Source organism: Burkholderia sp. SR8, from assembly GCF_052851275.1.
In genome coordinates this window covers 111,738-169,408 of record NZ_JAULUC010000007.1, presented here as the reverse complement: position 1 = coordinate 169,408, position 57,671 = coordinate 111,738, and the positions used below count along the sequence as shown (strand labels likewise).

General features: G+C 69.8%; 42 protein-coding genes (2 of these 42 cut by a window edge). 30 read left to right on the top strand and 12 right to left on the bottom strand.

The annotated features are described in order from the left end of the window. The 5 genes from Q3A80_RS11365 to Q3A80_RS11345 all read left to right on the top strand — a co-directional run. A protein-coding gene (locus tag Q3A80_RS11365) for a two-partner secretion domain-containing protein (RefSeq protein WP_446329137.1) crosses the window boundary here: on the top strand, positions 1 to 1,205 show its final stretch. The gene continues 1,792 nt to the left of window position 1, outside the view; only the last 1,205 of its 2,997 coding nucleotides appear in the window; its start codon lies beyond the left edge, outside the window; it ends in the stop codon at positions 1,203 to 1,205. 185 nt (positions 1,206 to 1,390) lie between these two features. Beyond that, entirely contained in the window at positions 1,391 to 2,443 is a 1,053-nt protein-coding gene (locus Q3A80_RS11360; RefSeq protein ID WP_446329136.1) for a fimbrial protein, read from the top strand. Between the two features lie 191 nt (positions 2,444 to 2,634). After that, complete coding sequence (locus Q3A80_RS11355; RefSeq protein ID WP_446329135.1) at positions 2,635 to 3,450, top strand: ABC transporter substrate-binding protein; 816 nt, start codon at positions 2,635 to 2,637, stop codon at positions 3,448 to 3,450. Between the two features lie 108 nt (positions 3,451 to 3,558). Continuing rightward, positions 3,559 to 4,281: an amino acid ABC transporter permease gene (locus Q3A80_RS11350; RefSeq protein WP_446329134.1), complete on the top strand. Its 723-nt coding sequence runs from the start codon at positions 3,559 to 3,561 to the stop codon at positions 4,279 to 4,281. 2 nt (positions 4,282 to 4,283) lie between these two features. Further along, complete coding sequence (locus tag Q3A80_RS11345) at positions 4,284 to 5,009, top strand: amino acid ABC transporter permease (protein WP_446329262.1); 726 nt, start codon at positions 4,284 to 4,286, stop codon at positions 5,007 to 5,009. A gap of 141 nt (positions 5,010 to 5,150) precedes the next feature. Here Q3A80_RS11345 and Q3A80_RS11340 read toward each other — a convergent pair whose 3' ends face one another. Continuing rightward, positions 5,151 to 6,428: a M23 family metallopeptidase gene (locus tag Q3A80_RS11340; protein ID WP_446329133.1), complete on the bottom strand. Its 1,278-nt coding sequence runs from the start codon at positions 6,426 to 6,428 to the stop codon at positions 5,151 to 5,153. 329 nt (positions 6,429 to 6,757) lie between these two features. Beyond that, on the bottom strand, positions 6,758 to 7,405 hold the full coding sequence (locus Q3A80_RS11335) for a TetR family transcriptional regulator (RefSeq protein WP_446329132.1): 648 nt from the start codon (positions 7,403 to 7,405) through the stop codon (positions 6,758 to 6,760). Positions 7,406 to 7,555: 150 nt separating this feature from the next. On the opposite strand from Q3A80_RS11335, the gene Q3A80_RS11330 reads away from it, so the two are divergent. From Q3A80_RS11330 to Q3A80_RS11320, 3 genes are read left to right on the top strand one after another with little or no spacing between them, the layout of a single operon-like run. Further along, positions 7,556 to 8,743 carry a MexX/AxyX family multidrug efflux RND transporter periplasmic adaptor subunit gene (locus Q3A80_RS11330; protein ID WP_446329131.1) on the top strand — a complete coding sequence of 396 codons (1,188 nt, stop codon included), beginning with the start codon at positions 7,556 to 7,558 and terminating at the stop codon, positions 8,741 to 8,743. Positions 8,744 to 8,761: 18 nt separating this feature from the next. After that, on the top strand, positions 8,762 to 11,899 hold the full coding sequence (locus tag Q3A80_RS11325; RefSeq protein ID WP_446329130.1) for a multidrug efflux RND transporter permease subunit: 3,138 nt from the start codon (positions 8,762 to 8,764) through the stop codon (positions 11,897 to 11,899). Then, positions 11,896 to 13,359: an efflux transporter outer membrane subunit gene (locus tag Q3A80_RS11320; RefSeq protein ID WP_446329129.1), complete on the top strand. Its 1,464-nt coding sequence runs from the start codon at positions 11,896 to 11,898 to the stop codon at positions 13,357 to 13,359. The genes Q3A80_RS11325 and Q3A80_RS11320 overlap by 4 nt, the downstream gene beginning before the upstream one ends. Before the next feature lie 184 nt (positions 13,360 to 13,543). Here Q3A80_RS11320 and Q3A80_RS11315 read toward each other — a convergent pair whose 3' ends face one another. Beyond that, positions 13,544 to 14,059, bottom strand: coding sequence for a hypothetical protein (locus Q3A80_RS11315; protein ID WP_446329128.1), 516 nt, complete (start codon positions 14,057 to 14,059; stop codon positions 13,544 to 13,546). Between the two features lie 202 nt (positions 14,060 to 14,261). Between Q3A80_RS11315 and Q3A80_RS11310 the strand changes: the two genes are divergently transcribed. From Q3A80_RS11310 to Q3A80_RS11295, 4 genes are all read left to right on the top strand, one after another. After that, complete coding sequence (locus Q3A80_RS11310) at positions 14,262 to 14,774, top strand: fimbrial protein (protein ID WP_446329127.1); 513 nt, start codon at positions 14,262 to 14,264, stop codon at positions 14,772 to 14,774. A 121-nt stretch (positions 14,775 to 14,895) separates the two neighbouring features. Continuing rightward, the gene (locus Q3A80_RS11305; protein ID WP_446329261.1) at positions 14,896 to 17,349 is read left to right on the top strand and encodes a fimbria/pilus outer membrane usher protein; all 2,454 of its coding nucleotides are present in this window, start codon (positions 14,896 to 14,898) and stop codon (positions 17,347 to 17,349) included. A gap of 17 nt (positions 17,350 to 17,366) precedes the next feature. Continuing rightward, positions 17,367 to 18,110, top strand: coding sequence for a fimbrial biogenesis chaperone (locus Q3A80_RS11300; protein ID WP_446329126.1), 744 nt, complete (start codon positions 17,367 to 17,369; stop codon positions 18,108 to 18,110). After that, positions 18,107 to 19,129 (top strand): fimbrial protein, encoded by a 1,023-nt coding sequence (locus tag Q3A80_RS11295; protein ID WP_446329125.1) that lies wholly within the window; start codon positions 18,107 to 18,109, stop codon positions 19,127 to 19,129. The genes Q3A80_RS11300 and Q3A80_RS11295 overlap by 4 nt, the downstream gene beginning before the upstream one ends. 72 nt (positions 19,130 to 19,201) lie before the next feature. Here Q3A80_RS11295 and Q3A80_RS11290 read toward each other — a convergent pair whose 3' ends face one another. Both Q3A80_RS11290 and Q3A80_RS11285 read right to left on the bottom strand, forming a co-directional pair. Beyond that, positions 19,202 to 19,339, bottom strand: coding sequence for an HHHH-motif protein (locus tag Q3A80_RS11290; RefSeq protein WP_014897078.1), 138 nt, complete (start codon positions 19,337 to 19,339; stop codon positions 19,202 to 19,204). Positions 19,340 to 19,384: 45 nt separating this feature from the next. Continuing rightward, a complete protein-coding gene (locus Q3A80_RS11285; protein ID WP_446329124.1) occupies positions 19,385 to 19,624 on the bottom strand; it encodes a hypothetical protein in 240 nt (79 codons plus the stop codon). Positions 19,625 to 20,028: 404 nt separating this feature from the next. Here Q3A80_RS11285 and Q3A80_RS11280 point away from each other — a divergent pair, with 404 nt between their 5' ends. From Q3A80_RS11280 to Q3A80_RS11250, 7 genes are all read left to right on the top strand, one after another. Continuing rightward, complete coding sequence (locus Q3A80_RS11280) at positions 20,029 to 20,697, top strand: RNA polymerase factor sigma-70 (protein WP_446329123.1); 669 nt, start codon at positions 20,029 to 20,031, stop codon at positions 20,695 to 20,697. A 104-nt stretch (positions 20,698 to 20,801) separates the two neighbouring features. Next, positions 20,802 to 21,044 (top strand): MbtH family protein, encoded by a 243-nt coding sequence (locus Q3A80_RS11275; RefSeq protein ID WP_446329122.1) that lies wholly within the window; start codon positions 20,802 to 20,804, stop codon positions 21,042 to 21,044. A 45-nt stretch (positions 21,045 to 21,089) separates the two neighbouring features. Further along, positions 21,090 to 22,109 carry a TauD/TfdA family dioxygenase gene (locus Q3A80_RS11270; protein WP_446329121.1) on the top strand — a complete coding sequence of 340 codons (1,020 nt, stop codon included), beginning with the start codon at positions 21,090 to 21,092 and terminating at the stop codon, positions 22,107 to 22,109. Continuing rightward, the gene (locus tag Q3A80_RS11265; protein WP_446329120.1) at positions 22,099 to 22,959 is read left to right on the top strand and encodes an ABC transporter ATP-binding protein; all 861 of its coding nucleotides are present in this window, start codon (positions 22,099 to 22,101) and stop codon (positions 22,957 to 22,959) included. The genes Q3A80_RS11270 and Q3A80_RS11265 overlap by 11 nt, the downstream gene beginning before the upstream one ends. Continuing rightward, complete coding sequence (fhuB, locus tag Q3A80_RS11260; protein WP_446329119.1) at positions 22,956 to 25,049, top strand: Fe(3+)-hydroxamate ABC transporter permease FhuB; 2,094 nt, start codon at positions 22,956 to 22,958, stop codon at positions 25,047 to 25,049. Before Q3A80_RS11265 ends, fhuB begins: the two co-directional genes overlap by 4 nt. Further along, a complete protein-coding gene (fhuF, locus tag Q3A80_RS11255; protein WP_446329118.1) occupies positions 25,046 to 25,846 on the top strand; it encodes a siderophore-iron reductase FhuF in 801 nt (266 codons plus the stop codon). Before fhuB ends, fhuF begins: the two co-directional genes overlap by 4 nt. Then, the gene (locus Q3A80_RS11250; protein ID WP_446329260.1) at positions 25,843 to 26,874 is read left to right on the top strand and encodes an ABC transporter substrate-binding protein; all 1,032 of its coding nucleotides are present in this window, start codon (positions 25,843 to 25,845) and stop codon (positions 26,872 to 26,874) included. Before fhuF ends, Q3A80_RS11250 begins: the two co-directional genes overlap by 4 nt. 322 nt (positions 26,875 to 27,196) lie before the next feature. Here Q3A80_RS11250 and Q3A80_RS11245 read toward each other — a convergent pair whose 3' ends face one another. Continuing rightward, positions 27,197 to 28,942, bottom strand: a complete 1,746-nt coding sequence (locus Q3A80_RS11245) for a cyclic peptide export ABC transporter (protein WP_446329117.1) — start codon at positions 28,940 to 28,942, stop codon at positions 27,197 to 27,199. A 271-nt stretch (positions 28,943 to 29,213) separates the two neighbouring features. Between Q3A80_RS11245 and Q3A80_RS11240 the strand changes: the two genes are divergently transcribed. The 9 genes from Q3A80_RS11240 to Q3A80_RS11200 all read left to right on the top strand — a co-directional run bounded on the left by Q3A80_RS11240 (position 29,214) and on the right by Q3A80_RS11200 (position 51,564). Then, complete coding sequence (locus tag Q3A80_RS11240; RefSeq protein WP_446329116.1) at positions 29,214 to 38,906, top strand: amino acid adenylation domain-containing protein; 9,693 nt, start codon at positions 29,214 to 29,216, stop codon at positions 38,904 to 38,906. A 9-nt stretch (positions 38,907 to 38,915) separates the two neighbouring features. Further along, positions 38,916 to 43,910 carry an amino acid adenylation domain-containing protein gene (locus tag Q3A80_RS11235; RefSeq protein WP_446329115.1) on the top strand — a complete coding sequence of 1,665 codons (4,995 nt, stop codon included), beginning with the start codon at positions 38,916 to 38,918 and terminating at the stop codon, positions 43,908 to 43,910. Further along, complete coding sequence (locus Q3A80_RS11230) at positions 43,900 to 44,925, top strand: GNAT family N-acetyltransferase (protein ID WP_446329114.1); 1,026 nt, start codon at positions 43,900 to 43,902, stop codon at positions 44,923 to 44,925. Before Q3A80_RS11235 ends, Q3A80_RS11230 begins: the two co-directional genes overlap by 11 nt. Before the next feature lie 34 nt (positions 44,926 to 44,959). After that, positions 44,960 to 46,339, top strand: a complete 1,380-nt coding sequence (locus Q3A80_RS11225; protein ID WP_446329113.1) for a lysine N(6)-hydroxylase/L-ornithine N(5)-oxygenase family protein — start codon at positions 44,960 to 44,962, stop codon at positions 46,337 to 46,339. Between the two features lie 47 nt (positions 46,340 to 46,386). Further along, positions 46,387 to 48,663 (top strand): TonB-dependent siderophore receptor, encoded by a 2,277-nt coding sequence (locus Q3A80_RS11220; protein WP_446329112.1) that lies wholly within the window; start codon positions 46,387 to 46,389, stop codon positions 48,661 to 48,663. 86 nt (positions 48,664 to 48,749) lie between these two features. Next, positions 48,750 to 49,589 carry a formyltransferase family protein gene (locus tag Q3A80_RS11215; RefSeq protein WP_446329111.1) on the top strand — a complete coding sequence of 280 codons (840 nt, stop codon included), beginning with the start codon at positions 48,750 to 48,752 and terminating at the stop codon, positions 49,587 to 49,589. Beyond that, a complete protein-coding gene (locus tag Q3A80_RS11210; protein ID WP_446329110.1) occupies positions 49,589 to 50,617 on the top strand; it encodes a GNAT family N-acetyltransferase in 1,029 nt (342 codons plus the stop codon). Before Q3A80_RS11215 ends, Q3A80_RS11210 begins: the two co-directional genes overlap by 1 nt. Before the next feature lie 261 nt (positions 50,618 to 50,878). Next, on the top strand, positions 50,879 to 51,145 hold the full coding sequence (gene vapB / locus Q3A80_RS11205; protein ID WP_446329109.1) for a type II toxin-antitoxin system VapB family antitoxin: 267 nt from the start codon (positions 50,879 to 50,881) through the stop codon (positions 51,143 to 51,145). After that, a complete protein-coding gene (locus tag Q3A80_RS11200; protein WP_446329108.1) occupies positions 51,142 to 51,564 on the top strand; it encodes a type II toxin-antitoxin system VapC family toxin in 423 nt (140 codons plus the stop codon). The genes vapB and Q3A80_RS11200 overlap by 4 nt, the downstream gene beginning before the upstream one ends. A 27-nt stretch (positions 51,565 to 51,591) precedes the next feature. Here Q3A80_RS11200 and Q3A80_RS11195 read toward each other — a convergent pair whose 3' ends face one another. Further along, positions 51,592 to 52,497, bottom strand: a complete 906-nt coding sequence (locus Q3A80_RS11195) for a nucleotidyl transferase AbiEii/AbiGii toxin family protein (RefSeq protein ID WP_446329107.1) — start codon at positions 52,495 to 52,497, stop codon at positions 51,592 to 51,594. Further along, positions 52,466 to 53,536 (bottom strand): type IV toxin-antitoxin system AbiEi family antitoxin, encoded by a 1,071-nt coding sequence (locus Q3A80_RS11190; protein ID WP_446329106.1) that lies wholly within the window; start codon positions 53,534 to 53,536, stop codon positions 52,466 to 52,468. Before Q3A80_RS11190 ends, Q3A80_RS11195 begins: the two co-directional genes overlap by 32 nt. Before the next feature lie 62 nt (positions 53,537 to 53,598). Here Q3A80_RS11190 and Q3A80_RS11185 point away from each other — a divergent pair, with 62 nt between their 5' ends. Both Q3A80_RS11185 and Q3A80_RS11180 read left to right on the top strand, forming a co-directional pair. Further along, positions 53,599 to 53,781, top strand: a complete 183-nt coding sequence (locus Q3A80_RS11185) for a hypothetical protein (protein WP_446329105.1) — start codon at positions 53,599 to 53,601, stop codon at positions 53,779 to 53,781. A 107-nt stretch (positions 53,782 to 53,888) separates the two neighbouring features. Then, positions 53,889 to 55,052 (top strand): M20 aminoacylase family protein, encoded by a 1,164-nt coding sequence (locus Q3A80_RS11180; protein ID WP_446329104.1) that lies wholly within the window; start codon positions 53,889 to 53,891, stop codon positions 55,050 to 55,052. Positions 55,053 to 55,288: 236 nt separating this feature from the next. Here Q3A80_RS11180 and Q3A80_RS11175 read toward each other — a convergent pair whose 3' ends face one another. The 4 genes in view from Q3A80_RS11175 to cobA are tightly spaced (at most 33 nt apart) and all read right to left on the bottom strand, a layout consistent with a single transcriptional unit that may run on beyond the window. Further along, positions 55,289 to 56,593 carry a cobyrinate a,c-diamide synthase gene (locus Q3A80_RS11175; RefSeq protein ID WP_446329103.1) on the bottom strand — a complete coding sequence of 435 codons (1,305 nt, stop codon included), beginning with the start codon at positions 56,591 to 56,593 and terminating at the stop codon, positions 55,289 to 55,291. A gap of 3 nt (positions 56,594 to 56,596) precedes the next feature. Beyond that, complete coding sequence (cobO, locus tag Q3A80_RS11170; RefSeq protein WP_446329102.1) at positions 56,597 to 57,199, bottom strand: cob(I)yrinic acid a,c-diamide adenosyltransferase; 603 nt, start codon at positions 57,197 to 57,199, stop codon at positions 56,597 to 56,599. A gap of 33 nt (positions 57,200 to 57,232) precedes the next feature. Then, complete coding sequence (locus Q3A80_RS11165; RefSeq protein ID WP_446329101.1) at positions 57,233 to 57,610, bottom strand: cobalamin biosynthesis protein; 378 nt, start codon at positions 57,608 to 57,610, stop codon at positions 57,233 to 57,235. Beyond that, a protein-coding gene (cobA, locus tag Q3A80_RS11160; RefSeq protein WP_446329100.1) for a uroporphyrinogen-III C-methyltransferase crosses the window boundary here: on the bottom strand, positions 57,607 to 57,671 show its end. The gene runs 745 nt beyond the window's last position; the window shows 65 of its 810 coding nt (coding positions 746-810); its start codon lies off the right edge, out of view — the gene reads right to left on this strand; it ends in the stop codon at positions 57,607 to 57,609. The genes Q3A80_RS11165 and cobA overlap by 4 nt, the downstream gene beginning before the upstream one ends.

Below are 57,671 nucleotides of genomic sequence, written 5' to 3'. Positions count from 1 at the left end.
ACATGCAGGTGAGCGCCGGCGCCAGCCGCAGCAATGCGCTGGGCGGTCTGGTCGGCATCAACACCGGCGACATCCTGCACGCGTCGTACACCGGATCGGTATCGGGCAACGGCATGTCGTATGCGGTCGGCGGCCTGGTCGGCGAAAACGGACTGGGCCGGCATGCCGGGCTCGTGTCGGACGGCGAGTCGAACGCGAACGTATCGGGCGGCGCATCGAATCTGGCGTCGATCGGCGGCCTCGTCGGCGTGAACCGGGGTGGGGAAATCCTCGGCTCGACGAGCCGCGGCACCACGTCGGGCGCCTATCTGGCGGGTGTGAACGTCGGCGGGTTCGTGGGGGCGAACCTGTCCGGCGAGATCGTCGGTGCGACGGCACTGGGCCGCGTGACGGGCGGCTCGAGCGGCACGGCCGGCGGCCTCGTCGGGCGTAACGCCGGCAAGATCACCGGTTCGAGCGCGAGCGGCGTCGTGGATGGCCGGTATGCGCAGGCGATCGGCGGTTTCGTCGGAATGAACCAGGGTACGGTGACCGACAGCAAGGCGCTGGGTGCCGTGATGAGCGCATCGACGGGTTCGACCGGCGGCTTCGTCGGTATGAACACGGGCGCGGACGCGGACATCGACATGGCGGAAGCGCACGGTGCAGTCAGCGGTGGGCAGGGCGCGAATGGCGGCTTCGTCGGCAATCACGCCGGCGGCCGGATTTCCCATGCCGTCGCGCGCGGCAAGACGACGGGCGGCAGCTACAGCAAGACCGGCGGCTTCGTCGGCAGCAATTCGGCCGAACTGTCCAACGTCGACGCGAGCGGCGATGTATCGGCCGGGACCGGCGCGTCGGCCGGCGGTTTTGCCGGTATCAACCTGACGTACGGCAAGGTCTCGACTGCGTTTGCCACCGGTAACGTGTCCGGCGGCACGTCGAGCACGGTGGGCGGTTTCGCCGGGGAAAACCTCGGTACGGTGACCGACGCGTCGGCATCGGGGACGGTCGGCGCCGGCTGCTACGCGACGCTCGGCGGGTTCGTCGGCATGAATGCGGGGCTCGTCGAGCGCGCAGCCGCGAGCGGGCGAGTCAACGGATCGTCGACCCAGACCTTCGGCGGTCTCGTCGGCATCAACCGCGGCACGTTCCGCAACAGCATCGTGTCCGGCGAGGCGGCGCTGCAGAAGATCGCGGGCCTCAATCTCGGCGTGATCGAGTAACGCGGCGGGCGGCGGGCGACCATCGTAAGCAGGTGGCGCCCGCCGCCGCTTCCACGGGAGACACCATGAAGACGATTCACTGGCGCGGATTCAGGCAAGCGGGCCTGGCGATGCGTCGATTCGCGACGGCCGGATGCGTGGCGCTCGCATTCTGCGGGCCTGCAGCGGCGCAAACCAATAGCGGCATGACGGCGCTGGATTGCACGTTCAGCAACGTCGATGCGACACCCTGGCTGATGATCACCCCGTTGACGAGTGCGACGCCGGTTGGCTCGACGCTGTATCAACGCACGGTGACGCTGATGGTCGCGTTCAAGTACGGCAACGCGTCGACCGCGCACGAGCTGGTGAGTGCCGGACACTGGACGCCGGGCACGGTCGTCACGGACGGCGTCGCGCAGACGAACGTGCCCGGCATCGGCTTCAAATGGGTCGGCGTTTCCAATGACGGCGTCGAGCGTACGCTGCGGCAAGGCAGCCTGCCGATGGTAACCGCGAAAAACGCACTCCTGCAGTCAGGCGGCGGGGTCGATGCGCGGGTGATGCGCTTCCGGCAGTTCCTGGTGCTCGATCAGCCGGTTTCCCAGTTGCCGGAAGGGAAGCTGATCGTCAAGAGCTTGCCGGGCAACCCGACCGTCGCACTGTATGCGATCGATTTCCCGAAAGATACCGTGTCGGAGGGCACCACCGTGACCGTGCCGGGGTCGACGGTGCCCGCCAATCTGTGCAAGCAGAGCAAGCTCTTTGTTGGCGTCGGCAACGTCTGTATCGGCGGCGAATGCGAGATCGCGGTGCCGAACCGCTGCGAGATTCAGTCGGGCATGATCGTGCCGGTCACACTCGGCAATTTTCCAGTCAGTCAGTTTCCGGGCGTGAACGCGACATCCAAGCCGGTCGATTTCGATATCACGCTCAACCACTGCGCGGCGGCAGCGAAGCCGTCGATCAGCTTTCGAGACAAGGCTGTCCGGCCGAACCAGGACCGCACGCTGCTGCAACTGAGCGCGCCTGCCGGACAGACGGTGGCGCGCGGATTCAACATCGTGATGACGAATGCGTTGAGCGGCGAGCGGATCGCATACGGCGAACCGGGCACGGCCATCCGGTATCCGATGCGTCGCACCGGCGACCTGGCCGTGATGCCGTTGCGTGCGCAGTACATTCGTACCGGCACGGACGGAGAGCTGACGCCCGGCTATGCCGGCGGCGGTGCGGAATTCACGTTCACGTTTCCGTGAGCGCGAGGCCCGCACGCCGGCCGGCCCGGCCTCATCACGAAACCCGCAGAGCAAAGCACCATTTGTTGGTTCGGAATCGCCGCACGCGCTGATACGTTAGCGGCTTGGCGGCAACACACTCCGTCGCGATGTTCCTCGAACCGGCCGCCGCGCGATCCGCGGCGGCCTTCATGACAATTCAGGTCGTGCTCATGAAATTCCACACTCTCGCTACGTGGCTCGTCGGGGCCGCACTCGTCACGGCAGGCACGGTCGCGCACGCGGATCGTCTCGACGACATCAGGAAGGCCGGCGTGCTGCGCGTCGCGACCTTCGACAGCAACCCGCCGTTCGGCTATGTCGACGCCACGAACAACCACATCGTCGGCCTCGACGTCGACTATGCGAAGGCGCTCGCCGACAAGCTCGGCGTGAAGCTGCAACTGCAGCCGACCAATCCCGCAAACCGCATTCCGTTCCTGACGTCCGGCAAGGTCGACCTCGTGCTCGCGAACTTCACCATTACCGACGAGCGCGCGAAGCAGGTCGACTTCAGCATTCCGTACTTTTCGTCGGGTCAGCAGTTTCTCGCGAAGAAGGGCGTGCTGAAATCGGCGGATCAGCTGAACACGCTGCGCGTCGGCGCGGACAAGGGCACGACGAACGAGATCACGCTGCGCGAGAAATTCCCGAAGGCGACGATCGTCGCGTACGACGACACGCCGTTCGCGTTTGCCGCGCTGCGCGCCGGCAACGTACAGGCGATCACGCAGGACGGGCCGAAACTGATCGGCCTGCTCGCGAACGTGCCCGACAAGCAGAACTACGAGATCCCGCCGTTCACGATCTCGAACGACTACATGGGCGTCGGCGTGCCGAAGGGCGAAACGCGGCTGCTCGGCTTCGTGAACGACACGCTGAAGGGGCTCGAGGCGAACGGTCGCGCGGCGCAGATCTACGATGCGTGGTTCGGCCCGACGACGAAGACGCCGCTCACGCGCATCTTCCGCATCGGCGACAAGACCTGAGCCGCATACCGGGCGCGCCGCGATCGGCCGCCGGCTGGGCCGGCGCGCGCCGATCGCGGCGTTTTCTGCTTCCTTTTCGTGGCGCGCGCTGCGCGTCCGCACCACCGCATGCTCGGCCTGGCTCCCAAATACCTGTCGTGGCTCTGGCACGGCTTCCTGCTGACGCTTGGTCTCGCGTCTGCGTCGGCGCTCGCCGCGACCGTCGGCGGACTGCTGCTCGCCGTCGCGCGGCATGCGCGCGCGAGGACCCTGCGCACGCTGGCGGCAGGCTACGTCGTCGCGTTCCGCAACACGCCGCTGCTCGTGCAACTGCTGTTCTGGTATTTCGGCGTCGCATCGCTGCTGCCCGACACGTGGATCGCGTGGCTGAACGCGCGCCATGAAGTCGGTGTCGGGCCGCTCACGCTGGCATGGCCGTCGTTCGAACTCGTCGCGGGCTGGGTCGGACTGAGCGCGTACACGGCCGCGTTCGTCGCCGAGGAGTGCGAAGCCGGCCTGCGCGGCGTGCGCCGCGCGCAGCACGATGCGGCCGCGGCGCTCGGGCTCACGCCGCTGCAGTCGCTGCGCTACGTGGTGCTGCCGCAGGCCGTGCGGATCGCGCTGCCACCGCTGTTCGGGCAATACATGAATCTCGTGAAGAACTCGTCGCTCGCGATGGCGATCGGCGTCGCCGAACTGTCGTATGCGTCGCGGCAGGTCGAGACCGAGACGTTCAAGACCTTCGCCGCGTTCGGCGTGGCGACCGTGCTGTACGTCGCGGCGGTGGCCGCGATCGAGGCCGGCGCGTACGCGGCCACGCGGTGGCGCGACCGACTCGGCGCAGCGCGTTGACGATGGACTTCTCGCTGCTGTTTTCCAATCTGCCGTACCTGCTGGTCGGCGCGTTCCCGGACGGCCCGCTCGGCGGGGCCGCGCTGTCGCTCGTGCTCGCCATCGCGTCGGCCGTCGCATCGGCTGTGCTCGGCGTGGCGCTCGGCGTCGCGATGGCGCTCGCGCGCGGGCCGGCGCGCGTGCTGCTGCTCGCGTTCATCGGCTTCTTCCGCGCGATTCCGGTGCTGATGCTGATCTTCTGGACGTACTTCCTGATGCCGATGCTGCTGCACATGGACGTGCCGGGGCTCGCGACGGTCGTGTGCGCGCTCGCGCTGATCGGCGGCGCCTATCTCGCGCATGCGGTGCATGCGGGTATCGTCGCGGCCGGCGCCGGACAGTGGCAGGCGGGATTGTCGCTCGGGCTCACGCGCTGGCAGACGGTGCGCTACGTGCTGCTGCCGCAGGCGATCCGGATCATGACGCCGTCGTTCGTCAACCAGTGGGTCGCGCTGGTGAAGGACACGTCGCTCGCATATATCGTCGGCGTGCCCGAACTGTCGTTCGTCGCGACACAGGTGAACAACCGGCTGATGGTGTATCCGGCGCCGATCTTCCTGTTCGTCGCGGCGATCTATCTGGTGCTGTGCACGTCGCTCGACGGCGCGGCGCGCTGGCTGCTGTCGCGCCGTCCGCGTGCGCAGCGCATCGCGCAGGCGACGGCCGAGCGCACCGAACCCGCACGGTGACGGCCGGCCGCGTGCGATGCGCGCGGCGGATGGCCGGTGATGAAGAGAGGTGGCCGGCCGCGTCGCCGCTGCGCGAGCGGCGACGGGCGAGAACGTGCTGCGGTGCCGGCGTGCTTCCCGGCGCGCGTGCCGGCGGCCGCGTCAGGAGGCGCTGTAGTGCGTATCGAACACCGCGCGCAGCGTCGACGGGCCGGTCGCGAAGTCGCCCCACAGCGGGCCGTCGCTTTGCGCGAATGCGAACGGCGTCGTGCTGATCGATGCAAGGCGGAAGCGCCATTGCGCCGCTTCCTGGCGGAAGGCGGTGAGCTGCATGTCGGACAGCCCCGTCTGCGCGTTCGCGAGCGTGACGAGCGGATCGACCGGATCGTTCGCGACGCGCACTTCGAAGTGCAGGTGCGGGCCGGTGGCCGCACCCGTCATCCCGACCGAGCCGATGCGCTGGCCCTGCTTGACGGTTTCGCCGGTCTTCAGCCCGCGCGCGTACGCGGACAGGTGCGCGTAGTAGGTCGAATAGCCGTCCGCGTGATCGACGATCACGTAGTGGCCGTAGCCGCCCGGATCGGTACCGACGAACGACACGACGCCGTCTGCGGCAGCGGTGACGGGCGTGCCCGACGGCGCGGCGAGGTCGACGCCCGTATGGAATGCCATCGCCTGCGACAGCGGATGGATGCGCTCGCCGAAGAACGAGCTGATGCGCGTCCACTTGACCGGCATCGTGAACGCGGCCGCTTCGAGCGGCGCGCCGTCGAGCGTGTAGTACGCGCCGTGATCGGCACCCGGCGCGCGGAACCAGATCGCGCCGAACGTGCGGCCCGCGACGCGCAGCTCGACCGCGGTGAGGTGCGGGGTGCCGTTGTTCGTGTCGTACGCGACGCGGTAGTAGTCGCCGCGCTGCGCACTCGCGCGCATCGCGACCTTGCCGGTGACGAGGTCGCCGAGCTGGATGCGTACCTCGGGCGGCACGTCCATGCGGTTCAGCGTATCGGACAGCGTGAGTTCGATGTCGCCCGCGCGCATCCCGTGCTGGCTTTCGGGCGCGGCGTACTGGAACAGGTTCGCATAGCCGAGCATGTCGTTGCGGTGTGCGCTGAGCGGCGCGAACAGGCCGGGCTGCGCGCCGCGGCTGTTGCGTTCATCGAGTTCGTTGCGTTCGCCGATCGTGCGTGCGAGTTCGCTCGTCACGAAATGCTGCGCGGTGGGAAACGGCGTGTCGGACAGCACGCGCTGCGGCAGCGCGGCGGTGCCCGTGTCGACGGCGCCCGGCAGTTGCGACACGGCCGGCAGCGCGGCGGCGAGGCCGAGCGCGGCGAGGGCGCCGAGCACGGCGGCCGGCACGAGCGCGCGCACGAGGCGCTGCGCGCGGCCGGGCGCGAAAGCATCAGGGGTTGCGGCAGGCTTGACCAAAGGTGTCCACATCCAGGAAAGCGGTTCAAAGAGGTGTGGGCAGGAACCGTCGGCGGTCCAACCGTCGGGTGACGACGGCGCGGGCGACGGGCGTGCAACAAAACAGGCCCCGCCAGGGGCCTGTGTCGTTCCCGTTCGACCCAACTTGCGGGCGGGGCCCGCTTCGAACGGCGGCGTGAGTTTACCGGGTCGAACCCGGTTATCACGAAGACGCTAAAGAAAGATGACAGCGTGAGTCTACCGATGTTCCGCGAAACGTTAAAAATTTTAAAGAGGGTCGGCTCATTCGTTTCGCACTGCGGTAAATCGGGTTAAATCCGCATTTATTGCGCGACGTGTCGTCAGACTGGCAATTTTTGCGCGCGCACGCGCAGCGCATCGGACGTCCTGACCGCGTCGAACCCGGCGTCGAGCATCGCTTCGGCGTCGCTCCACAGGTTGCCGCGCAGCCGGTTGGTCCAGATCATCGACGCAAACACGCCTTCGAGCAGCGACACGAGATAGACGGCCGCGAGATGGACGTCGAGATCGGCGGCGAGTTCGCCCGCCGCGATCGCCCGGCGCAGCAGCGCCTTCGCGATGCGCAGCATCTGCAGTTCGAGCAGCATGCGGCGCCGCTGCAGCGCGCCGTTCTCCTCGCTCTGCTCGCACTTCGTATAGAGGATCACGAGCACGCGCTGCATTGCGCCCGGTTCGCCGCATTGCTGCAGGTAGTGCGACGCGGCGCGGCGCAGCGTCGCGAACGCGGGGAGGCTGTCGACCGCGTCGAAACCTTCGGACGTGCGCGCGAACGCGCGGTCGCACATCGCGAGACACACTTCCATCTTGTTGCGGTAATGGCCGTACACGGCGCCCCGCGACATCCCGGCCGCCTCGGCGAGGTCGGCCATCGCGGTTTGCGCGACGCCTTTTTCGAGCAGCACGAGCTCGGCGGCGTCGAGGATCCGGTGCTTGATGGCGAGCGATTCTTCCCGGGTCTTGCGGGCCATGTCGTGAATTTCCTTACAGTAAGCTGTCGTTTTATTGACACAGTATGACGAATGATTACAAACGACCATATTTAATCAGTCGTGACTGATTATAATCGGCCACCCTGAGCCGCCGCATTGTATCGGCGGCGAATGATCCGAGGTCAGAACATGAATAACAACTGCACCCTGTGGCGCCGCCTGCGGCTGGCGCCGTTCGCGCTCGCGGCGATGCTGGCCGTGGCCGGATGCGGAAAGGGCGAACCGGACAAGGCGCCGGACACCATTCAGAAGGCGACGGTCGTCACGGTGCGTCCGGTCGCCGTGCCGATGACCGTCGAATTGCCGGGCCGGCTCGACGCGTATCGACAGGCGCAGGTGCGCGCGCGGGTCGCGGGCATCGTCACCGCACGCACTTACGAAGAAGGGCAGGAAGTGAAGCAGGGCGCCGTGCTGTTCCGCATCGATCCCGCGCCGCTGAAAGCTGCCCGCGATGCCGCGCAGGGGGCGCTCGCGAAGGCGCAGGCCGCCGCGCTCGCGGCGAGCGACAAGCGCCGCCGTTACGACGACCTGGTGCGCGACCGCGCGGTCAGCGAGCGCGATCACACCGAGGCCGTCGCCGACGATACGCGGGCGAAGGCCGACGTCGCTTCCGCGAAGGCCGAGCTCGCCCGCGCGCAACTGCAGCTCGACTACGCGACCGTCACCGCGCCGATTTCGGGCCGCGCGCGGCGCGCGCTCGTCACCGAAGGCGCGCTCGTCGGCCAGGACCAGGCGACGCCGCTCACGACGGTCGAGCAGCTCGATCCGATCTACGTGAACTTCTCGCAACCGGCGGCCGACGTCGACGCGTTGCGCCGCGCGGTGAAGAGCGGGCGCGCGACGGGCATCGCGCAGCATGACGTGACGGTGACGCTGCTGCGCGCCGACGGCACCGCGTATCCGCTGAAGGGCAAGCTGCTGTTCAGCGATCTCGCGGTCGATCCGACCACGGACACGGTCGCGATGCGCGCGCTGTTCCCGAACCCGGAGCGCGAGCTGCTGCCGGGCGCGTACGTGCGGATCGCGCTCGATACGGCCGTCGACCGCCGCGCGATCCTCGTGCCGCGCGATGCGCTGCTGCGCACGGCCGATCGCACGTCGGTGCGCGTGGTGGGCGCGAACGGCAAGGTGAAGGACGTCGAGGTCGTCGCGGACCAGATGAGCGGTCGCGACTGGCGCGTCACGCGCGGCCTCGCGGGCGGCGAGCGCGTGATCGTCGACAACGCCGCGCAGTTCGCGCCCGACACGACCGTGAAGCCCGTCGAGCACGCAGCGCCGACCCGGGCCGCATCGCAGGCGGCCGCCCGTCAAACCTGACCGGTTCAATCGATCAACATGGCACGTTTCTTCATCGATCGCCCCGTCTTCGCGTGGGTGATCGCACTCTTCATCATGCTCGGCGGCGCGTTCGCGATCCGCGCGCTGCCGGTGGCGCAGTACCCGGACATCGCGCCGCCCGTCGTCAGCATCTATGCAACGTATCCGGGTGCGTCCGCGCAGGTCGTCGAGGAATCGGTGACCGCGCTGATCGAGCGCGAAATGAACGGCGCGCCGGGGCTGCTGTACACGTCCGCGACGAGCAGCGCCGGCGCCGCGTCGCTGTACCTGACGTTCAAGCAGGGCGTGAACGCCGATCTCGCGGCCGTCGAAGTGCAGAACCGGTTGAAGACGGTCGAGGCGCGCTTGCCCGAACCGGTGCGGCGCGACGGCATCCAGGTCGAAAAGGCCGCCGACAACATCCAGCTCGTCGTATCGCTGACGTCGGACGACGGCCGGATGACCGCCGTGCAGCTCGGCGAATATGCATCGGCGAACGTCGTGCAGGCGCTGCGCCGCGTCGACGGCGTCGGCAAAGTGCAATTCTGGGGCGCCGAATATGCGATGCGCATCTGGCCCGACCCGGTGAAGATGGCCGGGCACGGCCTCACCGCGTCGGACATCGCATCGGCCGTGCGCGCGCACAACGCACGCGTGACGGTCGGCGACATCGGCCGCAGCGCGGTGCCGGACAGCGCGCCGATCGCGGCGACGGTGTTCGCCGATGCACCGCTGAAGACGCCGGCCGACTTCGGCGCGATCGCGCTGCGCACGCAGCCGGACGGCTCCGCGCTGTACCTGCGCGACGTCGCGCGCGTCGAGTTCGGCGGCAACGACTACAACTATCCGTCGTACGTGAACGGCAAGGTCGCGACCGGGATGGGCATCAAGCTCGCGCCGGGTTCGAACGCGGTGGCCACCGAGAAGCGCGTGCGCGCGACGATGGACGAACTGTCCGCGTATTTCCCGCCGGGCGTGAAATACCAGATCCCGTACGAGACGTCGTCGTTCGTGCGCGTGTCGATGAACAAGGTCGTCACGACGCTGATCGAGGCCGGTGTGCTGGTGTTCCTCGTGATGTTCCTGTTCATGCAGAACCTGCGTGCGACGCTGATTCCGACGCTCGTCGTGCCGGTCGCGCTCGCGGGCACGTTCGGCGTGATGTATGCGGCCGGCTTCTCGATCAACGTGCTGACGATGTTCGGGATGGTGCTCGCGATCGGCATCCTGGTCGACGATGCGATCGTCGTCGTCGAGAACGTCGAGCGGCTGATGGTCGAGGAGGGGCTCGCGCCGTACGACGCGACCGTCAAGGCGATGCAGCAGATCAGCGGCGCGATCGTCGGCATCACCGTGGTGCTGACGTCGGTGTTCGTGCCGATGGCGTTCTTCGGTGGCGCGGTGGGCAACATCTACCGGCAGTTCGCGCTGTCGCTCGCGGTATCGATCGGCTTCTCGGCGTTCCTCGCGCTGTCGCTGACGCCCGCGCTGTGCGCGACGCTGCTCAAGCCGGTGTCCGGCGACCATCACGAGAAGCGCGGCTTCTTCGGCGGGTTCAACCGCTTCGTCGCGCGTTCGACGCAACGCTATGCGACGCGCGTCGGCGCGATGCTGAAGAAGCCGCTGCGCTGGCTCGTCGTGTACGGCGCGCTGACGGCGGCCGCGGTGCTGATGCTCACGCAGCTGCCGACCGCGTTCCTGCCCGACGAAGACCAGGGCAACTTCATGGTGATGGTGATCCGCCCGCAGGGCACGCCGCTGGCCGAAACGATGCAGAGCGTGCGCGAGGTCGAGTCGGCGATCCGCCGTGACGAGCCGACCGCGTATACGTATGCGCTCGGCGGCTTCAACCTGTACGGCGAAGGGCCGAACGGCGGGATGATCTTCGTCACGCTGAAGAACTGGAAGGAACGCAAGGCCGCGCGCGATCAGGTGCAGGCGATCGTCGCGCGGATCAACGAGCGCTTCGCGGGCACGCCGAACGCCACGGTGTTCGCGATGAATTCGCCGGCGCTGCCCGATCTCGGTTCGACGAGCGGCTTCGACTTCCGGCTGCAGAATCGCGGCGGGCTCGACTACGCGACCTTCAGCGCCGCGCGCGAGCAGCTGCTCGCGGCGGCCGGCAAGGAGCCGGCGCTCACCGACGTGATGTTCGCCGGCACGCAGGACGCGCCGCAGCTGAAGCTCGACATCGACCGCGCGAAGGCGTCGGCGCTCGGCGTGTCGATGGACGAGATCAACACGACGCTCGCGGTGATGTTCGGTTCCGACTATATCGGCGACTTCATGCACGGCACGCAGGTGCGCCGCGTGATGGTGCAGGCCGACGGACGGCACCGGCTCGATCCGGACGACGTGAAGAAGCTGCGCGTGCGCAACGCGCGCGGCGAGATGGTGCCGCTCGCCGCGTTCGCGACGCTGCACTGGACGCTCGGGCCGCCGCAGCTCACGCGCTACAACGGCTATCCGTCGTTCACGATCAACGGCTCGGCCGCGCCCGGCCACAGCAGCGGCGAAGCGATGCGCGCGATCGAGCGGCTCGCCGCGAAGCTGCCGGCCGGCATCGGCCATGCGTGGTCGGGGCAGTCGTTCGAGGAGCGGCTGTCGGGCGCGCAGGCGCCGATGCTGTTCGCGCTGTCGGTGCTCGTCGTGTTCCTTGCGCTCGCCGCGCTGTACGAAAGCTGGTCGATCCCGTTCGCGGTGATGCTGGTCGTCCCGCTCGGCGTGATCGGCGCGGTGCTCGGCGTCACGCTGCGCGCGATGCCGAACGACATCTACTTCAAGGTGGGGCTGATCGCGACGATCGGATTGTCTGCGAAGAACGCGATCCTGATCGTCGAAGTCGCGAAGGATCTCGTCGCGCAGCGCATGTCGCTCGTCGACGCGGCGCTCGAAGCCGCGCGCCTGCGGCTGCGGCCGATCGTGATGACGTCGCTTGCGTTCGGCGTCGGCGTGCTGCCGCTCGCGTTCGCGTCGGGCGCCGCGTCCGGCGCGCAGATGGCGATCGGCACCGGCGTGCTCGGCGGCGTGATCGCGGCGACGGTGCTCGCGGTGTTTCTCGTCCCGCTGTTTTTCGTGATCGTCGGCCGACTGTTCGACGTCGGCCCGCGCCGGCGCGGCGGCGCGCAGCCGGCGGAGATGGAGGGTTCCCGATGAGGTTTGCGTTGAATGCACGCGCCGCGCCGAGTACGCGGCTCGCACTGGCCGCCGCGCTCGGATTCACGCTCGCCGGCTGCTCGCTCGCGCCGCGTTACGAGCGGCCCGCGGCGCCGGTGCCGGCGAGCTATGCACCGGTCGATGGCGGTACGGAGCAGGGTGCTGAGCCGGCTGCGTCCGATGCCGCATTGCTCGACGACTGGCGCGCGTATTTCACCGATCCGGCGCTGCAGACGTGGATCGACGCCGCGCTCGCGAACAATCGCGACCTGCGGATCGCGGCCGGCCGCCTCGACGAAGCGCGCGCGCTGTACGGCGTGCAGCGCGCGGACCGGATGCCGGCGATCGATGCGAACCTCGGCTACGAGCGCACGCGCCAGTACGACCCGGTGCTGCGTGAAAGCGCGGTGAGCGGGCTGTATCGCGCGGGCGTCGGCATCAGCGCGTACGAACTCGACCTGTTCGGCCGCGTGCGCAACCTGTCCGATGCGGCGCTTGCCGAGTATTTCGCGACGGCCGACGCGCAGCGCACGGTGCGCATCGGCGTGATCGCGGAAGTCGCCGCCGCGTACGTGTCCGAACGATCGTTGCACGAGCAGCTGGAGCTCGCGCAGCGCACGCTCGACGCGCGCGAGCGCATCGCATCGCTCACGCAGCGTCGCTACGCGGCCGGCACGAGCGATGCGATCGAGCTGCGCTCGGCCGAGATGCTCGTCGCGTCCGCGCGTGCGTCGCGGGCGGCGCTGCAGCGCGAACACGCGCAGTCGGTGCGCGCGCTGCAATTGCTCGCCGGCGATTTCGCGCGCACGGTGCCGGCCGACGGCCCCGCGCTCGACGCGCTCGCGATCGCGCCGGTCGCACCCGGTGCGCCGAGCGCGCTGCTCGAACGGCGGCCCGACATCCGGCAGGCCGAGTCGCGGCTCAAGGCCGCGAATGCGCAGATCGGCGCCGCGCGCGCGGCGTTCTTTCCGCGCATTGCGCTGACGACCGACTACGGGTCGGTCAGCGATGCGTTCTCGAGCTTGTTCGCAGGCGGCATGAGCGTGTGGACGTTCGCGCCGCGCATCACGCTGCCGCTCTTTGCGGGCGGCCGCAATCGCGCGAATCTCGACGTCGCGAACGCGCGCAAGCACATCGCGATCGCCGAATACGAGAAAACCGTGCAGACCGCGTTCCGCGAGGTGGCCGACGCGTTCGCCGCGCGCGACTGGATCGATCGCCAGCTGGCGGCGCAGCAGGACGTGAACGCGGCCGACGGCGCGCGCCTCAAGCTCGCCGAGCGCCGCTATGCGGGCGGCGTCGCGACGTACCTCGAACTGCTCGACGCGCAGCGCAGCACGTACGAGTCGGGGCAGGAACTGATCCGGCTCAAGCAGCTGAAGCTCGCGAACGCGATAGCGCTGTATCGTGCGCTCGGCGGCGGGTGGACGCCGGCCGGCGCCGCACAGTCGGCTGCGTGAGTCGTTGATCGCGCCGGCGGCGGTCGCGCATCGCGCAGCGTCGTCGCCGGCTCTCACCGCGATTGATTCCGCCGGGCCACCGGCAGGGATCGACGGCGAACGCGTCCGCGTCTCGTCGTCACGTTCGGGTTTCTCCAGGCTGTCGGGTTGAAGGGCGAAGGCTGCCCTCGACCCGACACACGCATCATGGCGACCGATCGCATCGCCGCACGGCGCGCCGATCGTGCCGAACTTTCTTCTTTTCGATTTCATCCGACACACCGGATCGCGGTGGGCGCGTCGTCGCGTCGGTGCGCTGAATATCGCCAATATCGCCAATATCGCCAATATCGCCATCGCGAGCGGTTTTCTGCCGGGTTTTTAATCCTGAATTGACGAATCGATTAATTCGCGCGTTGCGAATAATAAGGGGCGACAAAATGTCGCGGTAAAACGTTTGGATGTATTCGGCAATCGTTTGCGCGCGAAATTGGAGGCAAAGAAAAGCGTCGATTAATTTCCTGTCAGTTGAAAATTGCCGAATCTTTTCGTTGCGATCGGACAACGATGGCCGGATCGGACAGCGTTTTGTCATTGCGAACGGGTAATCGCTGGAAGCCTCTGCTGGCGAGGCGCGGTGGTTCGAAGGCGGGCTTGAAAAGGAAATATCCTTGAATTTCAGCGGGTTCGGGGGAATGGGAAAGGACTGCGGACGAACCATGTCGTGATTCGGAATTGACGGGAAATGATCGATTTGAAGAAGGCTGAATCGGACATTGTCATGTTTGATTTGACAATGATTTACAGAAAACTTTCATCTCTATCTCGATAATGCCGCCTCGTGACGGACGGGAGCCAACCACACGCTGCCTTTTGTATCCGCCACGTCGTCCATTCCCTTTGCAATTCTCACGGAAAACGTCATGAAAAAATCCCTCCTGACCGCTGTCGCACTCGCAGCCCTGTCCACGTCGGCGTTCGCGGCCGGCACCGGCACGATCAACTTCACGGGCGAGATCGTCGCGGGCGCATGCGGCATCGATTCGGGCTCGGTCAACCAGACCGTGAACCTCGGCAAGGTGCCGACACACACGTTCAAGAAGGCCGGCGACAAGTCCGAGCCGGTCAAGTTCGACATCGTGCTGACCGACTGCGACACCAGCATCGCGAAGAACGCATTCTTCACGTTCACGGGCACGTCGAACGCCGCGCAGCCGAAACTGCTCGCGACGATCGGTTCGGCGACCAACGTCGGCATCCGCGTGCAGGGCGCGACGGGCGAAGACCTCGACAACGGCGTCGAGCAGGCCGCCGCAACGCTGCTGCAGAACGGCAACAACACGGTGCGCTTCGCCGCGCGCTACGAATCGACGGCAGCCGACGTGACGCCCGGTACGGCCGACGGCGTCGCGAACTTCACGGTTCGCTACCAGTAAGCGGCCGTAGCGGAGAAGGGGTGCACGCACCCTTTCTCCGTGTCCGTTACTTCCCGTTTCCCTTTCCCCGGATTTTCGGTAGCGCCGCGTGCGAATCAGACATTCCTTCCTTTGCGTCTCCGTGCTGGTCGTCGGCAGCCAGAGCCATGCGACGGAATTCAATTCGTCGTTCCTCGACATCGGCGGCAGCAGCAACGTCGACCTGTCGCAGTTCTCGCAGGCCGACTTCACGCTGCCGGGCGAGTACATGCTCGACGTGCAGGTCAACGACCTGTTCTACGGACTGCAGGCGATCCAGTTCATCGCGCTCGACGGTTCCGGCGCGGGCAAGCCGTGCCTGGCACCCGAACTCGTCGCGCAGTTCGGGCTGAAGCCGTCGCTCGCAAAGGACCTGCCGCGCTTCCAGGGCGGCCGCTGCGTCGATCTCGGCGCGATCGAGGGCGCAACCGTGCGCTACCTGAAGAGCGACGGGCGGCTCAAGATCACGATTCCGCAGGCCGCGCTCCAGTTCACCGATTCGTCGTATCTGCCGCCGGAGCGATGGTCCGACGGAATTGCCGGCGCGATGCTCGACTACCGTGTGATCGCGAGCACGAATCGCAACTTCGGCGCGGTCGGCGAACAGACGAATTCGATCCAGGCGTACGGGACGATCGGCGCGAACTGGGACGCATGGCGCTTTCGCGGCGACTATCAGGCGCAGTCGAACGCGGGCAGCAGCGCGTATGCGGACCGCACGTTCCGCTTCAGCCGGCTTTACGCGTTTCGCGCGCTGCCGTCGATTCAGTCGACCGTGACGTTCGGCGACGACTACCTGAGCTCGGACATTTTCGACACGTTCGCGCTGACGGGCGCGTCGATCCGCAGCGACGACCGCATGCTGCCGCCGTCGCTGCGCGGCTATGCGCCGCTGATCGCGGGCGTCGCGCGTACCAATGCGACCGTGACCGTGTCGCAGGCCGGCCGCGTGCTGTACGTGACGCGCGTGTCGCCCGGTGCGTTCGCGCTGCAGAACATCAACACGAGCGTGCAGGGCACGCTCGACGTCGCGGTCGAGGAAGAGGACGGCAGCGTGCAGCGCTTCCAGGTGACGACCGCCGCCGTGCCGTTCCTCGCCCGCACCGGGCAGCTGCGCTACAAGGCCGCGGTCGGCAAGCCGCGCCAGTTCGGCGGCGCCGGCATCACGCCGTTCTTCGGTTTCGGCGAAGCGGCGTACGGTCTGCCGTTCGACGTCACGGTGTACGGCGGCTTCATTGCCGCCTCGGGCTATACGTCGATCGCGCTCGGCGTCGGCCGCGATTTCGGCACGTTCGGCGCGGTGTCGGCCGACGTCACGCACGCTCGCGCGCGGCTGTGGTGGAACGGCGCGACGCGCAACGGCAACTCGTACCGCATCAACTATTCGAAGCACTTCGACGGGCTCGACGCCGACGTGCGCTTCTTCGGCTATCGCTTCTCCGAGCGCGAGTACACGAACTTCGCGCAGTTTTCGGGCGACCCGACCGCGTACGGCCTCGCGAACAGCAAGCAGCGCTACTCGGCGACGCTGTCGAAGCGCTTCGGCGACACGTCGACCTATTTCTCGTACGACCAGACGACCTACTGGGCCCGCGCATCGGAGCAGCGCGTCGGCCTGACGCTCACGCGCGCGGTCTCGCTCGGCGCACTGCGCAACCTGAACGTCAGCGTGTCGGCGTTTCGCACGCAGAGCGCGGGCGCGAGCGGCAACCAGTTGTCGGTGACCGCGACGCTGCCGATCGGCGGCCGCCACACCGTCACGTCGAACCTGACGACCGGCAACGGCAGCACGAGCGCGAACGCGGGCTACATCTACGACGATCCGGCCGGCCGCACCTACCAGATCAATGCGGGCGCGACCGACGGCCGCGCGTCGGCGAACGCGAGCCTCCGGCAGCGCACGTCGACGTACCAGCTGACCGCGCAGGCATCGACGCTCGCGAACGCGTACGCGGCAGCGTCGCTGGAACTCGACGGCTCGTTCGTCGCGACGCAGTACGGCGTGTCCGCGCACGCGAACGGCAACGCGGGCGACACGCGCCTGCTGGTGTCGACCGACGGCGTGCCGGGCGTGCCGCTGTCCGGCACGCTCGCGCATACCGATGCGCGCGGCTACGCGGTGCTCGACGGGATCTCGCCGTACAACGTGTACGACGCGACCGTCAACGTCGAGAAGCTGCCGCTCGAAGTGCAGGTGTCGAACCCGATCCAGCGGATGGTGCTGACCGACGGTGCGATCGGCTTCGCGAAATTCTCCGCCGCGCGCGGCAGCAACCTGTACCTGACGCTGACGGGCGCGGACGGCAAGCCGCTGCCGTTCGGCGCATCGGTGCAGGACGCGGCGAACGGCAAGGAGCTCGGCATCGTCGGCGAGGGCGGCGCCGCGTTCCTGACCCAGGTGCAGCCGAAATCCACGCTCGCGGTGCGCGCAGGCGAACGCACGCTGTGCACGGTGGACACGCTGCCGAATCAGCTTCAACTCGAAGGCACGCCGATTCCGGTGACGTGCCGCACGCGTGGCGAGTCGCATGCGGCGGCTGCCCGCGTCGAACGATGACTCTCACGGATCCAGCGATGAACCATCCTTTCTCCCTTTCCTTCCTGCGACGCGCGTCGTGCATGCTGAGCGCAGGTGCGCTGCTGGCGGGTGCCGCACACGCGGCGATCGTGCCGGACCGCACGCGCGTGATCTTCAACGAAGGCGAACAGGCCGCGATCGTCACGATCACCAACAAGAGCGCGACGTATCCGTATCTCGTGCAGTCGTGGCTCGAAGATGCGCACGGCAACAGGATCACGTCGCCGCTGATGGTCGTGCCGCCGCTGCAGCGCATCGAGGCGAACGAGCGCAACGTGCTGCGGATCGCGAAGCTGCCCGGCGCCGCGCTGCCGGCCGATCGCGAATCGGTGTTCTACCTGAACATCCGCGAAGTGCCGCCGAAGACCGATACGCCGAACACGCTGCAGATCGCGCTGCATACGCAGATGAAGCTGTTCTACCGGCCGAAGGGCGTGCAGCCGGCGCGCGACGAGGACTGGACGCTGCCGATGACGCTGCGTATCGACGCGGCCGCGCACCAGCTCGTGTTCGACAATCCGACGCCGTACCACGTGACGGTGGTCGACGTGGCGGCGGGTGCGCAGAAGACGCCGGTGCCGCTCGCGCCGGTGATGGTAAGCCCGATGAGCACGGCCGACGTGCCGTTCAAGGCGGCGACGCCGTCGACGCTGTTCGTCACGCACATCGACGATTACGGCGGCCAGGTGGCGGTCGAGTATGCATGCGACGCCGGTGCCTGCAAGAGCGTGAAGCGATGAGCGGCGCCGTGCACGAACGGCCAGCGCCGGCCGCGTGGCTGCGGTGGCTCATGCTCGCAGTGCTGCTCGTGTCGGCGCAGCCTGCATGGGCGCTGCGCTGCCTGACGAACAGCGGCGCGACGTCGCTGACCGAGCCGATCGGCGGCGTGGCGTCGTATCCGACCGACGCGCCGGACGGCTACGTGATCTGGGTGTCGCCGGTCCGCACGACGTCCGGGTATTGCTACAAGGACCTCGGTGACGCCGGCAGCCTGAAGGTCGTCGACAACATCTATTTCTACGCGAACCCGAACCGTACCGATCCGGCCGCATGGGGGCTCGAGATCGGCATTCGCTACAAGGGCATCGACTATTTCGACAAGACCAGCAATCGCGGCGGCGGCGTGTTCACCGGCTATTCGGTACCGCCGTGCAGCAGGTACGACTTCGATCGCGGGCGGTGCCAGCAGACCCGGATCAGCATCGACTACCAGGTCGTCGTGCGCAAGAAGGGCAACTGGGTCCAGCCGCCGAGCGACGTCTATACCGTGTTCCAGTTCGACGGCGAGTTCGGGCTGAATGCCTACAACCCGAGCTTCCAGTACCGGCTGAGCGGCCTGCGCAACCTGAAGCCGACGCCATGCTTCGTCGACGTGCTGGTCACGCCCGAACCGGGCATCGTCAACTTCGGGCAGGTGCAGGCGGTCGGCAACGGCTTCATGCCGGCGGTGCCGCGCAAGCGGTTCTCGCTGTCGCTGACGAAGAAATGCAACGTCGCGGTGCGGGTGGACGGTTACTTCGAAACGAGCTTTCCGGTGCAGAACGGCCTGCTGGTGCCCGCGAAGGACAGCAATTTCGGGATCGGGATCGAGGACAGCCAGGGCAACGCGATCCCGTTCAACCAGCAGTTCACGCTCGCGCAGTTTCCGTCGAACGTGATGAATCAAAGCGTGTTGATGGACGCGGTGCTGAAGTCGTTCGGTGCGCCGAAGATCGGCCGATTCGATGCGACCGCAACGATCCGCCTGTTCATCTACTGACGTGCGCGCATGCGCGACCATGAAAAAAACGCCGGCATGCCGGCGTTTTTCTTCGAGGCTGCTGCGCGGCGCTCAACGCACCCAGCGGCACACCTTGTGATGATGATGCTCGAAGTGGCACACGCGATGCGGGTGCGCTTCGGCGATCGCCGGCACCAGCACGGCGGCGGCAACGGCGGCGGCGGTCAGGGTTTTCAGTAGCGTCTTCATGTCGAGGTCCTGTCGTTCAATATCGGTTCACGGGAAGGGGAGCAGTTACCACTGCGGGCGCTGATCGTCGCGGCGATCGTCGCGACGGTCGTCCCGGCCATCGTCACGACCGCGCGGATGCTGTGCTTCCCAGTCGTGGCGCTCCCAGTAGCGATGTCCGTCCCAGTAGCGATCGCCATGCCAGCCGATCGTGACTTCAGCCGGGCCGGGGTAGGCCACGCAGCCGGTGAGCATCACGCTCGCCAGCGCGCCGGCCATGACCGCGGATAACACGATGGATTTCATGTCGTTCTCCGTTGGAAACAGCACGGCGATCGTACGAGCCCCCAAAATTTCACGTGGTAAGAAGTTGCTACGGCGGATGACAGCCGTACGCATTCCGTCAGGCCCGTGAAAGAGTGCCCCGCCGCCGGGCCAGCGAGCGGACCTGTGCGAATGCGCGGTACGCGCGGTGGGGCGGCGCTTGGGCCGTGGATCTCCGTGCGCGCCGGTCTCCACTGTACTTCCTTTCATGCGGAAAGCTTTCGCGCACACGACCGGTCCCGCGTCCCGTCCCGTCCGTCGAAACACCGCTTCCGGCGATTGATCAGACAAATCCTGATGGCCGGAAGGGGAATCCGGTAATCGGATTGAGAATGATTTGCGTTTACGTTAAATTGCGCTATCTCGGAATTGGACGGAGCAGATCGATGGCAATGGCGGAAGTGCTCGAACGGCCGGCAGCGGCGACGGCGAACCCGTTCCTCGGCAGTTGTCCGGACCGCCCGCCGCGTCCCGCGCCGCGCGCGCGTCGTGCCGCGGAACCGCAGGCGCAGGGCGCGCTGCTCGACGTGCTGGTCGCTCATCGCGCGATGCTCGTGAACGTCGCGCGCGGCTTCGTCGGCTGCGCGAGCCGCGCCGAAGACGTGGTGCACGACGTGTTCGTGAAGCTCGTCGAATTCCCGAACCAGGACGCGGTGCGCCAGCCGGTCGCGTACGTGACGCGGATGGTGCGCAACGCGTCGATCGACGCGTGCCGCCGGCAAAGTCTCGAAAACGTCTATCACACCGAAGAGGACGACGGCTTCGACGTGCCGTCGCCGGAGCCGACCCCCGAAGCCGCGCTGATGACGCGCGACACGCTGCGCCGCGTGTGGGCCGCGCTCGACGATCTGCCGGCGCGCAGCCGCGCGGCGTTCGAGATGGTGCGGCTGCGCGAGGAAACGCTGCAGACCGCGGCGCGCGCGTTGAACGTGTCGCAGACGCTCGTGCACTTCATGGTGCGCGACGCGGAGCGGCACTGCGCGGAATGCCTCGACGCGTGTCATCGCGGCGTCGCATGCCCGGTGTTTCTCGGCGGCCGCGCGCGGCGGCGGTAAAAAATCGTGCCGGCCAATCGTCTTCAACCCAGGAGCGGCCGACTCGACCCGACTCGACGATTTGCCGCTTCGCCTCCTTCAACCGCCTCCCGCATTTTTCGATCATGACGCAAGCCACGACGCCTTCCGCCGACACCGACGACCTCGTCTACACGGTCGTCATCAACGACGAAGAACAGTATTCGATCTGGCCGACGTTCCGGCCCGTGCCGGCCGGCTGGCGCGAAATCGGCGTGAGCGGCCCGAAGGCCGACTGCCTCGCGCACATCGAGACGGTCTGGACCGACATGCGCCCCGCGAGCCTGCGCCGCGCGATGGACGGCGAGCGCGCTTCCCGCACGTCGTGACCCGCTGCGCCGCGGGTGCGGCGCGCCACCTGAAGAGGACGTTGCATGACCCTGCTTTCGTTGCCGACGCTCGACGACCTGCGTATCGAGCCGGGACTGCCCACCGTCGTGTCGCCGCGCAGCGCCGACGGCATGTCGATCGACGAGCTCGCGCCGCTCGCGCATGCGATCGCGGCCGACACGCTCGAACGCGCGGGCGGCGTGCTGTTCACGGGCTTTCACGTGCCGTCGATCGATGCGTTCCAGCAGTTCGCGGCATCGTTCGGCGATCCGCTGATCGGCTATGAATACGCGTCGACGCCGCGCAGCCAGGTCGAAGGCGCGGTCTACACGTCGACCGAATACCCGCCGCATCGGGCGATTCCGCTGCACAACGAGCAATCGTATACGCGCGAATGGCCGCTGCGGATCTGGTTCCACTGCGCGCTCGCGGCGCCGAAGGGTGGGGCGACGCCGATCGCGGACAGCCGCGCCGTCCATCGTGCGCTCGATCCGGCGCTCGTCGCGCGCTTCGAGCAGCGCGAGCTGCTGTACGTGCGCAATTTCGGCCAGGGGCTCGACCTGCCGTGGCAGCAGTCGTTCGGCACCGACGAGCCGGCCGAAGTCGAGCGGATGTGCGCGGCGCGCGGCATCGAATGCGCATGGCGCACCGGCGACGACGGCGAACTGCTGCTGCGCACGCGCGAGCGCTGCCAGGCCGTCGCGCGCCATCCGCGCACGGGCGAGCGCGTGTGGTTCAACCAGGCGAACCTGTTTCACCTGTCCGCGCTCGACGACGACATGCAGGAAGCGCTCGTCGACGCGGTCGGAATCGACAACGTGCCGCGCAACGTCTATTACGGCGACGGTGCGCCGCTCGAGGCCGACGCGCTCGCGGAGATTCGCGGCGTGCTCGATCGCCAGCGCATCGTGTTCCCGTGGCAGACGGGCGACGTGCTGATGCTCGACAACATGCTGACCGCGCATGCGCGCGACCCGTTCGAAGGACCGCGCAAGGTGGTCGTCGCGATGGCGCAGAGTTACACGGCGCCGCGCGCGGCCGAACGGAGGACCGATGACGCGTAGTACCGCCGCGCTTGCCGCGCGCGGATTGACGGTGGGCTATCGCGACCATGTCGTGATCGACGGGCTGGACCTGTCGATCGCGGCCGGCCGCGTCACGGCGCTGTGCGGCCCGAACGGCTGCGGCAAGAGCACGCTGCTGCGCACGCTTGCGGGCCTGCAGCCCGCGCGTGCGGGCCACGTCGACGTGAACGGCAGGTCGCTCGCGTCGTTGCGCCGTCGCGCGCTCGCGCGCGAGCTGACGATGCTCGCGCAGTTCAACCAGATTCCGTCGGGGCTGACCGTGCGCGAACTCGTCGCGTACGGACGCTACGCATACGGCGGGTTCCTGCGCGGGCTGTCGCGCGCCGATCATGCGGCGATCGAGGAGGCGCTCGACACGAGCGGGCTCGCCGGCGACGCCGAGCGCGACGTCGGCGCGCTGTCGGGCGGCGAGCGGCAGCGCGCGTGGATCGCGATGGCGCTCGCGCAGCAGGCGCCGATCGTGCTGCTCGACGAGCCGACGACCTATCTCGACATCCATCACCAGCTCGACATCCTCGACGCGCTGCGTGCGCTGAACCGCGCGCGCGGGCTGACGATCGTCTGGGTCTTGCACGACCTGAACCAGGCGGCCGCGTACAGCGACGACATCGTGCTGATGCGCGCCGGCCGCGTCGTCGCGCAAGGCTCGCCCGACGCGATGCTGGAGCCCGCGCAACTGCGCGCGGCGTTCGGCGTCGACATGCTGAAGCTCGCGCATCCGCAAACGGGCGCGCCGATGTGCGTGCCGGCATATGGTCCGCCGGAGCCGCAGGCATCGGATGCTGCGCGCGCGGTCGAGCGCGCGCTCGACCGGGACATCGCGGTATGACGACGTTCGCGATGCGCAAGCGACTCGCGGCGAGCGGGCAGCGTGCCGCACCGGCGCGGCGCGCCGGCGCGATCGCGCTCGGCCTCGTCGTGCTGATCGCCGTGCTGGCGGTGCTGCGCGTCGCACCGGACCTGCGCGTGTGGTGGAACGCGGTGCCGGGCAGCGACGCCGCCGCGCTCGCCGGCGTATTCCTGTTGGACCTGAACCTGCCGCGCGTCGCGGCCGCGCTCGTCGCGGGCGGCTGCCTCGGCGTCGCCGGCGCGCTGTTCCAGTCGCTCACGCGCAACCCGCTCGCATCGCCCGATCTGCTCGGCGTGACGGGCGGCGCGCAACTCGGCCTGCTTGCGGCGATGCTGGTGCCGGCGCTCGCCGGTGTCGCAGCGGTGCCGCTGCTGTTCGTCTGCGGGCTGATTGCCGCCGCGCTCGCGATCGTCGCGGCCGGCGGCTGGCGCGCGACGCCGCTGCGGCTCGTGCTGGCGGGCAGCGTCTGCATGCTGCTGTTCGCGGCGCTGTCGACGCTCGTGCTCGCGTTCTTCGAGCAGAACATCGCGGGCGCCGCGCTGTGGACCAACGGCAGTCTCTATCAACCGGGCGCGGCCGGGCTCGCGCTCGCCGCGCGCTGGCTCGTCGTGCCGATCGTCGCGCTGCCGTTCGTGATCCGGCCGCTGAATCCGCTCGCGCTCGGCGACGATGCGGCGGCCGCGTCCGGCGTGCGCGTCGACGCGACGCGGCTCGCCGCGACGATCGTCGCGGTCGCGTTCACCAGCGTGGCCGTCAGCATCGCGGGCCCGCTGTCGTATGTCGGGCTCGTCGCGCCGAACCTGCTGCGCCAGGTGCGCGGCGCACGCGCGGCTCGGCTCGGCGTGCTGGTGCCGCTGTCGGCGCTCGCCGGCGGCGCGCTCGTGCTCGTCACCGACAGCGCGGTGCTCGCCTCGGGCCTCGACGCGACGCTGTCGACCGGCGTCGCCATCGCACTGGTCGGCACGCCGCTGATGCTTGCGATGATCCGGCGCGGCGCCGCGTGGTCGGGCGTGCTGCACGCGCAGGCCGAACGCGCGGCCGGCAGCGGCTCGACGCGGATCGTCGGCTGGCTCGAACGGCTCGGCTGGCCGCGGCGCACCGCGCTGTTCGTCGCGGGCGGCGTGCTCGTCGTGTTCGTCGGCGTGTCGGCCGGCCCCGAATGGCTGTCGCCCGCGCGCTGGTTCGCGGCGCTGTCGGGTCACGACGCGCTCGCGCGGATGCTGCTCGACCTGCGCCTGCCGCGGCTGCTGTGCGCGCTGCTCGCGGGCGTGCTGCTGGCCGTGAGCGGCGTCGCGATGCAAAGCGTCGTGCGCAATCCGCTCGCGGGGCCCGAAGTGCTCGGCGTCACGCAGGGCGCGGGGCTCGTCACGCTGTTCGCGTTGTCGACGTGGCCGCTGATGGGCCACGTGACGCTCGCGGCCGCCGCGTTGACCGGCGGCGGGCTGTCGCTCGCGATCACGCTCGCGCTGAATCACCGGCATCGCTATGCACCGCTCGCGGTCGCGCTGACCGGCATCGCGATCGGCGCGCTGTGGACCACGCTCGCGCAGTGGCTGATCACGCAGGAAAGCGTGCAGCCCGCGCGCTTCGTCGTGTGGCTCGTCGGCGGCACCTACGGCCGCAGCTGGGGCGAAGTGTCGATGCTGCTGCCGTGGTGCGTGCTCGCGGTGCCCGTATTCGCATGGCTCGCGCGGCCGCTCGACATGCTCGCGCTCGGCGACGACCAGGCCGCCGCGCTCGGCCTGCCGGTCGCCGCGCTGCGGCCGCTCGCGCTGACGATCGCGACGCTCGCCGCGTGCGCGGCCGTCGCGGCGGTCGGGCCGGTCGGCTTCATCGGGCTGATGGCGCCGCACGTCGCGACGATGCTCGGCGCACGCCGGCATCGCACGCGTTTGTGGCTCGCGGCCGTCTGCGGCGCGCTGATCCTGGGCTTCGCCGACCTCGCGGCCCGTACGGTCGTCGCGCCGCGCGAGGTGCCGGCCGGCGTGCTGACCGCGCTGATCGGCGCGCCATACCTGCTCGGACTGCTGATTCTCGAGGGGCGCCGCGCCCGGCGCGCGGGCCGATGACGGCGCCGCTCGACGGCGCACGCGCCACGCGCTTCTCGACGTTCGCGCCCGAGCCGTTTGCCGGGTATCTGGACGCCGTGTGGCTCGGCATGCCTGACGATGCGCGTGTGCCAGGCCGCATCGTCGTGCCGCTCGGCGCGCTGCCCGATCATCGCGACGCGATGCTCGACGCGATGGTCCGCCACTACGGCGGCGATCCGGCACGGCATGCGCGCGCGCTGATGTCGCAATGGAGCAAGTACTACTTCGGCCGCGCGGCGCCCGCCGGCGTGGTCGCCGCGCTGACGCTCGGCCGGCCGCTCGACATGGCGCCGGAACGCGCGTTCGTCGCGCTCGACGACGGGATGCCGGCCGCGCTGTACTTCGCGCGCGACGCGCTCGGCGCGCCGTGCGAGCAACCCGCGCCGCGCTATGCGGGCCTCGTCGCGCATCTCGGTGCGGCGATCGCTCTGCTCGCCGCGATGGGCCAGGTGACGCCGCGCGTGCTGTGGAGCAACGCGGGCAACCTGCTCGACTATCTGCTCGACACGTACCGTTCGCTGCCGTGTGCAGCCGATCCCGCGCGCGATGCGGACTGGCTGTTCGGCGCGTCGTGCGTGCCCGGCGAACCGAATCCGCTGCGCATGCCGGTGCGCGACGCCGTGCCGCGCTCGCCGCTGCTGCCGACGCCGTTTCGTGCGCGCCGCGTGTGCTGCCTGCGCTATGAAATTCCTGGAGAAACGCAACTGTGTGGAAGCTGCCCGCTGCTTTTGACGATGGACGACGCGGCGCTCGCCGAGCAGGACGCGATCCGCTGACGCCGCTCGCGCAGGCCGGTCGCCGGCATGCGCTCGGTGCGCTGGCTGCGCTCGGCGCCGCGCTGGTCGCGCCGGCCGTCGCGGTCGCCGACGATGCGCGCGCGGGCCGGCGCAGCGCGGTTGCGCCGCCGGGCCGCGCGCTCGCCGGCAACCGCGTCGTATCGCAGGCGAGCGCGACGATGCTCGTGCGGCCGCAGCGCGTGGTCGCGCTCGACTTCATGTTCGCCGAGAGCGTGATCGCGCTCGACATCGTGCCGGTCGGCATGGCCGATACCGCGTTCTACCCGGGCTGGCTCGGCTACGAGAGCGAGCGGCTCGCGCACGTGACCGACATCGGCTCTCGGCAGGAGCCGGGGCTCGAAGCGATCGCCGCGGTGAAGCCCGATCTGATCATCGGCGTCGGCTTTCGCCATGCGCCGATCTTCGCCGCGCTCGACCGGATCGCGCCGACGATCCTGTTCCAGTTCAGCCCGAACGTGTCCGAAGATGGCGTGCCGGTCACGCAGCTCGACTGGATGCGGCAGATCTTCCGGACGATCGGTCGCGTGACCGGGCGCGATGCGCGCGCGCAAGCGGTCGAAGCGCAACTCGACGCGGGGATCGCACGCAACGCGTCGCGGCTGAAGGCGGCCGGCCGCAGCGGCGAACGCATCGCGCTGCTGCAGGATCTCGGACTGCCCGACCGTTACTGGGCATATACGGGCAACAGCACGTCGGCGGGGCTCGCGCGCGCGCTCGGCCTCGATCCATGGCCGAAGAAGCCGACGCGGGAAGGCACGCTCTACGTGACGTCCGCCGATCTGCTCACGCAACGCGATCTCGCCGTGCTGTTCGTCACCGCAACGGGGACGGACGTGCCGCTGTCGTCGAAACTCGATTCGCCGGTGTGGCGTTTCGTGCCCGCGCTGCGCGAACAGCGGATCGCGCTCGTCGAGCGGAACATCTGGGGCTTCGGCGGGCCGATGTCGGCGCTGAAGCTGGCCGACGTGATGACCGATACGATGCTGACGCTGCCGGCGGTGCGCTGAGCACGTCGAACACGTCAGTCAGGAAGCCGGATACGGGCGTGTCGACGCCCATCTGCCGATGTTCTCGTGCGACGTCAGGCCGGCCTCGTAGCCGGCGCTCCGCACGGCGGGTTGTCGGCGGGCGGGGCGGCGTGGTGGCGAACCGCGTTGTATTCATGTGCCAGGCGAACGCTCGCTGCGCGGTATCCCGATAGCGTCACGGTTTCGAAGTCCACCGACCCGAAGGTCTCTTCCGAATCTTCCCGATACGCTGAACGCGCGAGTGGAATGGCCGCCCCCGCACTGGATTCTCCGCGCGCAGGCGGCGGTCGCCGTCCTGCGCTTACGCGCTCAGCGCGTCGGCACCATCGCGCGCACGCGACCGCGCGGGCGTCGTGTCGCTGACGATCTGCCCGTTGTCGAGCTTCAGCAGCCGGTCGGCGAGATCGAAATAGCGGTCGTCGTGCGTGATCACGATCACCGCCTTGCCGCGTGCGCGCAGCTCGGGCAGCAGCTGCTCGTAGAACACGGCCTTGAACGACGGATCCTGGTCGGCCGCCCATTCGTCGAAGAGATAAAACGGCCGGTCCTCCAGATACGCGACGACGAGCGCGAGCCGCTTGCGCTGCCCGGTCGACAGCGCGCGGTTCGAGAACGCACCGTCGACGACCTTCACCTTGTGATCGAGCGCGAGCTTCGCGACCAGCGCGTTCGCGCGCGCGTCGGCCTGCGCGCGTGCCGGATCGTCCGGATCGACGATGCCGAGCAGCGCATCGAACAGGTGGAAGTCGTTGAACACCGCGCTGAAGCGCTGCCGGTACGCGGCGCGCTCGCGCCAGCCGATCGTGCGGCCGTCGACCTCGATCGAGCCTTCCTCCGGCTCGTAGAGCCCCGTCAACACCTTCGCGAGCGTCGTCTTGCCGCTGCCGTTGCCGCCGACGATGAACACGAGCTCGCCCGGCCGGATCGTCAGGTCGATCGGCCCGATCCGGAACATCCGCTCGTCGCGCTCATGGAAATACGCATGCGTGACGCCGCGCAGCGTGACCGCGCCGGCCGGCGGCACGTCGGGCGCGTCGCTCGCGGGCGGCACCGTGCGCAGCGCGCCGAACTCGGCCATCACGCCTTCGATGCGGCCGAGCGACACGCGCGCCGCATTGACGGTCGGCAGGTTGTTCAGCAGCCCGTCGAGCGGCACCAGCATGAACAGGAACACGACGACGTAGCCGGCCGCGGAGCCCGCATCCGCGTGCACGCCGAGCTGCGGCCAGAACGCGGCCGCGCCGAGGAACACGTAGAACAGGAAGATGATCCAGCCGACGCCGACCGCATACGCGCTGAACGCGCGGCGCCGATGGTCGCGCACTTCGCCGATCGCGGCGCCGAGCTGGCCGTCGACGAACTGGCGGGCGCGCGCGTCATGCAGCTTCAGCTCCTTCGCGCCGGAGAACAGCGAACCGAGGTAGCCGAACAGGCGGTCCTGCGCGTGGCCGGCCGCCTCGAGCGACGCGATCGCGCGCCGGTCGCCGGTGTGGTAGCCGAGCGAGCCCGCGATGATCGCGGTCAGCGCGAGCACGCACACGGGCCACGACAGCCATGCGAGATAGCCGAGGCAGCCGAACACGATCGAGCCGTGCATCACCAGGTTCGGCAGCGCGAAGAACAGCATCGACACGTTGGTCGCGTCGTCGGTCAGCACCGACTGCACCGGAGCGGCACCGATTCGCTCGATGTCGCGCAGCTCGGCCGCGCCGACGCGGCGCGCGAGATGCACGCGCAGCCGCGCCATCGTGTCCTGCGACAGCCGCGCGAACAGCGTGCCCGACACGATCCGCGTGACGAGCGCGATCACCGCGCACAGCGCGAAGCGCCACGCGAGCGCCGCATCGGCGGCGCCGGGCGTCGCCAGCGCGCGGTTCAGCGTCGCGACGAGCAGCACGCTCGCGACGCCGTTGAGCACGCAGGCGACGAGCGCGAGCGCGAGCGACGCGCGGCTTTCGCGCAGCAGCGCGAGGATCAGGCGGGCCGCGGGGCGGCCGGCAGAAGCGTCGAGGGACGGCGGGGAAGAAGGCTCGTGGGCGGCGGTCATCGGCAACGTCGGTAAATGAAGGGCAGGCAAATCATGCGGAAACGGCAAAACTGACGCGAAAGCGGCGCGCGGGCCGGGCCCGGTTGCGGCTTTCCCTCCTGATAGACGAACGGGCCGCGCAAATATTTAGCGATGCGTTCAAAAAATGCGTTCGTTCGGACTTTGCGCGCAAAACGGTAAAAAATCGCCCGCGCCGTTCGTCACACCAGTGAAGCCGCCCAAGCGGCCCCGAGACTTGGCCGAAGCGGCCGGACCGAAGGACTTCACGCACATGACGAGTTTCCCGACTGCGTTGCACCACCGAATCCGCGAACTGGCGCGCGTTGCGCCCGACGCACCCGCGCTCGCCGCGCCTTTCCAGAACGACCTGCGCCTGTCGCGCGGCGCGCTCGACGCACGCGCGTCGCAGCTTGCCCGCCGGTTGCGCGCGGCCGGCGTCGGCGCGGAGGTGCGGGTCGGCGTCTGCGTCGAACGCTCGTGCGAGCTGTTCGTCGCGCTGCTGGCCGTCCTGAAGGCGGGCGGCGTGTTCGTGCCGCTCGATCCGCGTCATCCGGCCGCGCGTCTGGACTGGATCGTCCAGGACGCGCAGCTGCGGCACGGAATCGTCGATGCGGCCGGCCGCGCGGCGCTCGGCGTGCCGTTCGAGCATGCGTTCGAGGCGACGTCGGCAGCGGACGATGACGAGCATGCCGCCGGCTTCATCGACGACGAAGATGCGCCCGCGCATCCGCGCGCGGCCGCCTACATGATCTATACGTCGGGCTCGACCGGCACGCCGAAGGCAGTGGTCGTCGAGCACGGGCCGCTCGCCGCGCATTGCGATGCGCTCGCGGCCGCGCTGCCGATCGCCGGAGGCGATCGTCTGCTGCATTTCGCGTCGGTCAATTTCGACGCCGCGCACGAATGCTGGCTCGCGCCGCTGGCCGTGGGCGCGAGCGTGACGATTGCGCCGCCGCAGCCGTTCGCGCCGGATGCCGCGCATGCGCTGATGGTCCGCGAGTCGGTGAGCGTCGCCGCGTTTCCGCCGGCGTATCTGCGTGAATTCGCGGCAGTTGCCGCGCGCGACGGCGTGCCGCCTGCGTTGCGGGTGCTCGCGTTCGGCGGCGAAGCGCTGCCGCAGCAAGCGTTCGAGTTCGTGCGCCGCACGTTCCCGTCGGTGCGCCTGATCAACGGTTACGGGCCGACCGAGGCCGTGATCTCGCCGATGCTGTGGCCGGTCGAGCCGGGCGAGACGCCGGTGTTGGCCGCGGGCGATGCGTATGCGTCGCTGCCGATCGGCCGCGTGATCGGCCCGCGTGTCGCGCGCATCGATCGCGACGCGCAACGCGAGTCGAGCGACGCACGCGACGGCGGCGAGCTGCTGCTCGGCGGCGCATGTGTCGCGCGCGGCTATCACGGCCGCCCGGCGCTGACGGCCGAACGCTTCATTCCCGACGCGCACGGCGAACCGGGCGCGCGCGTGTACCGAACCGGCGACCTCGCGCGGTTGCGGGCCGACGGCGCATTCGACTATCTCGGCCGGCTCGACGATCAGGTCCAGGTGCGCGGCGTGCGCGTCGAGCCCGCGGAGATCGCCGCATGCCTGCGCACGCATCCGGCGGTGGCCGATGCGGCCGTGATCGCGGAAACGGGCAACGGCCAGACGCGATTGATCGCCTGCGTCGCGCTGCGCGCGGCAGCCGACGATGCGGCGCTGAAGGCGCATGTGGGCGCGCAGTTGCCGGCCGCGTGGCAGCCGCACCGGTTCGTGCGCTGCGACGCGCTGCCGTATACGCTGAACGGCAAGATCGACCGTGCCGCGCTGCGCGAGCGCATCGCCGCCGTGCGCGATGCCGGGCAACCGGCGGGCGACGCGCCGCGCACGCCGACCGAACGGCAGATCGCCGGTTTCTGGCAGACGCTGCTCGGCCTCGACACGTCGCCGTCGCGCGACGACCGCTTCCTCGCGCTCGGTGCCGATTCGCTCGCGGCGATGCAGCTGCAGGCCGCGATCCGCGCCGCGCTGCGCGTGAACCTGCGCCTCGACGTGCTGTTCGCCGATCCGGCGTTGGCCGAGCTGGCCGCGCACGTCGATCGTGCGGAACGCGAAACGGGCGAGCCGCTGGCCGCGATTTCGGCACGCCGGGCGCCGGCCGATGCCGCCGCCTCGAATGCGCAGCACGTCGATCGCGCGGCGTCGCTCGCGCAGCAACGCTTCTGGGTTCTCGCGCAAACGCGCGATGCGAGCGCCGCGTATCACATCGCCGCGCACTGGACGGTCGATGGCACGCTCGACCGTGCCGCACTGCAACGCGCGCTCGATCATGTGATCGAGCGGCACGACGCGTGGCGCACGACGCTCGTCGACAACGACGACGGCATCGTGATGCAGCGCATCCATGCGCATCTGCCGGTGGCGATCGCGACGGTCGACCTGCGCGATCAACCGCCGGCCGCACGCGATGCGCATGCCGCGCGCGTTGCCGAACGCGATGCGGCCGCGCCGTTCGATCTGTCGCGCGGGCCGCTGCTGCGCGCGACGCTCGTCGTGCTCGCCGACGACCGTCACCGGCTGTTGCTCACTGCCCATCACGCGATTACCGACGGCTGGAGTTCGCGCTGCGCGTTCGACGAACTGTCGGCCGCGTACAGCGCATACGCGCAAGGCCGCGAGCCGTCGCTGCCGGCATTGCCGATCCAGTACGCGGACTACGCGGACTGGCAGCGCGACATGCTTGCCGGCGGCGAAGGCGAACGTCAACTCGACTACTGGCGCGGCGCGCTGCGCGACGTGCCGGGCCCGCTCGCGCTGCCGGTGGACCGTCAGCCGGGTGCGACGCGCACGCTGCACGGCGCGCGCGTATCGGTGCGCCTGCCCGATGCAGTCGCGGCCGACGTGCGGCGTCTCGCGCGCGATGCGCAGGCGACGGTCTTCACGGTGCTGCTGGCCGCGCTGGACGCATGGCTGTCGGGCCTGACCGGTGAAACGGACGTCGTCGTCGCGGTGCCGGTCGCGCACCGCCAGCGCCCGGAAACGCGCGCGCTGCTCGGCCTGTTCCTGAACACGGTGGCGCTGCGCGTGCGCGTTGCGCCGATGCTGCCGTTCCGCGCGCTGGTCGATGCGGCGCGCACCGCGGCGCTCGACGCGGTCGCGCATCAGGACGTGCCGTTCGAGCGCGTCGTCGATGCGGTGAAGCCGCCCGTCAAGCGCGGCGACGAATGGCTGCGCGTGAAATTCGCGCAGCAGTTCGATGCGCGGCACGACAGCGTGCTGCCGGGGGCGACCGCCGTCGCGACGCCGGGCCCCGATCTCGCCGCGCGCTTCGACTTCGCGCTGGACTTCACCGACGACGCCAACGCGATCGAACTCGTCGCCGCCTATGCGACCGACTGCATCGACGACGATACCGCGCGCGCGTGGCTCGACAGCTATGCGGCACTCGTCGCATCGGCCGCACGCGAGCCGCACCGCACGACGGCCGCGCTGTGCTGCGATGCGTCGACGGCCACGCGCCAGCCGCGCGACGGCCGCGCGCTGACCATCGAGCACGCCGGCATCGTCGCCGCGTTCGCGCGCCAGGCGGCCGCTTATCCGCATCGGGTCGCGCTCACCGATGCGTCGGCGTCGCTGACGTTCGCCGAACTCGACGACGCGTCGAACCGGATCGCGCATGCGCTGGCGTTGCGCGGCGCGGCGGCCGAAACGCCCGTGATCGTCTGCATCGAACGTTCGGTTCGCTTCGTCACCGGACTGCTCGGCGCGCTGAAGGCGGGCGCGCTGGCCGTGCTGCTCGACCCGGCGCAGCCGCCCGCGCGTCTGGCGGCCGCGGCGGCCGATTGCGGTGCGCGCTGGGCACTCGTCGCGGACGTGGCCGCATGGCCGGCCGGCAGCGACGCGCAGCCGCTCGACGTCGACACGCTCGCGCAGGACGCGACGCTTGCGCTTGCGGCCGGCGTGCGCGTCGCGCCGCATCCGGAACAGGGCGCGTATCTGATCTACACGTCGGGCTCGACCGGCACGCCGAAGGGCGTCATCGTGTCGCACGGCGCGCTGGCCGACTACGTGCAGGGCATGCTCGACGAACTCGCGTTCGCACCGGACGCGTCGTTCGCGATGGTATCGACCGTCGCGGCCGACCTCGGTCACACGACGCTGTTCGGCGCGCTGTGCGCGGGCCGCACGCTGCATCTGCTGCCGGCCGCATGCGCGTTCGATCCGGACCTGTTCGCCGAAGCAATGCGCGGCCGCGATGTCGGTGTACTGAAGATCGTGCCGAGCCACCTGCAGGCGCTGCTCGACGCGCGCGTGCCGGCCGACGTGCTGCCGCGCCACGCGCTCGTGACCGGCGGCGAGACGCTCACCTGGGCGCTCGTCGCGCGCATCGCCGCGCTCGCGCCGACGTGCCGCGTGATCAACCATTACGGGCCGACCGAAGCGACCGTCGGCGCGATCCTATGCGACACCGCGTCGATCGCCGCCGACGCGCGCGACCCTGCGAGCGGCGTGCCGCTCGGCGTGCCGCTGCCGAATGCGCGCGCGCTGGTGCTCGACGCGTTCGGCGCGTGCGTGCCCGCCGGTGCGACGGGCGAGCTGTACCTCGGCGGCCCGGGCGTCGCGCGCGGCTACCTGAACCGGCCCGCGCAGACCGCCGAGCGCTTCGTGCCCGATCCGTTCACGCCCGGTGCGCGCCTGTATCGCACCGGCGACCGCGTGCGCCTGCGCGCGGACGGCCGTCTCGCATTCGTCGGCCGCATCGACGACCAGGTGAAGATTCGCGGCTATCGCGTCGAACCGGGCGAGGTCAGCGCGGCGGTACGCGCGGCCGCGCCGGTCGCGCAGGCCGAGACGCTTGCGATCGAACACGACGGCCGCGTGCGGCTCGCGACGTTCGTCGTGATGCGCGACGGCGCCGCGTTCGACGAAGCGGCGGTGCGTGCGGCGCTCGGCGCGGCGCTGCCCGACTACATGGTGCCCGCGCAGTTCGTCGCGCTCGCGCGCCTGCCGGTCACCGCGAACGGCAAGATCGATCGCGCGGCGCTGCGCGAGCTGGCCGTCGCGCCGGTGACGGTCGCTGCCGGCGATGCGCCGCAAGGACCGGTCGAAACGGCACTCGCGGAAGTGTGGCAAGCGGTGCTGAAGGCGCCGCACGTCGGCCGCGACGACAACTTCTTCGAACTCGGCGGCGATTCGATCCTCGTGCTGCAGGTGATCGCGCGCGCCCGCAAGCGCGGCGTGCGCTTTACACCGAAGCAGCTGTTCGACGGTCCGACGGTCGCCGAACTCGCGCGCATCGCGAAGGCGGAGGACGTCGCCGCCGCAACGCCGGCCGCGACGTCCGCGACGCCGGCGCCGGCTCGTTCCGCAGCGGCTGCCGAAGCGATCCTGACGCCCGCGCAGCTGCGCTTTTTCGCGCTCGGCGTGCCGCATCCCGGCCACTGGAACCAGTCGGTCGCGTTCGACGTGCGCGGCCCGTTCGACGCCGACGCGTTCGCGCGCGCGTTCGACACGTTGCTGACCCATCACGACGCGTTCCGCCAGCGCTTCGCGCGCGGCGCGGACGGCACGTGGCATGCGGCCGACGCGGCGAAGCCGTACGACGCGCTGCCGTTCGTCGAAGTCGCTGCACGCGACGAAGCCGACGCAGTCGCGCGCTTCGACGCAATACAGCGCCGCCTCGATCTCGGTCGCGGTCCGCTGGCCTGCGCGTGTGCGGCGCGGCTGCCGGACGGCTCGACGCAGCTGTATCTGGCGATCCACCACGCGATCGTCGACGGCGTATCGTGGCGCATTCTGCTCGACGACCTGGACGCCGCGTATCGCGCTGCATGCGAGCGCACGCCGGCGCGCCTGTCGCAGCCGGGGCTGCGCGCCGATGCGTGGGCCGCACGCCTTGCGCGCGCCGCGACCGAACCGGCAGCGCCGTTTGCCACCGAAGTCGCGTACTGGGTCGGCATGGCGCAGGACGACGACATCGCGCCCGATCATCCGGACGCAACCGCGACGAATGCCGACGCGGCCGTCGTCGTGCAGACGATCGACGCGGCACTGACGCGCGCCGCGCTGACCGACGCGCATGCCGCGTATCGCACGCAGACGATCGAACTGCTCGCCGCGGCGCTTGCATTGGCGCTCGCCGGTAACGACGCCGCCGCATCGTGCCGCGTCGAACTCGAAGGGCACGGCCGCGAGGCGCTGTTCGACGATGCGGACGCGAGCCGCACGATCGGCTGGCTGACGAGCCACTATCCGGTCACGCTGCCGGTCGAAGCCACCGCGCGCGACACGCTGTGCGCGGTCAAGGACACGCTGCGCGCGGTGCCGCACAAGGGGCTCGGCTTCGGCGTGCTCGCGCACTACGGCGACGCGGCGACGCGTGCGGCACTGGCAGCGGTACCGCGTCCGCGCGTCACGTTCAACTATCTCGGCCAGTTCGACGCACCGCGCGACGCGACCCTCGTGCCGCGCTTCGGCGGCACCGGCATCGAACGTGATCCGCAAGGGCCGCTCGGCAACACGCTCGCGATCCATGCGTACCTCGATACCGACCGCGACGGCGCGCGTACGCTGAAGGTGCACTGGGTATACGGTGCGCCGCAGTTCGCGCGCGCGACGATCGACGCGTTCGCGCAACGCTTCGCGGCCGCACTGCGCGATCTTGCCGATGCCTGTGCCGCCCGTATCGTGCAGCGCGGCGGCGGTGCGACGCCGGGCGATTTTCCGCTCGCGCAGGCCGCCGGCCTCACGCAGGCCGCGATCGAGCGCGCTCCGCTCGACTGGCGCGCGATCGACGACGTGTATCCGCTGTCGCCGATGCAGCAGGGGATCCTGTTCCATGCGCTGTTCGCGCCGGGCCACGCGAGCTACGTGAACCAGCTCGTCGCGACCGCGACGGCACTCGACATCGGTCGGCTCGTGGCTGCGTTTGACGCATCCGTCGCACGGCACGACATCCTGCGCACCAGCGTGATGCCCGACGAGGCCGCGCCGCTGCAATGCGTGCATCGCCATGCGCAGATGCCGGTCGAGCAGCTCGACTGGCGTACGCGCGGCGCCACGCTCGACGCCGATTTCGACGCGTGGCTCGCGGCCGACCGCGCACGCGGCTTCGACTGGCGCCAGCCGCCGTTGATGCGGCTCACGCTGATCCGCGTGACGGACGACGCGTGGCGCGTCGTATGGACGCGCCACCACGTGCTGCTCGACGGCTGGAGCACCGCGCGGCTGCTCGCCGACGTGCTGCGCGACTATCGCGATCCCGATGCGGTGTCGCCGTTCGCGAGCCGCCCGGCGTTGCGCTATCGCGACTTCATCGAATGGCTCGGCACGCGCGACCGCGACGCGGACGAACGCTTCTGGACCGAACGGCTCGCGCGTCTCGACGCGCCGACGCTGATCGCCGAGCGCGTCGCCGATCGTGCGGACGCCGAGATGGTCACGTGGCGCGCAACGATCGGCGCCGATGCGACGGCGCGCGTCGCGCAGACGGCGCGCGCGCTGAAGCTGACCGTCAACACGGTGGTGCAGGGCGCGTGGGCGCTTGCGCTGCAGCGGATGACGCATCAGCCGGCCGTCGCGTTCGGTGCGACCGTCGCGGGTCGTCCCGAAGCGCTCGCGGACGTCGACACGGTGCTCGGCCTCTTCATCAACACGCTGCCGGTGATCACGGCACCCGCGCCGCAGCAGCGGGCGGCCGACTGGCTGCAGGCGCTGCAGCGCGAGAACGCGGCGGCGGCCGAACATGCGCATACGCCGCTCGCGGACATCCAGCGCTGGGCACGCGGCGCTGGCGGTGCACTGTTCGACACGCTGGTCGTGTTCGAGAACTATCCGGTCGACAATACGGCGCGCGACGACGATCCGCGCGCGCTGGCGCTCACCGGCGTGCGCAGCATCGAAGCGACGGATTTCGCGCTGACGCTCGTGATCGAAAGCGGCACCGAACTGACGATCGACTACGGCTACGACACCGCGCGCGTCGATGCGCGCCAGGTCGAGACCTGGCATCGCGCGTTCGCGTGTGCGCTCGATGCGCTGGCCCGCACGCCGCACGCGCCACTCGGCGCGCTGTCGATCGCCGACGAAGCGACGCGCGACGCGCTCGCGCGCACGCAGGACACCGCGCGAGCCTGGCCCGCCGCACAACGGCAGCCGCTGCATCTGCAATTCGCCGCCGCAGCGCAGGCGACGCCCGACGCGATCGCACTCGAGTATGCGGACGCGCACGGCAACGTACGGCGCGCGACCTATCGCGAACTCGACCTGAACACGGCGCGCGTCGCCGCTGCATTGCGCCGGCGCGGCGTGCGGCCGGACACGCCGGTCGCGTTGTGCGTCGAGCGCTCGTTCGACATGCTGACGGCGCTCGTCGGCGTGCTGAAGGCCGGCGCCGCGTACCTGCCGGTCGATCCCGACTATCCGGCCGAGCGCATCGCGTATCTGCTGCGCGATGCGCGGCCCGCGGTCGCGATCACGCAGGCCCATCTGCGCGCACAGGTCGAGGCCGCGCTCGGCGCCGATGCGACGACGCAACTGCTGACGGTCGCCGATCTGCTCGCCGACGACGCGGGCGCCGCCGACGCGCCGGCCGACATCGTCGACGACGCGCAGCTCGCGTACCTGATCTACACGTCGGGCTCGACCGGCAAGCCGAAGGGCGCCGGCAACTCGCACGGCGCGCTCTCGAACCGGATCGCGTGGATGCAGCACGCGTACCAGCTGACGCGCGACGACGTCGTACTGCACAAGACGCCGTTCGGCTTCGACGTGTCGGTATGGGAATTCGTGTGGCCGCTCGCGATCGGCGCGAAGCTCGCGATCGCCGCGCCGGGCGACCACCGCGATCCGGCCCGCGTCGCGGCAGCTATTCATGCGCACGGCGTGACGGTGCTGCACTTCGTGCCGTCGATGCTGGCCGCGTTCGCTGCATATCTCGACGATTTCTCGGCCGCCGCGCAATGCGGCAGCGTGCGCCTGATCGTCGCGAGTGGCGAGGCGCTGTCACCCGAACTCGTCGCGAAGGTCGCGCGGCTGTTGCCGGACGCGACGCTCGTGAACCTGTACGGGCCGACCGAAGCGGCGATCGACGTGTCGCACTGGACCTGCGGCCCCGACGACGCGAACGCCGTCGCGGTGCCGATCGGCCATCCGATCGCGAACCTGCAGCTGCACGTGCTCGACGCGGCCTGGCAACCGGTGCCGGCCGGCGCGACCGGCGAACTGTATCTCGCCGGCGCGGGCCTCGCGCGCGGCTATCTCGGCCGCCCGGCGCTGACCGCCGAGCGTTTCGTGCCCGATCCGTTCGTGCCGGGCGCGCGCATGTATCGCTCGGGCGACCTCGCGCGGCGTCGCGCCGATGGCGCATTCGACTATCTCGGCCGCGTCGATACGCAGGTGAAGCTGCGCGGGCAGCGCATCGAACCGGGCGAGATCGAGGCGCTGCTGCGTGCGGCGCCGGGCGTGCACGACGCGGTCGTGATCGTGCGCGACGAACAGCTGATCGGCTATGTCGCGCGCGGCGACGCGGGTCCGCTCGATCGCGCGGCGCTGCTGGATGCGCTGCGTGCGCAATTGCCGGCGTACATGGTGCCGGCCCAGCTGATCGAGCTCGACGCACTGCCGGTCACGCCGAACGGCAAGTGCGACCGCCATGCGTTGCCCGCACCGGTGCGCGAAGCTGCGGCAGTCGCCGAACTGGCGACCGACACGGAGCGCGCACTGGCAGCGATCTGGCAGCGCGTGCTGCGCGTGGACGCGATCGGCCGCGACGACGACTTCTTCCAGCTCGGCGGCCACTCGCTGCTCGCGACGCAGGCCCATGCGCAGGCGAACCTGCACTGGGGCCTCGCGCTGCCGCTGCGCACGCTGTTCGACACCCGCACGCTCGCGCGGTGCGCGCAGGCGATCGAGGCGGCGTGCGCGGTCCGCGGCGATATCGATGCGGCGAGCGCAATCGACGCGCTGCTCGGCGAACTGGAAACCCAATAAGGACGACGGATGACGAAGGTTCAACCCGACTGGCTCGCGCTCGCGACGCGTTTCGCGCAACTGCCCGACGCGCAGCGTGCGGTGTTCATCGACAAGCTCGGCGCGGCCGGCATCGATTTCCGCGTGCTGCCGATCCCGCCGCGCACGGCGCGCCACGACCGCGTGCCGGCGTCGTTCGCGCAGACGCGGTTGTGGCTGCATGCGCGCCTGATCGACGCGCCGGACGCGTATCACATCACCGAGCGGCTCGCGCTGACGGGTCCGCTCGACGCGCACGCGCTGCGGCTCGCGTGCGATGCGCTGATCGCGCGCCATGAAGCGCTGCGCACGACGTTCGACGAAGCGGAGGACGGTGTCGCGCAGACGATCCATCCGCCGCTGCGCTGTCCGTGGCGCGAGACCGATCTCCAGACGCTGCCCGGCGGCGAGCGCATCGCCCGCGCCGAAAGCGTCGCGGCGGCCGACGAAGCCGACGCGTTCGATCTCGGCACGGCGCCGCTCGTGCGCGCGCATCTGATCCGCTTCGACGCGACGCACCACTGGCTCGCGCTGACGGTTCACCATATCGTGTCGGACGGCTGGTCGTCGGACGTGATGCTGTTCGAGCTCGCGGCGTTCTATCGCGCGTACGCATCGGGCGAGCCGGTGTCGCTCGCGCCGCTGCCGATCCAGTATGCGGACTACGCGCTGTGGCAGCGCCGCTGGCTCGATGCGGGCGAGCGCGATCGGCAGCTCGCATTCTGGCGCGAGCGGCTCGACCCGCAGCGCGGCGTGCTGACGCTGCCCGGCGCGGCCGCGCGGCCGGCGCGCCGCAGCGCGCGCGGTGCGCGTCACGGGTTCTCGCTCGACGCGCGCACCGGTGCGCAACTGCGCGCGTTGGCGGCCGCCTCCGGCGCGACGCCGTTCGCGGTGCTGCTCGCGGCGCTCGACGCGCTGCTCGCGCGCGCGACAGGAGACGCACGGATTTGCGTCGGCGTGCCGGCAGCCAATCGCGAGCGTGCGGAAACCGCCGGGCTGATCGGGTTCTTCGTGAACACGCTCGCGATCGACGTCGACGTGCCCGCGCACGGCGACTTCGCGTCGCTCGTCGCGCGCACGCAGCGCGCGCTCGTCGATGCGCAAATGCACCAGGACGTGCCGTTCGAGCAGGTGGTCGACGCGCTCGGCGTGCCGCGCAGCGCGAGCCACCATCCGCTGTTCCAGGTGATGGCCGCGTATGGCGAACGCCGCGCGCTGCCGGCGCTCGGCGCGGCGTCTGCGACGTTGCTGCCGTCCGGCACGCCGTCCGCGAAATTCGACCTGACGCTCGCCGTCGAGGCGACGCCCGACGGAACGTTCGACGCCGCGTTCATCTACGCGCTCGACCTGTTCGATGCCGACGCGATCGCGCGGCTTGCCGCGCGTTTCGTCACGCTGCTCGGCGACGCGCTCGCGCGCCCGGCATTGCCGATCGGCGATCTCGACTGGCTGCCGGCCGACGAACGCGCGCAACTGTTCGCATGGAACGCGGCCGCGGGCGCCGCCGAAGCGGAGCCGTTCGTCCCGGTGCACGCACGCATCGCCGCGCATGCGCACGCGCGGCCCGACGCGCGTGGCGTCGCCGACATCGATCGTGCGCTGACGCGCGGCGAAGTCGACGCGCGCGCGGCCCGCATCGCGCGCAACCTCGTCGCGGCCGGCGTGCGGCCGGAAATGCGCGTCGGCGTCGCGCTGCAGCGCTCGGTCGACCTGCTGGTCGCGCTGATCGCGGTGCTGAAGTCGGGCGCCGCGTTCGTGCCGCTCGATCCGGCCCATCCGCGCGAACGGCTCGCGCAGATCGTCGCCGACGCGGGCATCGCGCACGTGCTGACCGACGGCGCGAGCGCCGGCGCGCTGCCCGATCTGCCCGGGCTGCGCATCTGGCGCGCGGACCAGGTCGACGCGCTCGACCAAGCCGCCGCCGTCGCGCTGCCGGACGTGCTGCCCGGCCATGCCGCGTATGCGATCTATACGTCGGGGTCGACCGGCAAGCCGAAAGGCGTGATCGTCGATCACGCGGCGTTCGCGCGGCATTGCATGGCGATCGCGCAGCGTTACGGCGCGACCGAGAACGACGTGTTCCTGCTGTTCCAGTCGGTCAACTTCGACGGCGCGCACGAAGGCTGGTTTTCGCAATACCTGTCGGGCGCCGCCGTGTCGGTGACCGCCGACGTGCTGTGGCCGCCCGCGCAGACCTGCGCGATGATGATCCGCGACGGCGTGACGATGACCTACGTGCCGCCCGGCTGCGCCGCGCAGCTCGCCGAATGGGCGCTCGCGCACGGCGCGCCGCCGACGCTGCGTTCGCTGACGGTCGGCGGCGAGGCGACGTCGCGCGAAGCGTTCGCGATGCTGCGGCGCGCGATGCCGAACGTGCGCATCGTCAACGGCTACGGCCCGACCGAAACCGTGATCACGCCGACGCTGTGGATGTTCCGCCCCGGCGACGATCTCGCGAAGCTCGGCGACGCCGCGTATCTGCCGATCGGCACGCTGGTCGGCGCGCGCACCGCGCACGTGCTCGACGCGCGGCTGCATCCGCTGCCGGTCGGCGTGATCGGCGAACTGTATCTGGGCGGCGAGGGGATCGGCGTCGCGCGCGGCTACCTCGATCGTCCCGCGCTGACGGCCGAGCGCTTCGTGCCCGATCCGTACGGCGCGCCGGGCGCGCGCCTGTATCGCACCGGCGACCTCGTGCGGCGTCGCGCGGATGGCGTGTTCGACTTCATCGGCCGCGTCGATCATCAGGTGAAGCTGCGCGGGCTGCGCATCGAACTCGGCGAGATCGAGGCGCAGCTGGCCGCGCACGATGCGGTGCGCGAAGCGTGCGCGGTCGTGCACGGGCAGGGTGCGCAGGCGCAGCTCGTCGCCTACGTCGAACTGACCGCCGATGCGCGGGCCGCCGCGCAGCCCGTCGAAGCCGCGACGCTCGACGCGCATCTGCGCCGCACGCTGCCCGACTACATGGTGCCCGCGCAGCTGATCGTGCTCGATGCGCTGCCGCGCAACGCGAACAGCAAGGTCGATCGTGCGCGGCTGCCGGCGCCGGTGCGTGCCGAACGTGCGTACGAAGCGCCGTACGACGGCGACGAAGCCGCGCTCGCGGCGATCTGGCGCGACGTGCTGAACGTCGAACGCGTCGGCCGCGGCGATCACTTCTTCGAGCTCGGCGGCCACTCGCTGGCCGCGGTGCGCGTGGCGACGCGCGTCGCCGAAAGGCTCGGCCGCGACGTGCCGGTGCGCGCGCTGTTCGAGGCGCCGGTGCTCGCGCAGTACGCATGCCAGGTGGCCGACGCGCCGCGTGCGGCGCACGCCGGTGCGGCGGCGCCGGGCGTCGCGATGGTCAGGCCCGATGCGCATGGCGTATGGCCGCTGTCGCCCGCGCAGCTCGGGCTGTGGTTCCTGTGGCGCGCGCAGCCGGACAACGCCGCGTACAACATTCCGGTCGCGCTGCGCGTGCGTGGCCCGCTCGACGTCGATGCGCTGCGTGCGGCGTTCTCGGCGGCCGCGGCCGCGCATCCGGCGCTGCGCACGCGGCTCGCGATGCGCGACGGCACGCTGCCCGGCCAGCGGATCGACGATGCGACGGCCGTCGCGCTGCCGGTCGTCGACCTGTCCGCGCAGCCCGATGCGCTTGCCCGCGCCGCGGCACTGACCGACGCCGATGCGCTCGCGCCGTTCGATCTCGCGGCCGATGCGCCGCTGTGGCGCGCACGCGTGCTGAAGCTCGGCGCGGACGATCACGTGCTGTCGGTGACGATCCATCACATCGTGTCGGACGGCGAGTCGATCGAGCTGTGGCTCGACGCGGTGCGCGCGCGCTATGTCGCGCAGGTGCGTGGCGACGCGGCATCGGTATCGGCATCGGTGCCGGCGCAACGCACGTCGCTCGTGCTGCCGGCGCCGTGCCACCCGGCCCGCATCGCATACTGGCGCGATGCGCTGGCCGACCTGCCGTCAGCCGTGCTGCCGCAGCGCGCGGACGCGCCGGCCGTCCCGCAATGGCGCGCGGCACGCATTGCGTTCGAGTTCGACGCCGCGCTGATCCGCGCGGCGCGCGACACCGCGTCGGCCGCGCACGCGACGTTGCCGATGCTGCTGCACGCGGCGCTCAACACCGCGCTGTTTCGCGTGACGGGGGCGGCCGACCAGCCGGTCGGCGTGCTCGCATCGACGCGCGAGCTGACGGGCGATGCGGCGCGCGACGCGCTCGGGCTCTTCATCAACTCGGTGGTGGTGCGCACGCGGCTCGACACGGCGGCCCGCCGCGCGGACGTGCTCGCCCAGGTGCGCGACACGGCGCTCGCCGCATATGCGCATGCCGACGTGCCGTTCGCCGACGTCGTCGCGGCGCTGCGCGCACCGCGTGCGGCGCGGGCCAATCCGCTGTTCCAGGTGATGTTCAACTACCTGCGCCCGACCGGCGCCGCCGCGCGCGACTGGGCCGGCCTGTCGCTGGAAGCGTTCGACGACGTGCGCCATCGCGTGGTGTTCACGCTCGAGCTCGACGTGGTCGAACATCCGGACGGCCGCGTGAGCGCCGCGTTCTCGTATGCGGACGAACTGCTCGACGGCGATTTCGTCGATGCGCTCGTCGACGTCTATCACGACGAAGTCGCGCGTTTCGCCGGCGCGCCGGAAGCGGCGCTCGGTGCGCCCGATGCATCGTTCGTCGCACCACCCGCAACCATCGCCCCGGCGGTCAGAGCGGCGCACGTGGCCGAGCCGTCGCGCGCACCGAACACGGCGGCCGCGCTGGCCGCATTGTGGTCGGACACGTTCGCGACGGCCGCGCCCGCGGCCGATGCCGATCTGTTCGACGCCGGCGCGAGTTCGTTCGACGTGGTGCGCTTCGTCGACGCGGCCGCCCGTGCCGGCCACGCGCTGACGGTGGCCGACGTGTTCGCGGCGCCGACGCTCGCGGCGCTCGCCATGCGTATCGATGCCTCGGCCGAAACGGAGCAGGAGGTGCGCGATGCTCGCTGAAGTGCGTCCGGACGGCTTCACGATGCTCGACACGTACCGCCTCGCGTTCGCCGACGGCCTGTTCGCCGTGCGCGACGGCACCGAAATCCGCGTCGCGCAGGGCGACGGCATTGGCGCGCAGCTGCTGCGCGCGCAACTCGGCGACGACGGCGCGCTGCGCCTCGTCGCATACAACCATCGCGCGGCGCCGGCCGACCAGCGTCGCGCACTGCTGGCTGCGCTCACGGCCGCGTTTTCGGATGCCGCGCGCCATGCGGCGATCCGGCTCGATCCGGCCGCGTGGCCGGCGGTCGCGCTCGACGCGCTGCGCGCGAGCGGCGTGCTCGCCGACGGCGGCCTGTGCATGCGCGAAGGCTGGGCACAGCAGGCCGATCTGTGGCGCGTCGGCACGACGCTGCCTTGCGCGACGCTGCCGATGCTGACCGACGGCCGGCGTCATCCGCGCCGGCCGCCCGCGCCGCGCGGCGACGTGTATGCGCGCGACCTGCCGGCGCTCGGCGTGCGCTTCACGCTGCGCGGCTGGCAGCCCGGCGAAGACGCCGCGCGCGTCGCGCACTGGTTCGACGAGCCGCGCGTGCGCGACGGCTGGCCGGCTGCGCAGCCCGGTGCCCACGGTACGGCGCCCGATGCCGATCCGCACGTCACGCCGCTCGTCGGCTGCTTCGACGGCGAACCGTTCGCGTATGTCGAGGCGTACTGGCTGAAGGAAGACCCGCTTGCGCCGCACGTCGGCGCGCGCGACTACGACCGCGGGCTGCGGATGCTGGTCGGCGCGTCGCGCTGGCGCGGCCCGCACTGCGTGGCCGGCTGGCTGCCGTCCGTCGTGCATTACCTGTTTCTCGACGATCCGCGCACCGACGCGGTCGGCTGCGCGGTCCCGGCCGGCCGCACGCGGGTCGTCGATACCCTCGCGCGGCACGGCTTTGCGCGGCAGCGTCGGCTGACGCTCGCCGATACGCAGCCGCTGTGGATGTGCACGCAGCGCGAGACGTTCTTCTCCGGCCGTCATGTATGACGGGCCGGTTTCACCGACAAGGGAGCTGAGAGACATGCAGAGAGAAACCGTATTCGACCTGATCGGCGTCGGCTTCGGGCCGTCGAACCTGGCGCTGGCCGTGCGCCTCGCGGAGCGCGCCGGCGCACGGCCGGTTGCGCATTGCTTCGTCGAACGCCAGCCGGAGTTCGGCTGGCACCGCGGGATGCTGCTCGACGATTGCCGGATGCAGATCTCGTTTCTGAAGGATCTCGTGACGATGCGCGATCCGAAGAGCCGCTACACGTTCATCAATTACCTGTTCGAACGCGGCCGCCTGAACGAATTCGTGAACCTGAAGAACTTCTATCCGACCCGTGTCGAATTCCACGACTACCTGAGCTGGGTCGCGCAAGCATTCGACGAGCACGTGCATTACAGCGAGACCGTCACCGCGATCGAGCCGGTACGCGGCGACGGCGCACGCATCGACGCGCTGCGCGTGCTGTCGCGCGACGCGGCCGGCCGCGAGCGCCAGCGCGTGACGCGCGCGCTGTCGGTCGGCGTCGGCGGCACGCCGGCGGTGCCGGACGCGTTCGCCGCGCTCGGCCGCGACCGCGTGATCCATTCGTCGTCGTACCTGACCGACATCGACCGGCTGGTCGCGTCGCCGGACGGCGCGCGCCGCCGCGTCGCGGTGATCGGCGCGGGGCAGAGCGCGGCCGAGGTGTTCATCGATCTCGCGCGCCGCTTCCCGCACGTCGACGCGAGCCTCGTGATGCGCGCGGGCGCGCTGAAACCGGCCGACGACAGCCCGTTCGTCAACGAGATCTTCAGCCCGGAGTTCACCGACGTCGTCTACGCGCAGCCGCACGATGCGCGCCGCGCGCTGCTCGAGCGCTATCGCGACACCAACTACGCGGTGGTCGACCGGCCGCTGATCGAGCAGATCTACGAAATGCTGTACCTGCAGCGCATCGACGGCGCGCCGCGCCATGCGCTGCTCGCGAACAGCGCGATCGAGGCCGCGGTGCGCACCGGCGACGGCCGCATCGAGCTGACGCTGCGCGACCGGATGAACGGCGCGACGCGCGTCGAACGCTTCGATGCGCTCGTGCTCGCGACCGGCTACCGGCGCGACACGCATTCGGCGCTGCTCGAAGGGCTCGCGCCGCATCTCGGCGAGGCATTCGCGCGCGGCGAGGTCACGCGCGACTATCGGCTCGCGACGCCCGAGCACTTCGCGCCGCGCATCTACCTGCAAGGCTGCTGCGAAGACAGCCACGGGCTGTCCGACACGCTGCTGTCGGTGCTGGCGCGCCGCGCGGACGAGATCTGCGCGTCGCTCGAAGAAGGGATCTTGGCCGCGCATGACGACGACGGCGCGGACCGGGCAGTGCACGAACAACGACATCAGAACGGGGCGAGCGCGGGCCGCATGGCTTTCGCTCTTTGACAAAGGCGCGGTCGGAGACCGCATCGAAAAAAGTGGAGCAGAGAAAGATGGAGTGGGCAACAGGCACGCGTGTGCGTGCGATCGCAGCCGCGGCAAGCGTGGCGTTCGGGATGGCGGCAGGGCACGCCTCTGCGCAGACGGCGCCGGCCGTGAACGCAGGCGCCGCGGCGGCGGCAAGCAGTGCGCAGAACGGTGCGGCGGCCAACGCGGCGGGGAATGCGGCGGCCGGCACGTCGACGAGCGCGCAGAGCGGGCCGGCCGCCGGCACGCTGCCGGCGATCAACGTCAACGCGGGCGCTGAAGGCAACGGCACGGTCGGCCTCGTCGCGAAGCGCAGCCGCACCGGCACCAAGACCGATACGTCGATCAATGAAATCCCGCAGACGATCAACGTCGTCACCGCGCAGCAGATCGAGATGACGGGCGCGACCGACGTGAACGCGGCGCTGCGCTACGTGCCGGGCTTCTCGTCGTACGGCTCGGACAACCGCTCGGACTGGTACGCGGCGCTGCGCGGCTTCACGCCGACCGCCTACGTGAACGGCCTGCAGGTGCCGAATACGCTGAACCTGTCGAGCTGGCGCGTCGATCCGTACATGATCGACAGCATCACCGTGCTGCGCGGGCCGACGTCGGTGCTGTACGGCGCCGGCGACCCGGGCGCGATCATCGACGTGCAGACCAAGACGGCCGACGGCGAGCGCGTGCGCGAAGCCGGCGTGCAATTCGGCAACTATGCGCGCAAGCAGTTCATGCTCGACGTCGGCGACAAGCTCGACGCGGACGGCAAGTATGCGTACCGGTTCGTCGGCGTCGCACGCGACGGCAACGCGCTGACCGGCCCGAACAACGACCAGCGCGTCGCGCTCGCGCCGTCGTTCCGCTGGCGCCCGGACGCCGACACGTCGCTGACGCTGTCCGCCACGTACCTGCAGGACTGGGGCGACATCTCGTCGAACTTCCTGCCGGCCGAGGGCACGGTGCTGCCGAACCCGAACGGACAGCTGAGCAAGGACGTCTACGGCGGCGATCCGAATTTCAACTATTACCGCAAGAAGCAGTGGTCGCTCGGCTACCAGTTCGAGCGCAACCTGAACTCGATGTGGACGTTCCGGCAGAACGTGCGCTGGATGCACCTGTCGCTCGACAACGGCTCGGTGTTCGGCGCGGGCTTCGCGGACGGCAGCCTGACCGACATCAACCGCTGGGCCGGCGTGTTCCAGACGAACTACAGCCGCTTCGACATCGACAACAACCTGCAGGGCCGCTTCGGCACCGGACCGCTCGAGCACACGCTGCTGCTCGGCTTCCAGTACAACCGGCAGACCGCGACCGACAGCGAATGGCTGGCCGCCGCGCCGACGCTGAACATCTACAACCCGGTCTACACGCCGGTCACGCTGTCCGTGTTCTCGCCGCCGAACACCACGTACCGGACCAACACGTACACGACGATGAACACGTTCGGGCTGTACGTGCAGGACCAGGTCAAGTGGAACCGCTGGACGCTGACGCTCGGCGGCCGCGAGGACTGGGTCAATCAGCGGATGGACGACCGCGAGGGCGGCACGCAGTCGAAGGCCGACGTCACGGCGTTTACCGGCCGCGTGGGCCTCACGTACCAGGGCGACTACGGGCTGTCGCCGTACATCAGCTATGCGACGTCGTTCAATCCGCTGATCGGCGTGAACCTGTACGGCGGCGGCCTGCCGCAACCGACGCGCGGCAAGCAGATCGAGGCCGGCCTGCGCTGGCAGCCGCCCGGCAAGAACATGATGCTGAGCGCGGCGATCTACCAGATCAACCAGACCAACGTGCTCACGCCGACGCCGACGAACCTCGATCCGGCCGGCACGACGTCGATCCAGACCGGCGAAGTGCGCTCGCGCGGGATCGAGCTGAACGCGACCGGCAAGCTCACGCGGAACCTGTCGCTGATCGCGTCCTACGTGTACCAGGACGTGAAGAACGTGAAGGCGAACGACGCATCGCTGAACAACTGGCCGGTCGACATTCCGAGGCCGCGCCAGATGGCGTCGCTGTGGGCCGACTGGACGTGGCACACCGGACCGCTCACCGGCTTCGGCCTCGGCGGCGGCGTGCGCTACCAGAGTGCGTCGGCCGGTGCGGCGGACAACTCGCTGACCGTGTCGAGCTACACGCTGTTCGACGCGGGCGTGCACTACGACACGCGCAACTGGCGCTTTGCCGTGAACGGGACGAACCTGTTCAACCGTCACTACATCAGCGGCTGCCAGTCGACGAGCGTGTGCATTTTCGGTACCGACCGCACGGTGATCGCCACCGCGAAATACAACTGGTGACGCCGCGCGCCGCGGCGCGCCGGCCGGCCTTGCGGCCGGTGCAGGCGGGCCGCGGCGCCGTCGTCCGCTTTTTCCACGACGCCTCCATGCCGAAGAAAAATCTCGTCTACATCCAGTCGCTGCGCAACGGCGCGGCCGATCGCGCCGGCCAGCCGGTCGCTTACCAGGGCGGCACGCGCTACATGAAGGCGCCGCTCGAATTCCTCGTCGAGCGGCTGAACGACGCGCCGCTCGGCGAACGCTACACGCTCAAGGGCGTGATCGTCGACGACGACGAAGGCTCGCCGGCCGACCGCGCGAAGCTCGCCGACTACGGGTTCGCGCGCACGCCGGGCCGCCCGTGGATCCTGCCCGACGGGCTGACCGTGCAGGGCCGGCCGGTCGACGAGCTGTTCTGCACGATCGCATCGACGTACCGGCGGCTGCCGCGCGATGCACGCGAGCGCGCGACGGGCAAGCAGGCGTTCGAGCGTCGCCTGCTCGAGCGCCTGCTCGAACTCGACGCCGACGTGGTCGTGCTCGACGGGCTGCTCGTGATCCTCGACGAGCTCGTGCGTCCGGGCGCGCGCTTTCATCGCCGCATCGCGAACATCCACCCCGGCATCACCGCCGACGATTCGCCGTACCAGCGGCGCGGCGCGTGGGCGACGCTCGATGCGCTGCACGGCGCGCGCGGCGAACGGGTCGACTGGGCGAGCGGCACGACGTCGCGCGTCGATCCCGTGACGATGACGGGTGCATCGTTCCACTACGTCGACAACGGCATCGATTCCGGCGAGGTGATCTGCGACGTGCTCGACACGCCGATCGCGCCGGACGACACGATTCTCGAACTGCGCTGGAACAACTTCCAGCGCAGCCTGTTTCCGGCGCTCGAGCGGGGGCTGCACATCCTCGCCGACCGCCACGATGCGGGAGCACTGTGATGGAACACACGCTGACGCAACCGGCGCCCGCAGCCGATGGAGGGGAAGGCGACGTGGCCGCGGCGCTCGACGGCGGTGCGCATGCGCACGCCCACGCGCAGCCGACGCCTGTCGCCGAGCGCGCGCTCGACGCATGGCGGCCCGACGATCCGCCGGCGACGCTGCTCGCGGAGTTCGTCGCGCTGTTCAACACGGACACGCGGCACGACGCGGCGACGGTGTCGGTGCCGCTCGGCGGCGCCGATCCGGCGGCCGTCGCGGCGTACGTCGCGCGCGCGGTCCGCGAAGGCGTGATCGACGGCGCGCAGGTCGCGGGCGACCGGCTGCGCGTGAGCGCATCGCGCGCGACGTTCTGGCAGAACCCGCAGCCGTGGCTGAAGGCGAGCGCGTCGGGCGGGATGCCGCTGCGCTACACGATCACGAACGGCCACCGGCATCCGGTGCGGCCGCCGTCGCCGGCCGGCGAAATCTATGCGCGCTACATGCCGCAGGTCGGGATGACGTTCAGCCTGCGCACCGTCGACGTCGACACGCATGCGCAGCTGTTCAGCGACTGGATGAACCTCGATCGCGTCGCGCAGTTCTGGGATCAGCGCGGCACGCTCGCCGAACACGCCGCGTATCTGGCAGAGCGGCTCGCCGATCCGCACATGCATCCGATGATCGGCTATTTCGACGACACGCCGTTCGGCTATTTCGAGTTCTACTGGGCGAAGGAGGACCGGCTCGCGCCGTTCTACGACGCGCACGACTACGATCGCGGGCTGCACCTGCTGATCGGCGACTCGCGCTTCCAGAGCGCGGGCAAGCTGCATGCATGGTGGAGCGGGGTGCTGCACTACATGTTCGTCGACGAACCGCGCACGCAGCGGCTCGTCGGCGAGCCGCGCGTCGACCACGTGCGGCATATCGCGTACATGCACCGGCTCGGGTTCTACACGCTGAAGGAATTCGATTTCCCGCACAAGCGCGCGGCGCTCACCGTGATGGAGCGCGACACGTTCTTCGACACGTTCCGGTTGCCGTGACGGGCAGGGGCGTGAAGCGTCGGCGGCGGACGAGCGGGGCTTCGCGCGGCCGGAAAGGGGGCGGGCATCGGCCGTTCGGGATATGGAACGTATGCGCGGCATGAGGAAGAATGGATCGCCTCCCTCAACCACACAGGTCGCGACGACATGGCAAGCACGCCCGGGACAGCCGCACGCGCGGGTCACATTCCGCACACCCCTACATTGACGTATGCCAGCATATGTCTAGAATGGGCGCATCGTACTCCCGTGGAGTGGCCCATGCGCACCGTTTCCATCTTCAAGAACGCTCGTAATCAGGCAATCCGCATCCCGAAGGACATGGAATTCGAGGGTGTGACCGAACTCGAGATCCGCCGCGAGGGCGACACGCTGCTGCTGCGGCCGGTGCGGCCGACATGGTTGTCGTTCGCCAATGAACCGCTGGCGGATGCCGACTTCCTCGTGGAGCGCCCGTCCGTCGTCGAATCCGGTCGTTTCGATCTGACCGGCGCCGATGACGAAGCACCGGCGGAGCCCGGCCGGTGACCACACTCTACATGCTCGATACGAACATGTGTTCGTTCATCATGCGCGAGCGGCCGCCCGTAGTGCTTTCCCGACTGCAGTCCTGCGTCAATGCGCAGCACCGGATCGTCGTATCGGCGATCACCTATGCGGAAATGCGGTTCGGTGCGGTCGGCAGAAAGGCATCGCCGAAGCATGCCGAACTCGTGTCGAACTTTGTCGCGCGGCTGGACGGCGTGCTGTCGTGGGATACCGCGGCGATCGATGCAACGACCGCGATTCGCGTGGACCTGGCCGCACGTGGCACGCCGATCGGTGCAAATGATGCATCGATCGCGGGCCACGCGATCGCGGCCGGCGCCGTGCTCGTCACCAACAATAGTCGCGAATTCGGCCGCGTCGCGGGATTGTCGTTCGAAGACTGGGCAGCTCCAGCATGAGGCTGCGACGGCACGGCTCGCATGACGTCACGCCGGACGACCGGGCTGACTCTCGAGAAAGCCGTCGCGAAACGCATCGAGATACCGGTCCGCGTCGTCGTTGAATTCACCGGGCAACAGCGCGAACGCGCGGGCCTGCAGATCCTGCCCGAGCGTCGCGTAAGTCGTGTCGTCGGACAGCAGCGCGCGGATCGCATCGTGCGTGTGCGGCGACGCGATCCGCTTTGCGTCGCGCGCGAGCAGCGCCGCTGCCGCCAGCTCCGGCTGGAAACCATGCCGTTCGAGCAGGTCGGGCGCGACGTCCCAGATGCGCTCGCGATTGCCCGCATCGTGAAAATGCGTGAGCAGGAACAGCAGGTCGTACGCGTCGCTGTTCTGGCGCGCGCGCCGGTCCTTCCACGCAAGCAGCTTCAGCAGTACGAGCGCCGGCACGCTCGCCACCGGCACCGCGATGCCGGCACCAATCGATACGGCGAGCGCCGTATCGACCGCCTCCTGAAATCCCAGTACGTTCAGCACGAAGTCGCCGCCCGGCGGCCATGCGATTTCGCCGGGCGGCGTTTCGAGCGGCCCGAACGGCACCAGGTCGAGTTCGGTGCGAAAGCCCTGCGTGCCGCTGTCGAACAGCAGCTTCTGCCGATGCTTCGGTGCACGCGCGAATTGTCCGGTCGCGACGAGCGCATCGACGAGCCGGTCATGAAACGGCCAGCTGACCGCGCACACCGCGACGTCGACGTCCCGCGTCGCACGCACCGGCCGGATGCCGTGGACATGCCACATCAGGATGTCGCGCGCGGTCGCGCCGGCGACGACGAATGCCGCGTCGAGTTGCGCGCATGCGGTGCCGACCGCCTGCAGCAGCGCGACCGCCGCCGGCTCGAGCGGCCGGTGCGCGTCGATTTCAAGCGGGCGGGTGGGCGAGGTATCGGTCATGGATCTGTTCGGCGGCGGCAAGATTGCGGCTGTCTCCGGACGAGACGAGATCCGCGTAGATCAACAGCGGCGGCACGAGCGGCACGTCCTGCTCGCGCCAGTCGAGCGCCGGCGACGGCGGCCAGAACGCGTCGAGCAGCTCGACGTCGCCGCGTTCGTCCGGGCGCAGACGCGCCTGCAGCAGCAGGCGGTTCGACGCGGCGCCGTGCGTGTAGACGGTGATCGTGGCCGGTTTCAGGTCGTGCGTCAGCAGATCGGCCGCCGGTTCGCCGCCGAGCCGCGCCTCGAACGCGGCGAAATCGAAACCGCGCCACCAGTCGGGCGCGAGCGCGGCAAACCGCCGGGACGGTAGTTTTGCGCGCAGGCGGCTCGGGTACAACGCGACCCATTCCTGTACGAAGCGCGGCCAGTCGGGCAGCAGCCGTTCGCCGTTGCGCCGCTGCGCGACGAGGCCGCGTGCGATCAGGTCGTCCATCGCGAGATTGACGGTGCCGAGCGCGACGCCCGACGCGGCGGCGATCGCGCGGTACGGCTGCGCGACGAGGCCCGGCTGCGTCGCGAGCGCGAACATCACGGCGAGCCCTTTCGGCGTCGTGGCGCGCGATGCCTGCCGGCGCGGGATGCGCGCCGGTTTCGGGCGGCCCGAGATCATCACGGTGGCCTCCGGCTGGAACAGGGACGCGTTGCCGGCGGTATCGACGAACGGGATGCCTTCATCGGTCAGCCGGGCCGCGAGGTCGGCCGACACGTACGGCGCGACGAGCATCAGCGGCCGCTCGCCGGGCGCAGGCGGGCTGCCGCGGCGCCGCAGCGCGGCGCGCGCATCCTGCACGGATTCGACGCCGACGCTCACGGCCGCCGGCATCTCGAAGGTCTGCCCGGCAATGCGGAAGCGGATCGTCGCGTCGGCGTGCGCGCGGTATGCGGCCGGCACGCGTACGGGCCGTGCGTCGAAGCGCCGGGTCGCGCGTTCGAACGCGGCGCACGCTTCGTCCAGCACGTGCTGTTCCGCTATCGGAAGAGGGGCGTTGTCGGGCATCGGAGCGATCCGGGTGTTCACTTTTTTATTAGCGTACACAAAAAATGTACAAGCGTCAAAAAATGAACAAACGTGCTCAAGCCGTTGATGAAATGGAACTATTCCTGAATCTCGAACGGCAATCAATCGATCCCTCCGTCAAGAAATGGCGACTGAACGCACAGTGTCGCGTGCGCCGAGCCGGTGCGGCAGTCGTCCGGACGGCCGGTCTGAACGATCCGCCGATTCGCCGTGTGTCGCCATGATCGCCCGGCAACTCCAGGTTGCTGCCGCGACGACTTTACGTCTGTCCGGTTGCCGTCCATCGGACTATCCTTGCCTGCACATCCCACACCACTCAGGAGACGACACCGTGCCGCACAGCGTGATCCCCGCAAGCCTCGCCGACGAAATAATTCAGATCCGGCACCGTATTCATGCCCATCCCGAACTGGGCTTCGAGGAATTCGCGACGAGCGACCTCGTCGCCGAGCAACTGCAGGCGTGGGGCTACACGGTGCATCGCGGGCTTGGCGGCACGGGCGTCGTCGCGCAGTTGAAGGTCGGCGACGGCGCGCAGCGCCTGGGCCTGCGCGCCGACATGGACGCGCTGCCGATCCACGAGTCGACCGGTCTCCCGTACCAGAGCACGATCCCCGGCAAGATGCACGCGTGCGGCCACGACGGTCACACCGCGATGCTGCTTGCCGCCGCGAAGCACCTCGCGCGCGAGCGCCGCTTTTCCGGCACGCTGAACCTGATTTTCCAGCCGGCCGAGGAAGGGCTCGGCGGCGCGAAGAAAATGCTCGACGACGGGCTGTTCGAGCAATTCCCGTGCGACGCGATCTTCGCGATGCACAACATGCCCGGTTTCCCGACCGGCAAATTCGGCTTCCTGCCGGGGCCGTTCATGGCGTCGTCGGATACCGTGATCATCGACGTGCAGGGGCGCGGCGGCCACGGCGCGGTGCCGCACAAGGCGATCGACCCGGTCGTCGTATGCGCGCAGATCGTCATCGCACTGCAGACGATCGTGTCGCGCAACGTGTCGCCGCTCGATATGGCGATCGTCACGGTCGGCGCGATCCACGCGGGCGACGCGCCGAACGTGATCCCCGACCGCGCGCAGATGCGCCTGTCCGTGCGCGCGCTGAAGCCGCACGTGCGCGACCTGCTCGAAACGCGCATCAAGGAAGTCGTTCATGCGCAGGCGGCCGTGTTCGGCGCGAGCGCCACGATCGACTACCAGCGCCGCTACCCGGTGCTCGTCAACGACGAGGAGATGACCGCGTTCGCCCGCGGCGTCGCGCGCGAGTGGGTCGGCGAAGCGAACCTGATCGACGGGATGGTGCCGCTCACGGGCAGCGAGGATTTCGCGTTCCTGCTCGAGAAGCGGCCGGGCTGCTACCTGATCATCGGCAATGGCGACGGGGAGGGCGGCTGCATGGTGCACAACCCCGGCTACGACTTCAACGACGCGGCGCTGCCGACCGGCGCGTCGTATTGGGTGAAGCTGGCCGAAGCGTTCCTGGTGTGACGGCAAGGCGGGCGCGCAGAAGCGACGACGAGCGGGCGGCCGACTTCAATACGTACCGCCGTGTTCCATCGCGAAACGGACGACACGTCCGATGTCGTCCGCATCCTGCCGCAACGCATCGACATCGAACGGCATCTGCAATCGCAAGCAGCGCGTGCAGCGACTATGCCGAAACGACTTCGTGATTTCGGTGTGAGGTGCCGTTCAGGCCAGGCGTCGTGGCGATGCCGGTCACACTAGAACACATCCCCGCCGAACAGCGCCACCGCCGCATCCGGATCCGACGGCCAGTACATGTGCATGTACGTCGCGACGATCGCGCCCGAGCGATACACGGCTTCGCCGCTGCCCGGCTCGCCATCGGGCCGCGCGGCGGTCGCCACCGGCGCCAGCGGCGTATCGAGCCGCGAATAGTGAAACGTATGCCCGCGCATCGCCCCGGTGCGCGTCTCCAGCTGCTGCATCCCGAGCGCCGCGAACCGGCGCTGCATCGTCGCATGGCCGGGCAGCAGCCCGAGCATCTGCGTCGTCACGCCGTCCACGTCGGTCAGCGATTCGCACAGATACACCATCCCGCCGCATTCCGCGACGATCGGCCGGCCGGCTGACGCGTGCGCGCGGATCGACCGCGCGGTCACGGCATTCGCCGCGAGCGTCGCCGCATGCAGCTCCGGATACCCGCCTGGCAGGAACAGCGCGTCGCAATCGCCGGGTACGGGCTCGTCCGCCAGCGGCGAGAAGAACTGCAGCTGCGCACCGAGCGCGGCGAGCAGCGCCAGATTCGCCGGATAGATGAACGAAAACGCGGCATCGCGCGCGATCGCGATCCGCTTGCCGGCGAGCGCGCGCGGCAGCGGGGTCGCAACGTCCGGTTCGGCGAATGCGACGGCGGGCGGCAATTCGGCAAGCGCCGTCTGTGCGAGCACGTCGGCCGCACGCTCGAGCCGCGCATCGAGGTCGGCGATGTCGGCCGGCTGGTGCAGGCCGAGGTGCCGTTCCGGCAGCGCGATGCCCGCATCGGCCGGCACGTGCCCGAGCCAGCGCAAGTCGCCGGGCAGCGCCTGACGCAGCAGCGCCGCATGCCGCGGCGAGCCGACACGGTTCGCCAGCACGCCGTGAAACGGCAGTCCCGGCCGGAACCGTGCGAGTCCGAATGCGATCGCCGCGAACGTCTGCGCCATCGCCTTCGCGGAAATCACCGCGACGACCGGCACGCCGAACGCGGCCGCGAGGTCGGCACTGCTCGGCGTGCCGTCGAACAGCCCCATCACGCCTTCGATCAGGATCAGGTCCGCATCGCATGCGGCGTCGGCGAGCAGCGCGCGGCAACCGGCTTCGCCGACCATCCCGAGGTCGAGCGCATGCACGGGTGCGCCGCTCGCGCGTTCGAGCAGCATCGGATCGAGAAAATCCGGCCCGGTCTTGAACACGCGCACGCGCCGGCCGAGCCGGCGGTGCAGCCGCGCGAGGCCGGCCGTCACCGACGTCTTGCCCTGGCCGGACGCGGGCGCGCTGACGAACAGCGCGGGGCAGGCCGGCATCGGTCAGAACTCCACGCCGGGCTGCGCCTTCACGCCTTGCTCCTTGTACGGATGCTTGACGAGCCGCATCTCGGTGACGAGATCGGCCGCGTCGATCAGCGCATCCGGCGCATGCCGGCCGGTGACGACGACGTGCACCGAAGCCGGTCGCGCGACGAGCGTCGCGAGCACTTCGTCGAGCGGCAGGTATTCGTACTTCAGCACGGTATTCAGCTCGTCGAGGATCACCATCCGGTAGTCGCCGCTGTCGATCATCCGGCGCGCCTCGTCCCAGCCCTTGCGCGCGGTCGCGATGTCGGCGTCGCGGTTCTGCGTGTTCCACGTATAGCCGTCGCCCATCGTCACGAAGTCGCATTGCGCGACCGCGCCGAGGAAATCGCGCTCGGACGTATGCAGCGCGCCCTTGATGAACTGCACGACGCCGAGCCGCATCCCGTGGCCGAGCACGCGCACGGCCATCCCGAACGCGGCCGTGCTCTTGCCCTTGCCGTTGCCGGTGTTGACGATCAGCAGGCCCTTTTCCTGCGTGGCGGCGGCCTGTTTCTTTTCATGGCCGGCGCGGCGGCGTTCGGTCATCCGCTGATGGGATTCGGCATCGGTCTTCATCGGGAGTCGTCCTGTCGAAAGCGAAACAAAAGTTCAGAGCGGGCCGGCGAGCGCGACCGTCACGCCGCCCACGATGGATTTGGGGCCGAGCAGCCGCCCGGCAGGCGCTGCAAGCTGCGCGCACGGCTCGGCCACGCCGGCCACGCCGAAGCGCGCGAGCGCGGCAGCCGACGGGCCGCTCGACGCGGGCGCCGTGCACTGCGCGAGCTGCGCCGCGTCGAATGCGACGAGCGGCCAGCCGCGCCGCGCGCACAGCGTGCGCAGCGGCCGCGCACGCGCCTTGTCGGCGAGCGTCGCGACGACGGCCGGCTCCGCGTCCGGGTACTGTGCGAGCGCCGCGCGAATCGCGGCGTCGAGCTGCGCGGCGCTCACGTTCGCGCGGAAACCGACGCCGAGCGCGACGCGCATCATGCACGCGTGCCGAGCGCGGCACGCACCGCCGGATCGTCGGCGAGCGCCGCGACGCGCCCGA

What these genes read in the sequence shown, in the direction of transcription:
- Q3A80_RS11360 (WP_446329136.1), top strand. Translation starts at nt 1,391, where the DNA reads ATGACGGCGCTGGATTGCACGTTCAGCAACGTCGATGCGACACCCTGG.
- Q3A80_RS11355 (WP_446329135.1), top strand. Translation starts at nt 2,635, where the DNA reads ATGAAATTCCACACTCTCGCTACGTGGCTCGTCGGGGCCGCACTCGTC.
- Q3A80_RS11350 (WP_446329134.1), top strand. Translation starts at nt 3,559, where the DNA reads ATGCTCGGCCTGGCTCCCAAATACCTGTCGTGGCTCTGGCACGGCTTC.
- Q3A80_RS11345 (WP_446329262.1), top strand. Translation starts at nt 4,284, where the DNA reads ATGGACTTCTCGCTGCTGTTTTCCAATCTGCCGTACCTGCTGGTCGGC.
- Q3A80_RS11340 (WP_446329133.1), bottom strand. Translation starts at nt 6,428, where the DNA reads ATGTGGACACCTTTGGTCAAGCCTGCCGCAACCCCTGATGCTTTCGCG.
- Q3A80_RS11335 (WP_446329132.1), bottom strand. Translation starts at nt 7,405, where the DNA reads ATGGCCCGCAAGACCCGGGAAGAATCGCTCGCCATCAAGCACCGGATC.
- Q3A80_RS11330 (WP_446329131.1), top strand. Translation starts at nt 7,556, where the DNA reads ATGAATAACAACTGCACCCTGTGGCGCCGCCTGCGGCTGGCGCCGTTC.
- Q3A80_RS11325 (WP_446329130.1), top strand. Translation starts at nt 8,762, where the DNA reads ATGGCACGTTTCTTCATCGATCGCCCCGTCTTCGCGTGGGTGATCGCA.
- Q3A80_RS11320 (WP_446329129.1), top strand. Translation starts at nt 11,896, where the DNA reads ATGAGGTTTGCGTTGAATGCACGCGCCGCGCCGAGTACGCGGCTCGCA.
- Q3A80_RS11315 (WP_446329128.1), bottom strand. Translation starts at nt 14,059, where the DNA reads ATGGTTCGTCCGCAGTCCTTTCCCATTCCCCCGAACCCGCTGAAATTC.
- Q3A80_RS11310 (WP_446329127.1), top strand. Translation starts at nt 14,262, where the DNA reads ATGAAAAAATCCCTCCTGACCGCTGTCGCACTCGCAGCCCTGTCCACG.
- Q3A80_RS11300 (WP_446329126.1), top strand. Translation starts at nt 17,367, where the DNA reads ATGAACCATCCTTTCTCCCTTTCCTTCCTGCGACGCGCGTCGTGCATG.
- Q3A80_RS11295 (WP_446329125.1), top strand. Translation starts at nt 18,107, where the DNA reads ATGAGCGGCGCCGTGCACGAACGGCCAGCGCCGGCCGCGTGGCTGCGG.
- Q3A80_RS11290 (WP_014897078.1), bottom strand. Translation starts at nt 19,339, where the DNA reads ATGAAGACGCTACTGAAAACCCTGACCGCCGCCGCCGTTGCCGCCGCC.
- Q3A80_RS11285 (WP_446329124.1), bottom strand. Translation starts at nt 19,624, where the DNA reads ATGAAATCCATCGTGTTATCCGCGGTCATGGCCGGCGCGCTGGCGAGC.
- Q3A80_RS11280 (WP_446329123.1), top strand. Translation starts at nt 20,029, where the DNA reads ATGGCAATGGCGGAAGTGCTCGAACGGCCGGCAGCGGCGACGGCGAAC.
- Q3A80_RS11275 (WP_446329122.1), top strand. Translation starts at nt 20,802, where the DNA reads ATGACGCAAGCCACGACGCCTTCCGCCGACACCGACGACCTCGTCTAC.
- Q3A80_RS11270 (WP_446329121.1), top strand. Translation starts at nt 21,090, where the DNA reads ATGACCCTGCTTTCGTTGCCGACGCTCGACGACCTGCGTATCGAGCCG.
- Q3A80_RS11265 (WP_446329120.1), top strand. Translation starts at nt 22,099, where the DNA reads ATGACGCGTAGTACCGCCGCGCTTGCCGCGCGCGGATTGACGGTGGGC.
- fhuB (WP_446329119.1), top strand. Translation starts at nt 22,956, where the DNA reads ATGACGACGTTCGCGATGCGCAAGCGACTCGCGGCGAGCGGGCAGCGT.
- fhuF (WP_446329118.1), top strand. Translation starts at nt 25,046, where the DNA reads ATGACGGCGCCGCTCGACGGCGCACGCGCCACGCGCTTCTCGACGTTC.
- Q3A80_RS11245 (WP_446329117.1), bottom strand. Translation starts at nt 28,942, where the DNA reads ATGACCGCCGCCCACGAGCCTTCTTCCCCGCCGTCCCTCGACGCTTCT.
- Q3A80_RS11240 (WP_446329116.1), top strand. Translation starts at nt 29,214, where the DNA reads ATGACGAGTTTCCCGACTGCGTTGCACCACCGAATCCGCGAACTGGCG.
- Q3A80_RS11235 (WP_446329115.1), top strand. Translation starts at nt 38,916, where the DNA reads ATGACGAAGGTTCAACCCGACTGGCTCGCGCTCGCGACGCGTTTCGCG.
- Q3A80_RS11230 (WP_446329114.1), top strand. Translation starts at nt 43,900, where the DNA reads ATGCTCGCTGAAGTGCGTCCGGACGGCTTCACGATGCTCGACACGTAC.
- Q3A80_RS11225 (WP_446329113.1), top strand. Translation starts at nt 44,960, where the DNA reads ATGCAGAGAGAAACCGTATTCGACCTGATCGGCGTCGGCTTCGGGCCG.
- Q3A80_RS11220 (WP_446329112.1), top strand. Translation starts at nt 46,387, where the DNA reads ATGGAGTGGGCAACAGGCACGCGTGTGCGTGCGATCGCAGCCGCGGCA.
- Q3A80_RS11215 (WP_446329111.1), top strand. Translation starts at nt 48,750, where the DNA reads ATGCCGAAGAAAAATCTCGTCTACATCCAGTCGCTGCGCAACGGCGCG.
- Q3A80_RS11210 (WP_446329110.1), top strand. Translation starts at nt 49,589, where the DNA reads ATGGAACACACGCTGACGCAACCGGCGCCCGCAGCCGATGGAGGGGAA.
- vapB (WP_446329109.1), top strand. Translation starts at nt 50,879, where the DNA reads ATGCGCACCGTTTCCATCTTCAAGAACGCTCGTAATCAGGCAATCCGC.
- Q3A80_RS11195 (WP_446329107.1), bottom strand. Translation starts at nt 52,497, where the DNA reads ATGACCGATACCTCGCCCACCCGCCCGCTTGAAATCGACGCGCACCGG.
- Q3A80_RS11190 (WP_446329106.1), bottom strand. Translation starts at nt 53,536, where the DNA reads ATGCCCGACAACGCCCCTCTTCCGATAGCGGAACAGCACGTGCTGGAC.
- Q3A80_RS11185 (WP_446329105.1), top strand. Translation starts at nt 53,599, where the DNA reads ATGAACAAACGTGCTCAAGCCGTTGATGAAATGGAACTATTCCTGAAT.
- Q3A80_RS11175 (WP_446329103.1), bottom strand. Translation starts at nt 56,593, where the DNA reads ATGCCGGCCTGCCCCGCGCTGTTCGTCAGCGCGCCCGCGTCCGGCCAG.
- cobO (WP_446329102.1), bottom strand. Translation starts at nt 57,199, where the DNA reads ATGAAGACCGATGCCGAATCCCATCAGCGGATGACCGAACGCCGCCGC.
- Q3A80_RS11165 (WP_446329101.1), bottom strand. Translation starts at nt 57,610, where the DNA reads ATGATGCGCGTCGCGCTCGGCGTCGGTTTCCGCGCGAACGTGAGCGCC.